Below are 53384 nucleotides of genomic sequence, written 5' to 3' on the forward strand. Positions count from 1 at the left end.
GGCAGCTTCAGCCGCTCCTGCAGCTCGGCGATGTAGACGCAGCCGCGCTCCAGCACCGCGCCCACCGTCAGGTCCACCTCGTGCATCGCGACGCCGGCGATCCGCTCGCGCACCGTATGCGCGCCGGGCAGAAACGAGGCCCGCACCCGCCACGCGCGGCCCCCCAGCCGCAGGTCCAGGCTCGCCGGCTGCACCTGGTCAGGCTCGAAGGGACTGTCGGCCGTGATCGCGCCCTGGGCGATCAGGGCGTCGATGGCTTGGCAGGGCAGGATGCCCGGGCGTTGAAAGGCGCTCATGGGCGGCGAAGAGTTAGCGGAGACGGCGGAGGTTGCAAGGGGCGGGGTTGCGGGTCGGGCGCGGATGCGACCCTTCGCTGAGCTTCAGGAGGTCGGCCTGCGGCAGGGTTGACCGGCCTGAGGTCGCCTCTCAGAGGTCGCCTCTCAGGGGAAGGTCCTAGGACTTTAGTCCAATAGGCGCCGCCTGCGCCGCCAGCTAACCTTCGCCTTAGGCAAGCCAGGTGCGGCGAAGCCAAGGTCGGGATCAGCGACATGCGTTTACAGATGCGTCGGGCGGCCCTGGCCGCGGTCACTGCGTTCGGCCTCTCGGCCACCGCCTTGCCGGCCGCGGCGACGATCTATCAACTCAACTATTCCGGCGTCATTCAGCCGGGCGACCTCTTCAACGAGGACAACAATATGTTGGGGGACGACGGCTGGGCCGGAAAGACCCTGACGATGAGCTTCCGGATCGACACCGGCCTGCCGTTCTCCACGCAGGAATTCGGCGATTCGACCTTCCAGACCATCGTCAGCTTCGGCGACACGCCGTCGCCGATCCTGTCGGCGACCGCCCAGGTGAACGGCGCGGACGTGACGCCTTGCGGCTACGTAGGGCTTTGCGGCGTAACCGCCCCCAACTTTGAAGCGTTCGTGGGCGACTTCACGGACTCGACGAACCCCAACTGGGAGTACGCCGTGGCGACCCAGGCCGGCACGGACTCAACCGCCGAGCAACTGGCCCTGTACATCTTCGATTCCACTGGCCGCATTTCCAGCCTCAGCCCGGATCTTGCGCCCGGCGTCTATACGGACGCCTTGGCTCAGTCCACCCTTCTGTTCTCCCAGGATCAGGACGGAAACAATTCTGTGGAAGTGTCAGTCTCGACGTTCGGAACGGTCACGGTCCAGGCCGTGCCCGAACCCGCGACCTGGGCGCTGATGATCGGCGGCTTCGGCCTGGCCGGCGCGGCGCTGCGGCGCCGCCGCGCCGCGCACGCGGCCTGACGCGTCAAGAAGTCTTGGGGACAGGCGTTCCCGTCCCCTCGGTTCTCTGACCTCTGGATGTTGGTTCGTCATCGTTCCCGCCTCTCCCGGTCAATAGGGGCCAGAGTTCTCAGCCGCGGCATGCGCCGCGTAGCGGGCCTCCATGAGGTCGTAGGCGGGCTTGTCCACCAGCCTCTGCCGCTCCGCGAATGACGTCACGCCGCGCTCATCGAGGAGGCCCTTCTCCTTCAGCGTCGACAGGGTCGACTGCATGCCCTGCACCGCGCCCTGCAACGCCGCGTTGGCGTAGAGCACCAGGCTGAACCCCATTTCGCCCGCCGCCTTCGCGTCGACGATCGGTGTCTTGCCGCCGAGCACCATGTTGACGAGTTGGGGCGCCTTCAGTCGGCGGGGAAGCGCCTTGAGATCGTCAAGGCTCTCCGGCGCCTCGACGAATGTGACGTCCGCGCCCGCCTCGATGTAGCGGCCGGCCCGTTCGATGGCGGCTTCGAAACCCTCGACCGCACAGGCGTCGGTGCGGGCGATGACGACCAGATCCTGCCGTCGCGTATCGACCGCCGCGCGCACCTTACCCACCATCTCTTCGAGGGGAATCAGCGCCTTGCCGTCGAAGTGTCCGCATCGCTTTGGCGCTCGCTGGTCCTCGATCTGAACGGCGCTGGCGCCGGCCTGCTCCAGGACGCGAACCGTGTGGGTGACGTTGATGGCGTTGCCAAAGCCCGTATCGGCGTCCACCACGAGCGGCAGGTCGATCACACATCGGATCGCCATCACATGATCGGCCACCTGGCTTAAATCCATGAACCCAAGGTCCGGCAGGCCGAGGTGCGTATTGGTGAGGCCGGCGCCGGTCAGATAGACGGCCTTAAAGCCAAGATCGGCGATGATCCGTGCAGCGAGCGCGTTTGGCGCGCCGGGCAGAACGACGCCCCGCTCCTCGCGCAACATCCCTCGCAGCGCCTGAATATGAGAAATGGGCATCACTTCCCTCCTGTTCTCTAGATCGATCCAGGTTCACGCCAGCCAGGCCCAGCGTTGCCGGACCCAACTGAGACGTCTTTCGCTAGATCGGGTTTTCCTGGAAGAGACGCGCGACCATCGCCGAGTCGAGGTAGGCCCTCACTCTGTCGATGACGCCGTCCGCGAAATGGACCACCCAGCAGTACCGGTTGTCGAACCGCATGCCGTTCTTCGCCGTGGCGAGGGAGTGGAGCTCCACGACAGCCTCATCGTCCTTCACGAGCAGGTGCTCGACGACGAGTTGAGCCCCATTGGGCAGAACCTTGCCAAGCTTCGCGAACGTACCCGCGGCGAAGTCGGCCTTCGACCTGTAGTGACCCGCCAGCGGATGCGTGCCTTCGACGATCCAGTCGACCCTGTCGTCGACATACGCAAAGAAACCGGCGCCATCGCCTTGTTCAAGGCCTTGGAAAACCTGGCGAACGTAAGCTTCGGTGATCATGAGTTCCTCCTGTCAATGCGCGAGCAACTGCTTGCTCGACGAGGACGAGATGTCCTGCCGCAAGACGTAGAACTGGCCACCTCATTGATCCAATATATGCTACAGGCTCTCTTGATCTGTTTTGGAGATGGCCGTGGAGCTGCGCCACATCCGGTATTTCCTGGCAGTCGCCGAGGAACGGCATTTCACGCGGGCGGCGGCCAAGGTTGGCATCGGGCAGCCGCCACTGAGCCAGCAGATCAAGGACCTGGAAAGAGAGGTTGGCGCGGCGCTGTTTCGTCGCTTGGCCCACGGCGCTGAGCTCACCGAGGCGGGCAAAGCCTTCCTGGCTGGCGTGAAGGAGATGCCGTTCATTGCTGAGAGAGCGACCCTGGCGGCGCGGCGCGCGTCGCGGGGCGAGACCGGATCGCTGCGTATTGGCTTCACCCCGTCGACGACGTTCAACGGCGTGGCGCCGTCCGCAATCCGCGCCTTTAGACGCGCCTATCCGGAAATCCATCTCACGCTCGAAGAGGCCAATACGGCGCGGCTCGTCGTCGGTTTGCAGGAAGGCGCGTTCGATGCGGCGTTCCTGCGGCCAGGCGCGTCCGCCGGCGAAGAGTTGCAACTGAAGCCGCTCGCGGAGGAGCCCATGGTGGTCGCCCTTCCAAAGGCGCACCGGGCGGCCGCCCTCAAGAGGGTCGATCTCGCAATGCTGGCGCACGACCCGTTTCTGCTGTTCCCGCGGGACGTCGCGCCAACGATCTACGACACTATTGTCGACGCCTGTCGAAAGGCCGGCTTCGAACCGGACATCAGCCAGCTCGCGCCGCACTTTTCCACGATCGTGAATCTCGTGGCTGCGGAGCTGGGCGTGTCAATCGTCCCGGCCTCGATGATGCAAATGCGCGTAGCGGGCATCGCCTATCGTCCGATCGCCGGCCAGTCGCCGACGACCCAACTCGCCCTCGCTTACCGGCGCGGAGAGACATCGCCCGTCGTGCGCAATTTCATAGCGCGGGCGGGGTCCTGACTCCCAGGAAGACGAGAAAACCAGGTGATGTCCGGTGAGGGCGCCCTCCGAGGACGGGCCCGGGCGACCCGCCACGCATCAAAAACTTGACTCCGGCCTCGACCTATGTTCTTGTTTTGTTCATGTCCGACCCCACCGCCACCGCTGAACGCCGGGAAGAGATCCTGGGCGAGCTGGCCGAGTGGATGCATGCCGCGGCGCGGGAGGCGCAGCGGCGACTGCTGGAGGCGGAGACGACGGACGACTTCGTCAAGCTGACCGGCTCGCTGGCCAAGCTGGCGCGGGGCGTGCGCCAGTCGATCCTGATCCACCGCAAGCTGGAGGCCGAGCGGCTCGAGGCTGAGCGTCTGGCGGGCGAGGCGGCCGCGCGCGAGCCTGAGCTGCATCCCGAACTCATCCCCCGCCACGTCAAGCGCGTGCGCCTGCGCACCGCGATCACCCGCCATGTCTGGAACGAGCTGGAGGACGACGAGGAGGCGGAGCTGTTCCGCGACGACCTCAACGCCCGGCTGGACGAGATGGAGGGCGAGGACGACTTCCTGGACACGCCCATCGACGACCTGATCGCGCGCCTCTGCCGCGACCTCGGCTTCGCGCCGCCCCTCACCTCCCCCGTCGCGGCAGCGACGGCGGGAGGGGGACCGGCCGCCGAAGAGCGGCTGGTGGAGGGGGCGAGCCTCACCCGCCCCGGCCCCGCCGTCCACGCGCCCAACACGTCCTGAGCGCTGCGACCGCGGGTTCGTCTTCGGGCCTCCGCGCAGCGGAGGCTCAGTCTTTGAACACCAAGACCACCAAGGACACGAAGATCACGAAGACGCCCAGCCTGGCGCGGCGCCACCGCTTGCGCGGCCCCTTCGTGATCTTCGTGGTCTTTGAGGCCTTCGTGTCGCCTTTGCGATCTTGGCGTTCTTGGTGTGCTTGGTGTGCTTGGTGGTGAAATGACTGAGGCTCCGCTCGCGCGGAGCCTCGGAAGACCAGCGCACTTCGCCGGTGTCTTCCGTGGTCGTAAAGAAACCCCGGCGCCGCCCGATCAGTTGCCGCCCTTGGCCGCCGCGGCCGCCGCCGCCGCTTCCTTCAGGCGGGCGCCGCGGAGGATGCCGACCATCGCGTAGTTCCCCTCATGGCAGGCGTATTCGTAGATCTGCCCCTTGGAGGGCTTGAAGGAATACTCGCCCGACCAGGCCTGGGTGTAGTGCGTCGGATCGTCGACCGTGAACTGATAGAGCAGTTCGTTCTTGGCGATCCGGGTGAACCGTTCGGTGACCGTGCCCTGGGCCGAGACGGGGGTGAGCGTGCGGCCTTCCTGGATGGGGTTCACGTTCTTCGTCTCGGTGACCAGGGTGTCGCCGTCCCACCAGGCCACCGTGTCGCCGAGCCACGGCCGGATCGTGGCCGGCTGGTGATGCGCGCGGGCCTCTTTCGCCGACGCGAAGATCGGGGCGATCCGGACGTCGTGGTTCATCTCCAGATTGATCACGAAATAGCCGGGCGTGACGACGAAGCTGTAGTTGTTGTTGTAGATCGCGTTCAGCATCACCGGCCCGCCGGCGTCGCTCTGCGAGATCAGGCAGCGCTCGCGCAGCGGCAGGTCCTCCGGATCGGTGTAGGCGCCCTTGCCGGACTGATACTCGACCCCGTCGCGGTTCATCAGCGCGAGGCTCTTCGCGCGGTTCTTGAACGGCATCTTCCCGTCGGCGGGGCTGGTGATGAACGAGGACCGCGCCTCGCCGCGGACGCGCATCAGGCTGTCGCCGCTGTCGATCCAGAAGGCGTTGTAGCCGGCGGTCGCGTTCTCGTCCTTGAAGTTTCCCTTGCTGAGGTCCGAGTCGCCGTTGGCCTGGGCGTTGCGCGCCTTCGTGGCCTTGGCGACCTCGTCGGCCTGGGCCTTCGGCACGACCAGCGTCGAGAAGCTTGCCGGGCGTTCGAGCCGGGTCACCGTGGCGTTGGTCCAGACGCCGCTGAAGTCGCGGGCCAGGGCCTTGGCCGGGGCGGCCGGGGGCGCCTTGTCGGCCTGAGCTTGGCCTTGGGCGAGCGCCGGGCCGGCGAGCAACACCGCCGCCATGGCGGCCGCAGACATCGTGCCTCTGGTCATCGCGTCGTCCTCCTGCCCTCGCCGCTTCGCGGTCTGCCGCCAGTTTGGCGCCGAGCGTCCGCCAAGTTCAAGCACGCGTCAGTTGAAGCGGCCCGAGGTGGGCGGCGACTTGTGGCCTTCGCCGCTGCCGTTCTTGTCCGAGTCGCCCGACGGCGGCGGCGGCGGCGGGTTGCAGTCGCCGCGCGCCGGTTGCTTGGGGTCGAGCGGGACCCGGGTCGGCGCGCCGGGGGGCTTCAGGTAGCGATCGAACCAGTCGATGGCGGCGTTGATCGCCCGCGTCCGCTGCCAGACATAGATGTCGTAGTGGGTGGCCTCGGGCAGCATCACCATCTTGCGCGGCCCCTTCACCTCCTCGCAGGCCAGCTGGCCGTTGTGGGTGTTGGAGAACAGCTCCTCCTTTTGGGCGAGCACGAACAGCGCCGGCGCGGTCACATCCTCCGCCTGGTCGATCGGGGTCCAGCGCGCCACCTTGTTTCCGACCGGTATGCCAAGAAGGGGGCGCGCCGGCTCGGCCGGATACTGCGCCTCGCCGGTGGCGAGGCGCGAGGCGGCGGCGTCGGCCTCGGCGATCACCCGGGCGGGGTCGGCCTGGAAGGGCTTGGAGGGGCGGGTGTCCATCCGGCTCACCTGGCTGACCAGCGCCTTGATCCGCGGCTCGAAGGCCGCCGCATAGATGACGTGGCCGCCGGCGAGATCGGACCCCAGGACGCCGATGCGCTGGGCGTCCACCAGTGGATCGGCGGCGGCATAGCTGAAGGCGTTGGACCAGTCCTCGACCTGCTCCCGCGGGTCGATGTAGCCGCGCAGTTCCCGCACCTCGCCGGTGAACGTCCCGCCCGCCGGCGGCCGCGCGCCGGTGAGCATCACCCGCCCGTCGCTCTCGCCCCAGCCCCGGTAGTCGAACAGCATGACCCGGTAGCCGGCGCGCGCCAGGTCGACGGCGTCCTGGCGGGCGGTCGCGGCCGTGGCGCCCCAGCCCGGCGCCACGATCACCGTGGGCAGTTTCTTGCCGTCGTTCTCGTCCGCCCAGAACCACTGGGCGGTCAGGCGCACGTTCTCGCTGACGAAGTCGGCGGCCTTGAAGCCGATCCCGTCTGGCGGACGGTAGTCGCGCGCCGAGGGCAGGCCCTGCAGGGTGGCCGGATCGACCGCCGGAACCTTGGGCCCGGCGTCGGTCAGCGGGAACGGGGCGTCGGGCGCGCTGCCGCCCAGCGAGATCGTCCGTTGCGCCGGCGCGGCGGTGGGCCAGGCCAGCGCCAGCACGCCGGCGCAGGCCAACGGGGCGAAACCGGATCTCATGAAACGCGACGATCAGCGGAAATAGTCATCGTAGACGCCCAGGACCCGGTACTGCATCTCCAGTTTCACATCGCCCTCCTTCTCGTGGAGGGTGACGTAGCCGCTGTAGAGATCCGGCGTTACGCGCTTCAGATTTCCGGTCTCTGTCGGCAAGTCCCAATGATCGCCGGAGGCGGAAATGCCGCAGGGCTGGAACTGCGAAAGCTGGTCCCGCTGCGCCCCCGTGGGAATCTTCTCCGACGCCAGCGGCGGCATCCAGGCCGTGCTCAGGTTGCTGCGCAGCCAGACGGTGTTGATGCAGTCGCCGGTCGGCGCGCGGAACACCCGGACCGTGCGGGAATAGGTCCAGCCCGAACCGTCGAAGACCGCCGGCCTCTGATAGATGTTGAAGACGATGCCCAGGCGGAACGCCGGCGTCGGCGGCGTGGGCTTGGGCCGCTTGGCGAGCTCGGCCTCCAGCTGCCGGATCTTCTCGGCCAGCGTCTGGATCTCGATCCTGGCCCGTTGCTCGGCCTGCTGATGCATCAGCATCAGCGCCGCCACCAGGATGAGGAACAGGAACAGGATTCCGATGAAAAGGTCGGTGAACGACACGAAGGGCCCTTCGCCCTCCTCCAGCGCCGGGGCGGCGGAGCGTCGCCGCAGCCGTCCGGGCATCACTCGCCGCTCCGCCGCGACGGCGCCGGCCCGAACGAGAGCAGGCCGCCCTTCGCATTGGCCTTGATGGCCGCGGCCGTCTCGGCGATCGCCTCGCTGAGCGGCGACAGGTCCAGCTTCTGGATCCGCGCGAAGATAGCTTCTTTCATCAGGTGCAGCTCGGCCTCCTGCTGGCTCATCGAACCCAGGTCCGGCGGGCACCAGGCCGCGGCGATGGCGGGATCGGTGAGCGCATGATCGAAGGCGTCGCCCAGCCGCGCGATGTGCTGCGCCTTCTCCGAGGTGGAGCGGTAGATCTGCACGATCAGCGCGCAACCGACGCCCACCGCGGAGATCCAGAACTTGTTGGCCGCGGTCGCCAGCAGCACCTGGATGAAGTCGCGCATGTGCGCGCTCTGCGCCTCGGCCGTCCCTTGCTCGGCGCCGATGTTCGCGCTGGCGATGGTCAGCGCCGCGATCAGGCCCATGAAGGTGCCGAGCAGCGCCACCCGGATGATGAAGTCGCCAAAGCCGCTCAGGCCCCTGTGCAGCCGCCGGTACTCGTCCTCCAGCATCGTTCGCGCGGGACGCAGGCCCTCGACGCTGTGGCGCCCCGCCGGCACGGCCGCCATCACGCCCAGATAGCTGGCGGTCGCCCTGGCGGCCGCGGAGCTGGGGTTCCGCCAGACCTTGTGCTCCCCAAGGTCGTCCGCGCGGCAGGCCGCATGGGTCAGGATGCGCGCGCCCGTGGACTCGTTCAGCAAAAGCAGTTGCGCGACCTTGCCGGACCCATCGAGGTGATGGGCGGCGTCGACCAGCTTGATGATGCCGCGGGACGCCTCGGCTTCCGCGTTGATCGAGATCTGATTGCGAACAATCGCAACGACGGTCAGGAAAATCAGCAGTCCGGAATAGACAAACAGAAATCCACTGGACGCAAACAATCTAGCGATATCCACGAATGCTTCCCCCTTTGCGCCGCGCGTGTTCGGCTGGACCCCCATTGGACCCCGGCCCGTCCGCGTTCAACTCGCTTCGGCGGACACGTCCGCAACCGGTCGGAAGCGGTCGCCGGCATGGCGGTGGAACTAGGCCACCGCCCGGTGAGCCGCGAATGTCCTATTTGTGGCGTGGACGCAATATCTCCCACTGACGCACCGATGGCGTGGGGGCACGGTCTGAAGTGGCTCCCCACCGCGGCGGTAAGCGCCGTTGCGCGCGTTTGCAGGAAAGCCCGGGTTGACGCCCCGCCCCGTCTGCCGTTCAAGCACCGTCCTGCAAGGGAGACCCGCCATGGCTGAAGATCCGCGCGACTGGGAAGTCGAGACCCGGCTGGTGCGCGGCGGCATGGCCCGCAGCCCCTACGGCGAGATCTCCGAGGCGCTCTACCTGACCCAGAGCTTCGCCTATGACAGCGCCGAAGACGCCGACGCGCGGTTCGCCGGCGGGCCGGGCTTCATCTACCAGCGCTTCGGCAACCCCACGACGCAGATGTTCGAGGACCGCCTGGCGCTCTTGGAAGGCGCCGAGGTCTGCCGCGCCACCGCATCGGGCATGAGCGCGGTGCACGTGGCGCTGACCGGCCTGCTGAAAGCCGGCGACCACCTGGTGGCGGGCCGGGCGCTGTTCGGCTCCTGCCGCTGGATCATCTCCGAATGGCTGCCGCGCTTCGGGGTCGAGACCACCTACGTCGACGCCACCGACCTGGAGGCCTGGAAGAATGCGGTTCGGCCCAACACCAAGGCGTTCCTGGTCGAGAGCCCGGCCAATCCGCTGCTGGAGGTCACCGCCATCGGCGCGGTCGCCGAGATCGCGCACGCCGCCGGCGCCAAGCTGGTGGTCGACAACGTCTTCGCCACCCCGATCTTCCAGAAGCCCTTGGCGCTGGGCGCCGACATCGTCGTCTATTCGGCGACCAAGCACATCGACGGCCAGGGCCGGGTGCTCGGCGGCGCGATCCTGGGCGCCACGGACCTGATGACCGAGTCCTACAAGGACATCCTGCGCCATACCGGCCCGGCCATGTCGCCGTTCAACAGCTGGGTGCTGCTGAAGGCGCTGGAGACGCTGGAGCTGCGGGTGCGGCGCCAGACCGAGAACGCCGGCAAGGTCGCGAACGTCTTCGCGGCCAGCGGCAAGGTGAAGAAGACCATCTACTGCGGCCGCCCCGACCACCCGCAGGCGGCGATCATCGCCAACCAGATGACCGGCGGCGGCAACGTGGTGGCCTTCGATCTGGGGAGCCGCGAGGCGGCGTTCCGCTTCCTCAACGCGCTGCAGATCGTCGACATCTCCAACAACCTGGGCGACGCCAAGTCGATGGCCACCCACCCCTGCACCACCACCCACCGCTCCATGCCCGAGGCCGAACGGCTGGAGATCGGCCTGACCGAGGGCTGGGTCAGGATGAGCGTGGGCCTGGAGGGCGCCGGCGACCTGTCGCGCGACGTCAGCCGCGCGCTCGACGCCGCCTGAACTCTTCGCGAAGCCGGCCGTTCGTGGCAGGGTGACGGACATGATGCACATGCGGGCGGCAGTATTGGGCGGGGTGATCTCGGCGGCCCTGGCCGGGACCGGCGTCTGCGCTCCGAAGCCCGCCGCCAAACCCGCCGCCGGCGATCCGCCGCCGCCGGCCAGCCTGAATGTCGGTGACGTGGAGGCCTGGGCGTCGGCCTACATCGACGCCGACATGTGGACGCTGATCACCCACGACCTGGAGGGCGCGCGCTTCGTGCGGCCGGAGGGCGGCAAGGCCAAGGGGCCCCACACCATCGAGGCCGACATCCGCACCGAGCTGTTCAAGCCGGTCCAGATGGGCGCGGGCCTGGCGCGGTCGGGGCTGGCGCACTGGTCGGTGGACTGCGCGGGCACCCGCTATTCGGTGCTCAGCATGACCATCTACAGTCACAACAACCTACAGGGCGAACTGGCCCGCAAACCCGCCGCCGACGCCGACTGGATCACGCCCAACGAATTCCAGGTCGCCACCATCCAGGTGATCTGCAAGGCGGTGCTCAGCGGCAAGCCGCTGGAGCCCCAACTCGGCGCACCGCCGGCGACGCCCTCCTAGGACGCCGGCGCGGCCTCCAAGGCCTCGGGCGCCACGGCGTAGAGCTTCGAGCAGTACTCGCAGGTAACGTGGATCTTGCCGTCGGGCTCGACCATGTCGGCGCGGTCGGCGGCGTCGAAGGACTTCAGCACCGTCTCGATCCGCTCCTGGCTGCAGCGGCAGAAGGCGCGCAGCGGCTGCGAGCTGAAGACGCGCACGCCATCCTCGTGGAACAGGCGGAACAAGAGCTGCTGCGACGACAGCACCGGGTCGGTCAGCTCGTCCTCGCCGACCGTCTCGAAGAAGGCCTGGGTGCGGATCCAGGCTTCGGTGGTCGAACCCCGCGCGTCGTCCTCGGCGACCGACTGGATCAGCATGCCGCCCGCGCGCCACAGGCCGTCCGCGAGCGAGACCGCCAGCCGCACCCGCGTCGGCGTCTGTTCGGACTGGGCGAAATACTGCTCGGCGCAGAGCGCCAGGGTCTCGCCCTCGATGGCGGTGACGCCCTGGTAGCGGTCCATGTCAGGGCCCTGGTCCACGGTCATCATGAAGTGGCCTTCGCCCAGCAGCGACTTCGCGCCCGGCCGCACGAACCCGGTGGCCGCCGCCGCCACCTGGTCGGCGTCAAAGCCGCAGTAGCCGCGCAGGCCGCCCGACGTATCGTAGTCGGCGACCACGAAGCGCACCGGGCCGTTCCCTCGCGCCTCGATGATCAGCCGGCCCTCGAACTTCAGGTTGGAGCCGACCAGGGCGGCCAGCGCGCAGGCCTCACCCAGCAGGTTCGCCACCGGCTCGGGATAGTCGTGGCCGCGCAGGATGGTATCGATCGCCGGGCCCAGGCGCGCCAGGCGCCCGCGCACCGGCTCGCCCTCGATCTGGAAGGCGGTGACGGCGTCGTCAGGAATGGGAGAGGAAGCAGGCATGGGCGCCGATATAGGGCAGAACGCGCCGATTGCGAGCCTCGCGGTGGGTCAGCCGGTTTTGCGGAACCGCAGGTTCCAGACGCGGCCGCCTTTGTAGCTCAGGCCGGTCACCTTGCCCGCCTTGTTGCGCTGGAAGCGGACGAGGGCGTAGGGCCGCAGGAAGCCGTCCTTGAACGCCGCGGTCAGGACGACCGCGTCGCTCGGGCGATCGCTCGGGACCATCGCCAGCGCCCCGTCCCTGACGCTGACCCGCAGCGTCGCGCCGGCCTCGTCGCTGACGTAGGTCCCAGCCAGCAGGGCGAGGTCGGCCGGTGTGGGCGTCACCCGCGCCTCGCGCCTGAAGGTGTCGCCGTTGTCGCCCAGGCTGACCATGCCGCCGTCCGCCTGGAAGCGGAGCGTAAAGGGGCCGGCGCGGTAGGCGCCGTCCGCCTGCCGCAGCAACGTCGGACCGCCCTTGAGCCGCAGATCGTGGCCCTCGGCGACGATCTCGGTGGTGGCGAAGGCGCCCTGCCCCACATAGAAGCCCGGTCGCGCCGCCAGCTCGGATGGCGGGGTCGGCTCAGCCGCCGCCGGGGCGGTGGGCGGGTGGGAGAGATACAGATCAGCCGCCAGGCGTCCGGCCGGAACGCTGGACGCGTTTCCCGCATTGCAGAGCATGGCGACGGAGACGCCTTCCGCCGGATAGCGGGCGAGCCAGGCGCGGTACCCGGCCGTGGAGCCGCTGTGACTGACCTCGGCGACGCCGCGGTGGCTCTCGTTCATCAGGCCCCGAGCATAGGCGATCTTGCTGCCGTCCTTGAGCACCGCCGATAGCTGCAACTGGTCGGCGACGACGCCCAGCTTGCGGTCGGTGAGCGCCTGGTTCCAGATCAGAAGGTCGCCCACGGTCGTGAGCAGAGCGCTGTTGCCGTGGACGTTCTCGAACGGCATGTCGAGTTGATAGGACGCACCGATACGATCGTAGGCTTGGGCGCGGCCCGGCACGATGCGGCGGAAGTCGTCGCGCCAGCCGGTGTGGGCCATGCCCAGAGGCTTGAACAGGCGCTCGGCGGTGAAGTCAGCCAGCGACCGGCCGCTCACCCGCTGCACGATGATGGCCGCAAGGTTGTAGCCGGTGTTCGTGTACGAATAGGCCGTGCCCGGCGCGTAGTTCAGCGCCTTCTGGCGTGCAGCGATCTGCAACACCTCGTCGTGGGTGTAGATCCGCGAGCCGCGCGGCCAGCCGGCGATGTCCTCGACCTCGCCCCAGTCCCGCAGGCCGCTGGTGTGGGACAGCAGCATGTCGACGGTGATTGGCGCGGAATAGGCCGGCATCTCCGGCAGGTATTTCCGGATGTCGTCGGAGAGCGCGATCTTGCCGTCAGCGACCAAGGTCAGGATCGCCGCGGCCGTGAACTGCTTCGAGACCGACCCCGCCTCGAAAATTGTGTCCGGCGTAATCGGAACGCCGTGCTCCAGGTCGGCGGAGCCATAGCCGCGCAGGAGGGTCGGCTGACCGGCTCGGGCCACGCCGATGGCGCAGCCTGGCGTGTCGGCCTTGTAGCGGGCGAAGAGGTCGTCCAAGGCGTCGGCCCGCGCCGAGCTGGCGATGACAAACGCCGCAAGCGCAATGGATAGCTTCATGTAACGGTCCCCGCGTCCGAGGGACGCTACGACCTCGCGCCGCGCCTCGTCACATGAAATGTCGGCTCGCAGCGCCTTTGGCGTCAGATCGCGCCGAAGCACCAGGCGAGGATCGACTTCTGGGCATGCAGGCGGTTCTCGGCCTCGTCCCAGATCAGCGACTTGGGCCCGTCGATCACCTCGTCGGTGACCTCCTCGCCGCGGTGGGCGGGCAGGCAGTGCAGGAAGACCGCGTCATTCTTGGCGAGATCCATCAGGGTCTCGTCCACCTGATAGGGCTCCAGCGCGTCGATCCGCTCGTCGTGGTCGGTGTCGCCCATGGAGACCCAGGTGTCGGTGATCACCACGTCGGCGTCCCTGACCGCCGCGCGCGGGTCGTCAGACGCGGTGACCATGCCCTGCTCGGCCGCCGCGCGCGCGAGGTCGCGCAGGTCGGGGTGGTAGATGGCGGGCGAAGCGATGTTGAGCCGATAGCCCAGCTTCGGCGCGGCGTGGATGAAGCTCGCGCAGACGTTGTTGCCGTCGCCGACGTAGGCCAGCGTCTTGCCGCCCACGGGCCCGCGATGCTCCTCTATGGTGAGCAGGTCGGCCATGATCTGGCAGGGATGGCTCTTGTCCGACAGGCCGTTGATCACCGGCACGCTCGACGCCAGGGCCAGGCGTTCGACGTCCTGGTGGTTGTTGGCGCGGATCATCACCGCATCGACCATGCGCGAGAGCACGCGCGCGGTGTCCTCGATCGGCTCGCCACGGCCAAGCTGCATGTCGGTGGCGTTGGAGATCAGGGTGTCGCCGCCGAGCTGGCGCATGGCGGCGTCGAACGAGAAGCGGGTGCGGGTGGAATTCTTCTCGAAGATCATCGCCAGCACGCGCCCGTCGGCCACCGCGTCAGCGTCTGGGCGGCCCTTGGGCCAGCCCAGGCGAGCGGCCTTGCGGCGCTTGGCGTCCTCCAGGATCGCGCGCAGGTCCGAGCCCTCGAGCTTCCACAGATCGAGGAAGTGGCGCGGCGCCTGGCTCACGCGGCTTCCTTCGCCTTCGCTCTGGCGGCCTCGCACGACGCCTCCAGCTTGCCGACCGCCTCGCTGGCCTCTTCGAGGGTGAGGTTCAGCGGCGGCAGCAGGCGCACGCAATTGTCGCCCCCGCCGGCCAGCAGCAGGTGGTTGTCGCGGGCGTGCTGCATGAACTCGCGGTTCGGCGTCTTCAGCTTCAGGCCGATCAGGAGGCCCTTGCCGCGGATTTCCTCGACCACGTCGGGGAAGCGCTCGGTGAGACCGGTGAGCTGCTGGGTGAAGAAGCCGGCGATCTCGCGCACATGCGTCATCAGCTCAGGCTTCACGATCTCGGCCAGGGCCGCCTCGCCAACCGCCATGGCCAGCGGATTGCCGCCGTAGGTCGAGCCATGGCTGCCCACCGTCATGCCCTGCGCCGCGTCCCAGGTGGCGACGCAGGCGCCCACCGGGAAGCCGCCGCCCAGCGCCTTGGCGAGCGCCATGATGTCGGGGCCGGCCTCGCCCGCCCACTCGTGGGCGAAGAGCTTGCCGGTGCGCCCAAGACCGCATTGGATCTCGTCGTAGATCAGCAGCGTGCCGGTTTCGTCGCAGAGCTTGCGGATGTCGCGCAGCATCTGCTCGGGCCAGGAGCGCGCGCCGCCCTCGCCCTGCACGGGCTCCAGGATAATCGCCGCGGTGGTCGGGCCGACGGCGGCCTTGATGGCGTCGAAGTCGCCGTAGGGCAGATGGATGAAGCCCGGTAGCGGCGGGCCGAAGCCCTCCAGGTAGTTCGGGTTGCCGGACGCGTTGATGGCGCCCAGCGTTCGACCATGGAACGAGCCCTCGAAGCCGATGATGCCGATCCGCTCCGGATGGCCCTTGGCCCAGTGGTGCTTGCGCGCCGTCTTGATCGCCACTTCGATCGCTTCCGAGCCGGAGTTGGTGAAGAACACCACGTCGGCGAACGACGCGTCGGTCAGCGCCTTGGCGAGCCTGGCCTGGCCGGGGATCGTGAAGATGTTGGAGACGTGCCAGAGCTTCTCGGCCTGGTCCTTCAGCGCCTTGACCAGGATCGGGTTGGCGTGGCCCAGCGCGTTCACCGCAATGCCGGCCATGCAGTCCAGATAGGCGTCCCCATCGGCGGTGTAGAGGCGCGCGCCTTCGCCTCGCTCGAACGCCAGCGGGGTGCGGCTGTAGACACCCATGATGTGGTCGGCGGGAACGGGGGCGGCGGACGTCTTGGTCACCGGAGGAGCCCTCCTTAAAACGGAAGCATCCCCGCCGCGTGGCGACGGGGACTGGAAGGCTTGGCGTTCTCGTCTTCTAGGGCCGCGAAGTCAACGACAACGCCGTCATGTTTTGATCTTGTAGCCGGTCTGGAACATCCGCAGGCTGGCCCAGCCGAGGAACAGGACCAGCACGCCGGTCATGGTCGCGCCGACGGCCAGCGAGCCCTCCGCCTGGCCGATGAAGCCGTACCGGAAGCCGTCGATCAGATAGAAAAACGGGTTGAACTTCGAGAAGCTGCGGAACGGCTCGGGCAGACGGTCGATCAGGTAGAAGGTGCCCGACAGGAAGGTCATCGGCATGATCACGAAATTGGTCACCGCCGCCATGTGGTCGAACTTCTCGGCCCACAGGCCCGCCATGATGCCGATGAAACCCATGATGAGCGCGGCGCCCAGGCCGAAGTAGGCGATGGCCCACGGCTGGGCGATCGGCGGCCGGGCGAAGAACCACACCGCAATCGCGCTGATGGCGCCCACGAAAAGGCCGCGCGTCGCGGCGCCGGCGCCGAACCCGACCAACTGCTCGAACGGCGACAAGGGCGGGGTGACGAAGTCGCCCATCAGGCCGTTGAACTTGGCCTGCAGCAGGGATGAGGAGGAGTTGGCAAACGCGTTGGAGAGGATCTGCATCATGATCAGGCCGGGCGCGACGAAGGCGCCATAGGCCACGCCATTGACGCTGCGCCCGCCGCCGACCGCCACCACGAAGACCAGCATGTAGAGCAGCGCGGTGACCACCGGCGCGGCCAGCGTCTGCATACCGACCTTAAAGAAGCGCCGGACCTCGCGGACATAGAGCGTCTGCAGGCCCACCCAGTTGATGCCAGGGTACTCGCGCGCCACCGGCGGCAGGACGGCTTCCGAAGCAGGCATATCCTTCATGCCCCTCATGTGCGCCCGAGCGCGCGCCATCGCAAGACCGTGAGCGTGAGACCGCGCAACCGCCTCCAAACTGCGGCAGGGCGACGCAACATCTAGTTCCTGTGGACGAAAGCCAGGGCGCCTATTGTGGCTCTTAAGGAGTTGTTTACTACTGGTGGTGGTTGGTGAGCAGCGAGACTGCTGGGCGCCACAAGATGTTGAATCCGGGACCGCTGGGGTGCGGTCCGGACGACAAAAATGGGCGGGAGGCGAACATGGGCTGGACGGACGAACGCGTCGAACTCCTCAAGAAGCTCTGGCAGGACGGGCTTTCGGCCAGTCAGATCGCCAAGCAGCTGGGCGGCGTCACCCGCAACGCGGTGATCGGCAAGGTCCACCGGCTGGGCCTGTCGGGCCGCGCCACGCCGTCGAAGCCCGCGCGCACCACCTTCAAGGCGCCGCGTCCGGCGCGCCCGGTCTCCAGCGCCCCCTCGGCGCCGCGCCGGCTGGCCGAGCCCAGCTCGGTCGCGCATCACCATCCGGCGCCCGTCCGCTATGTGGAGGAGGCCCCCGGCACGGCGACCGTGCTGACGCTGGGCGCCCACATGTGCAAGTGGCCGATCGGCGACCCGGCCATGGACAATTTCACCTTCTGCGGCCGCCGCGCCGGCGATGGCCCCTACTGCCACGAACACAGCCAGGTGGCCTATCAGCCGGCCCAGGCGAAGAAGCGCTCGGGTCCCAACGAACTCGCCAGGAGCCTGCGCCGCTACATCTGATCCCGCGCGCCAGTCAGGCCGCGGCTTACAAGATCCGTTGGGGATGGGGGCGCGTCCGGCCCGCGGCGGTTTTCCGCCTGCAGGGCCGGGCGCGTCCTTTTCCTTATCTGCCCTACCGCATCGGCCCCACCCACCTCGGGGTCATCCCGGAAGGCGCGTAGCGGCTGTCCGGGACCCATACACACGGCGTCTGCGAGTCTGGCGCAATCGTCTGAACATAGAGGTCGTCCCAATGCGGATTGTCCTCCTCGATGAGACGAATCTTCCAGTCTCGGCGCCAGCGTTTGAGACGTTTCTCGAAGCCGATCGCCGGCATCACCTCCCCGAAGCCGCAATAGAAGACGAGGTGGTCAACGCCATATTTCTTTGTGAAGCCGGGCGCTTCCGCCGCCCGATGCTCAGCGATCCGACGTTCGAGGCTATTTGTGACCCCGACATAAAGCGTGCCGTGCTTGCGGCTGGCGAGGATGTAGACCCAGTAGGTCATCGGAGGGTGTCGCGTTTATGGGTCCCGGACATGGGCTGCGCCCATTCCGGGATGACATTGGTAGAATGGAACATTTAGAGAACATCGTCAACTGTTGCACCTTGGGATTTGAACGCGCCGCCGTTACCTTCTCGCGATGACCGATGTGGCTCCCGAGTCTGAAGCGCCCGCCCCAGAAGGTGAGGCGAGCGGCAACGCCAAGCCCTATTCGGTCTCGGAGCTGGCGTTCGCGCTGAAGCGGACGCTGGAGGACGCCTATGGGTTTGTCCGGCTGCGCGGCGAGATTTCCAAGGTCACCCATCACGCCAACGGCCACGTCTATCTGACGCTGAAGGACGAGCGCGCCGCCATCGATGGCGTGGTCTGGAAGGGCCAGGTTCGGACCTTAAGCATCCGGCCCGAGCAGGGGCTGGAGGTGATCGTCACCGGCAAGATCACCAGCTATCCGGCCGGCTCGCGCTACCAGATCGTCATCGAGACCATGGAGGCGGCCGGCGTCGGCGCCCTGCTGGCCCAACTGGAGCGGTTGAAGGCGCGGCTGGCGGCCGAGGGCCTGTTCGCTCAAGAGCGCAAACAGCCCCTGCCCTCGATGCCCGCCGTGGTGGGCGTGATCACCAGCCCGACCGGCGCGGTGATCCGCGACATCCTGCACCGCATCCGCGACCGCTGGCCCTGCCGGGTGATCGTCTGGCCGGTTGTGGTGCAGGGCGACGCGGCGGCGGCGCAGGTTTCGGCGGCGATCCGCGGCTTCGACGCCCTGGACGGCTCCGGCGCGGTCCCCCGGCCCGACGTGCTGATCGTGGCGCGGGGCGGCGGCTCGGTGGAGGACCTCTGGGCCTTCAACGACGAGGGGCTGGCGCGCACGGTCGCCGACTGCCGCATCCCGCTGATCAGCGCCGTGGGCCACGAGACCGACACCACGCTCATCGACTTCGTCTCCGACCGCCGCGCGCCGACCCCGACGGCGGCCGCCGAGATCGCCACCCCGATCCTGGCCGAGTTGAAGGCCTTCGTCGGCGACCTGGGCGCGCGCATGCACCGCTGCGGCGGCCGCGCCGTGGAGGACCGGCGCGGCCGGGTGGAGGCCGCTGGGCGCAGCCTGACCCGGGTCAGCGACCTGGTGGAGCTCGCCACCCAGCGGTTCGGCATCGTCTCGGGGCGGCTGGCCGCGGGGCTGGCGAAGAACGCCGCGGCCCATGAGCGCGACCTGGTGCGGGTCTCCGCGCGGCTGTCGCCCCTGCTGCTGCAACGGCCGCAGGCGGTGCAGAGGCAGCGCCTCGACGGCGTCGCTGCGCGGCTGCAGCCCGGGGTCCTGCGCGGTCTGGAGCGGGCCACCGAGCGGTTGGGGGCGCTCGCCAAGCTCTATGCGTCCGTGGACCCCGACCGGCCGTTGCATCGCGGTTTCGCCCGCGTCACCCGCGCCGACGGCTCGATCGTCCATGCCGGCGCGATCCTCGCCGGCGGCGAGGAAGTGGCGATCAAGTTCGGCGATCAGGTCACCCGCCAGGCGGTGATCGAGGGGATGCCTGGCGCCGTGGCGGCCCCCTCGCCACCCCGCCCCGAGAAGACGCCGAAGCCGAAACCGCGCTCTTCCGCACAGGGCGACCTGTTCTGAGGGCGCGCCACGCGCTAGATAGACGGCCATGAACGCACACGACCCTGACTTCACGGGCGCGGACCTGGCCAAGCTGCACTACGGCGACGGCGATTTCGCCGTGCTCAAGCCCGGCCGCTATGTGGTCTGCGCGGTGACCGGCAAGAAGATCCCGCTGGAACAGCTGCGCTACTGGAACGCGGCCCTGCAGGAGGCCTACGCCGGCCCCGCCGAGGCCCTGCAGCGCTGGAAAGAGTCAGAAGGCGCCTAGGCCGCCTTCTTCCGGTAGGCCTCCTTGGGCCAGCGCTTGTGCACCCAGAACCACTCCTCCGGCCGGTCCAGCACGCGCTCCTCGATAAAGCTGTTGATGCGCCGCACCCCCGCCTCGATGTCGGCCTCGCTGTCGCCGGTGTCCTCCAGCAGGAACGGCTCGTGCAGGACGACGCGGAAGTGCGCCTTGTGGATCCGCTGCACGCTCATCGGCTGGATCGGGATACCGAACCGCAGCGCGAAGCTGGAGGGGCCTGGCGCCGTATGGGCCATGACGCCGAACAGAGGCGCGGCCACGCCGCCATTGAACTTCTGATCGTTCATCAGGGCGACGGATTCGCCGCGTCCCAACGCCCGCAGCAGGGCCCGCGCGCCGGACAGCCCCTTGGGCGCGAACAGGCGCACGCCATAGCGCCAGCGGCTCTCCCGCAGGCGCTCGTCCACATAGGGGTTGTTCATCGCCCGATAGGTGATCTGACAGGTCACGCCGGAGTGCACGATCACCGCCGACATGATCTCGAACGACGAGAAGTGGCCTGAGATGAAAACCGCGGGGTGGCCGTCGGCGATCTGCGCCAGCCGCTCGGCGCCCACCACCTCGACCCGAGCCGGATCGGCGATGATGCGGTCGAGGGTGGGGAATTCGGCGATCCAGCGGCCGGTCTCCTCCCACTGGGCGCGCAGCAGCCGCGCCATCTCGTCTGACGTGGCGTCCGGGAAGACGATCCGCAGATTGGTGAGCGCGGTGCGATGCCGGCTGGTCAGCGGCCCGACCGTCCGGAACAGCCAGGCGCCGAAGTCGGAGACCGTATCGATGGGAAAGAGGCGGGCGAACGCCTGGGCGACATCGTAGGCCCGCTCCTCAAGGCGCCAGATAATGTCCTGCCGCCGTGTCGTCGGAGCTTCCGTCATGCCGCAGCACTAGATGTTGGTGAGCCGACATTGGCAACGCGCGAATTGGCGCGGCCGTCCCGGAATGGTCAGGCCGCGCGTCTATAGGTCTCGTTAGGCCAACGCTTGTGGACCCAGAACCACTCCGTCGGCCGGGCCAGCACGCGCTCCTCCATGAAGGCGTTGATGCGGCGGACGGCCGCTTCAATGTCGGCGTCGCGGTCGCCAGTGTCCTGCAGCCGGAAAGGCTCGTGGACGGTCACCTTGAAGCGGGCCGGGCCGGTGCGCTGAACGCTCATCGGCTGGATCGGGATGCCGAAGTGCAGGGCGTAGGTCGATGGCCCGGGCGCCGTATAGGCGAGCCGGCCGAAGAGCGGCGCGGCGATCCCGCCGTTGAACTTCTGATCGTTCATCAGGGCGATGGACTCGCCACGCGCGATGGCGCGGAACATCTCGCGCGCCCCGCTCGTGCCCTTGGGCGCGAACATCTTGACGCCGTAAGCGCGGCGGCCGGTGACGACCCGTTCGTTGAAGTAGGGATTGTTGGTCGCGCGGTAGGTCACCTGGCACTCGACGCCGGCCCGCATGATCGCGAGGGCCATCACCTCGAAATTCGAGAAGTGACCGCTGATCAACACCGCCGGATGCTTGCCATTCAGGGCCGTGAGCCGCTCCATGCCCTCGACCTCGACCCGCTCCGGCTCGGCCACGATACGGTCGAGGATCGGGAATTCGGCGAGCCAGCGGCCGAACTCGTCCCATTGGGCGCGAAGCAGCCGTTTGATTTCAGGACCGTCCGCATTCGGGAACACAATCCGCAGATTGGTTTCCGCTACGCGGTGCGCACTGGTTAACGGCCCGAACGTGCGGCCGACCCATCCGCCAAAATCCGAAACTGCTTCGATCGGAAACAGGTGGGCCAAAAAATGAGCAAAATCATATGCCCAAGCTTCCATTCGCCACAGGCGATCCTGTCGCATCGGGGTCTGAGATTCTGTCATGCATCTTTACTAAGGCTGGCTTCGTAACCTTAGCAACGCGTGGGTTTGGCGCGGAGCTTGCGACAAACCCGGCGTGCCGTCCCGCAGTGGGACATAGGGGTTTGAAGAGGATGGGCGTCTGATCATGATGGATCTGATCGATATTCATCTGGGTCGTCGGCTTCGCCGTCGCCGCCGGATCCTGGGCCTGACCCAGCAGCAGCTCGCCGGCGCCTGCGGCGTGCGCTTCCAGCAGATCCAGAAGTATGAGTGCGCAGCCAACCGTATGTCTGCGGCGCGTTTGTGGCAGCTCGCCGAAGTGCTCGAGGTGCCCGTCTCCTACTTCTACGAAGGCCTCGGCCAGGACTCGGCGATCGACCGCGAGCCGGAGCCGCCGGAACCCTATGCCGGCAAGGAGACCAAGGATCTCATCCAGGCCTTCTACAGCCTCTCGGAACGCCCGCGTCAGCGGCTGCTCGATCTGGCCAAGTCTCTGAACGAGACGGAGCCGGAAGTTGTAGGGCACGCGTTTCCCTGAGACGAGCCAAGGGGTAAAGCGGTCGGATGACCGCTCCGAACCCTGAGACTGTTTCCTCCCAAGTGACTGCTGAGCTCGACGCGTTCCTTGTCGAGCTCAACCGGGCAGCGGCGGGCGCGATCCTGCCGCTGTTTCGTTCTGACCACGGCCTGATCGACAAGGGCGGGGCTAAGGGCTTCGACCCCGTCACCGAGGCGGACAAGGGCGCCGAGCGCGCCATCCGCGCCCTGATCTCCCAGCGCTATCCGAGCCACGGCGTCATCGGCGAGGAATATGGCGAGGACCGGCCCGACGCCGAGTGGGTCTGGGTTCTGGACCCCGTCGATGGCACGCGCGCCTTCATCGCCGGCCTGCCGGTCTGGACCACGCTGATCGGCCTGCGCCACAACGGCACACCCGTGCTGGGCTCCATCGGCCAGCCGTTCCTGGACGAGATCTACATCGGTCACGCCGGCGGCTCGCGGCTGATGAGCAAGGGGTCGAGCCGGCCCCTGAAGGTGCGGCCCTGCCCGGCGCTCTCCGGCGCGCTGATCGCCACCACCGACCCGGCGATCTTCCAGGGCGCCGAGCGCGAGGCGTGGAACCGCGTGCGCGCCGCGGCGCGGCTGGCGCGCCTGGGCTGCGACGCCTACGCCTACGCCATGGTGGCGGCGGGCACGATCGATCTGGTGCTGGAAGCCGGCCTGAAGTCCTGGGACATCGACGCGGCGATCCCGGTGATCGCCGGCGCCGGCGGCCTCACCACCGACTGGCAAGGCGCGCGCGTCGGCGCCCACGGCGGACGGGTCGCCATCGCAGGCGACCGCGCCTGCCTGGACGAGGCGCTGGTCGCCCTGAAGGCGGTCTGAAGGCGCTTAGGCCTTCTTCGGCGCGGGCTTCTTGGCCGCAGGCTTCTTGGCGGCGGGCTTTTTCGCAGCCGCTTTGGGAGCCGCCGGCGCCTTCGCCGCTGCGGGCTTCTTGGCCGCCGCAGGTTTGGCGGCGGGTTTCGCCGCAGGCTTCTTCACCGCGGCGGGCTTCTTCGCAGCGGCCGGCTTGGCGGCGGCCTTCTTCGCCGGAGCCTTCTTGGCCGGGGCCTTTTTCGCCGCCGCGGGTTTGGCCGCGGGCTTCTTCACCGCCGGGGCCTTGGCGGCCGGCTTCTTGGCCGGAGCCTTCTTGGCGGCGGGCTTCTTCGCCGCAGCGGATTTGGCGGCGGGCTTGGCCGCGGCGGCCTTGGGGGCCGCGGCTTTCGCCGGGGCGGCCTTGGCGGCGGGCTTCTTGGCCGCCGGCTTTTTCTTCGCTGCTGGCTTCTTGGCGGCGGCCGGTTTGACGGCGGCCGGCGTCGGCGCGGCGGCGGCCACCGGGGCCGGCGCAGGCGTGGGAGCCGGCGCAGGCGCCGGCGCGGGAGCGGCCTTCGGCGGCGCGGCCGGGGTCGGGGCTGTGCGGCCAAGCAGCCCATCGAGGGCCCTCTGGAAGATATTACGCATGGGATCGGTCTCCATCAGAATTTCGTGGCGGGCGCCGGGGACGGTGATGAACTTGCCCTGCGGCAGGTGACGGGCGGCGGCGGCCTGGGCGGCCTGGTCGACAAGCTGATCTTCTCCGGCAGACACAATAACAACCGGTACAGTTACGTTCCGCAAAACATCGGGACGCGCCAGATAGGCGGTGGCGCGAAGGGCGAAATCGATCCAGGCCCAGGTGGGCGCGCCAAGCGCCAGCTTCGGCTCGGCCGCGACCAGACCCCAGCTGCGCGCATAGCGCACCGGATCGTGGGTCAGGACATTGCCTTCAAAGGTCGCGTCGAAGGGTTTTCCGGGCCCGCCCAGCGTATAGGTTTTGCCGCGTCCGGCCACGACATTGAGGCCGGTCAGCACCTTCGAGAACAGCAGCGGGAACGGGGTCTTCAGACCCAGCATGGGCGCCGAAAGCACCGCGCCCGCGAACCGCGTCTCGCCCTGCGCCATGGCCAGCAGCGTGAGGCACCCGCCCATGGAATGGGCCACCGCCGTCCACGGCTTGGGCAGCCGGTCGCTGTAGGCGCCCAGAAGCGCGCGGAAGTCGTCGAGATAGGTCTTGTAGCCGCGCACGTAGCCCTTCAGGGGATCGGGCAGGTCGCGCTGCGACAGCCCCTGGCCGCGCCAGTCGTGGGCCAGCACCACGAAGCCGCGGTCCATGAGCTCGCCGATGAATTCGTAGTACTTCTCGATGGGCTCGGTGCGGCCGCCGGAGAGCACGATCGAGCCGCGCACGGGTCCGGCCTTGGCGTCGGGCGTGAACAGCGCCGCCCGCAGCTTCGCCCCGCCGGCGCCGGTGAACCAGGACGCCTCGCCGCCGGGCGGCGCCTTGGCGTCGGCGGTCTCGATGAGGGGCGCGGGCTCGAGCATGGCGGACGCCCTAAGCCGCCTTGGAGAACAGAGACTGAATCTTCGGCTGCAGCCGCATGGCCAGCGCCATGTCGGAGAGCCGCAGGCGCCCGGTCATCATCGCCCGCGTCGGATCGAGCTCGCCCTTGCCCAGCGCCGCCAGGTCCCGCAGGGCCACGGTGACCACCAGGTCGGCCGGCAGGTCGTCGTTGGTGACCGCGGCGCCGTCGATGTGGATGACGCCCTCGCCCTTCAGGTCGAGCTTGATCGAGGAGCCCAGGCCGGAACCCGGGGCGGCGCCGGCCTCGGCCGTCGCGGCGCGACGGATCCGATCGGTCAGCTCCTCTAACGTCGCCATGCCCTTGAGAACTCCCAGACCCCGCCAACCTTAGGCTGAGGGCGCGAGCTTCGCTTCTGGCGTGTGGGAAGTAAACCGTCAGCCGCGCGGCGAGCCGGGCTTCGAGGGGGGCTTCACGAACTTGAGCGTCATTCGATCGCTTTCACCGACAGCGTCGTACCTGGCGTGGTCGAAATTGGGATCGGGCGGTTGTCCGCGTGGGGAGGATCGACGCACCGGCGGCAGCGTCCAGACACCGAACGGGTGGTTGCGATCGTCCTTCGGATTGGCGTTGATCTCGCTGGCGGCGGCCAGCGTGAAGCCCGCCTCCTGGCCGAGCTGGATCACATAGGCCTGGGGCACGTAGCCGCTGGCCGCCATGACGTCTGGGACGGCGGCCGGATCGGCCCGGTGCTCCTCGACGCCGAGCACGCCGCCAGGCTTCAAGGCGGCGAAGGCGTCGCGGAAGGCCTTCTCCGCGAGGCCGGCGGCCATCCAGTTGTGCAGATTGCGCAGGAACAGCGCCAGGTCCGCCGACCCCGCCGGCGCGACCGGCCCGCTGGTCGGGCCGAAGGCCGTGAAGGTGACCTTGCCGTAGGTCTCTGGGCCGGCTTCCAGCCGATGGCGGTACGCCGCTTCCATCGCCCGGCCGTCGGCGTCCGACGCCTGCAAGCCGGCGGCGTAGAACTTGCCGCCGGTGGCCGCCAGGTACGGCGCGACGATGTCGGTGTACCAGCCGGCGCCCGGCCAGAACTCGACCACCGTATGTCCGGGCCGCAGACCCCAGAACCGAAGCGACTCGACGGGGTGGCGCCAGGGATCGCGCGCCCGGTCGGCCGCCGCGCGCCAGGACCCGGCGACCGCCGCCTCGATGGTCTTGGGTCCGTCCGCGCCGCTCGGCCGCGCGCCGCACGCGCTGAGCGCGGCTGCGCTCAGCAGGACCGCGCGCCTGGAAAGAAGATTGACCGATTGCGTCATACGACCTCGCCACGCCCCCCGGCGTAAGCTCAAGCCCAGGCCTACGCCGCGGAGGAGCCCTGGTCAAAGTGCGCGACGCCGCAAGGCCTTGAACGGAGAAATCGGCCGCCTACCTCATCGCGTGGAGGCGCTGGATGTCCGGGCCTCTGGACGCGCGAGGCCTGATGGCTCGCAGGCGCCCTTTGAATTGCAACCTTGCTTTGAAAGAAGGATGTGAATCCATGCGAACGATTGATTTCTCCCCCCTCTACCGCTCCGTCGTGGGCTTCGACCGCCTGGCCGACCTGTTGGACAGCGCGACCGCCGATGGCGCGACCAACGGCTATCCGCCCTACAACATCGAGCGGACTGACGAGAACGCCTACCGCGTCGAGATCGCGGTCGCCGGCTTCCGTCCGGAAGAACTCAACATCGAGGTGAAGGAAAACCTCCTCGCCGTCACCGGCCGCAAGGCCGCCAACGACGAGCCGCGCCGCTTCCTGCACCGCGGTCTCGCCGAGCGGAACTTCGAGCGCAAGTTCCAGCTCGCCGACTATGTGGTGGTGACCGAGGCCGCGCTCGCCGACGGCCTGCTCTCCATCGCGCTGAAGCGTGAACTGCCGGAAGCGCTGAAGCCCCGCCGCATCGAGATCGCGGTCGGCCAGCCCGCCAGCCTGATCGAAGGCGAAAAGGCGGCCTAAGCGTTCTGAGAATGGCTTGACGAAGGCCGGCGCGAGCGATCGCGTCGGCCTTTTTCGTGGGCGCTAGATCGTCTCGTCCAGGCCGCGGGCGCCGTGGCGGGCGACGCCGGTGAAGTTGGCCTGCTTCAGCAGCGCGCCGGTGAAGTTGGCGCGGCTGACGTCGGCGTCGATGAACAGGGCGTGGCGCACGTCGGCGCCGGTGAGGTCGGCGCCCTTCAGTTCCGAGCGGCGCAGGTCGCAGGCCAGCACCCGGTCGGCGCCGAGCAGCAGCGGCCCCATCTGGGCCTCGCGCAGGTCGGAGCCGGAGAGCTTGGCGTCGGCGAGCTTGGCCCCGCGCAGGTCGGCGCGGCGTAGGTTGCAGTTGCGCAGGTCGGCGCCTTCCAGATGCGCGCCCTGAAGTTGCACGCCCTCCATGTCGAGGCCGTAGAACACCGCGCCCTTGGCGGACAAGGCGGTGAGGTTGTAGCCGCGGACGGTCTCCAGCGCGCGCAGGTCGGCGCCGTCGAACACCGAGGGCGCGCCGTGCGTCCCGCCGGTCTCGCACCAGCGGGCGTGATCCTGGATCATGGTCTTGTAGGGCAGGCTGGCCGCGGCGATCCCGGCCGGCTTGTCGGTCAAGGCGCCGGCCATGTTGGCGTTGGAGACGTTCCACTGCAGGGTCTTGGCCCCGACCAGCACCGCGTCGCGCAGGTCGGCGCCGGCGAGGTCTGCGCCGGAAAGATCGGCGCCGGAGAGGTTGGCGCCCTTCATCGTCGCCTGCTTCAGGTTGGCGCGCACCAGGCGCGCGTCTTTCATGATGGCGTCGGTGAAATCGGCGCGCACGGCGATCACGCCGGAGAGCTTGGAGCGTTCGAGGTTGGCGCCCACCAGCTTGGCGCCCTGGGCGTCGCCCACCTTGGGGCCGCCGGCCTCGATGCGGCGGAAGCCGACCTTGGGATCGGCCGCGGCCAGCACGCCTTCGCGCAGGTCGGCCTCGAACATGTCGGCGCCGGTCAGGTCGGCGTTGCGCAGGCAAGCGCCGCGCAGGTCGGCGCGGCGCAGGGATGCAGCCCGCAAATCCGCATCTTGCAAATCAGCGCCGAACAGGACGGCGTTGTCGAGCCGCGCGCCCTGCAGCTTGCAGCCGGCGAGCACGGCGCCCGAGAAATCGGCGTCGCAGAGATTGCGTCCGGTGAGGTCGACGCCCGACAGGTCGGTCCAGGCGAAAACGGCGCGGGCGCCGCCGGGCTTGGAGCTCCACAGCCGGTCATGGCGCGCGCAGATTTGGTCGGCCTCGGCCTGGGTGATCCGGCGGACGATGTGGCTGGCTTCGGACATGGATTCCGATCGGGGTGTCTTTGCGGAGCCGAGCGCGGCGAACAGGATGGTTACCCAACCCTAGGCGCACAGGATTAACGCCGCATTTCCAAGGTTTAGCGGGATACCCGCGGTCGGTAGCCGTCGTAGAGCACGGCCGCTTCGGCCCGCAGCAGGCCGACCTCGGTCTCGATCCCCGCCTCGCGGAGCTGCTCCAGGCCGCGGCCGGCCGCCATGACGGAGGGATCCTCCCAGGAGACGACCACGCGTGCGACGCCAGACCTCGCCAGGCGCTGGCCGCAGGACGCCGCCCCGGACGACCGCTCGCCGCAGGGCTCCAGGGTGAGGTAGGCCGTCGCGCCGCGCGCCCGCTCGCCGGCCAGCCCCAGCGCAACCTCCTCCGCGTGCGGCCGACCGCTCGCCGCGGTGGCGCCTTCGCCGACCACGGCCTCGCCCTGGACGATCACGCAGCCCACGACGGGATTGTCGCCGGTCAGGCCGAGGTTGCGCGCGGCGAGATAGATCGCGCGCCGCATCCAGAGCTCGTCCTGGGACCTGTCCATCGCGCCTACATGGCCCTTCGAGCGCCTGGAGAAAAGCCGTCGCCCAGCCGGACCGCGCCCGCCTAGGCCAGGGCGGGCAGCGGTTGGGCGCGGGCGGCGTCGAGGTAGCGCGCGGCGGTCGGCTTCAGCCCCGCGTCGAGCTCGATCAACAGCGGATTGCCGGTGGGGATCTCGACGCCGACGATCGCCTCGCCGGAGAGACCGAACAGCAGCTTGACGATGGCGCGCAGCGAATTGCCGTGGGCGGCGATCAGCAGGGTCTCGCCGGCGGCCAGGCGCGGGACGATCTCAGCATCCCAGTAGGGCTGCACCCGGAACAGCGTGGTCTCCAGGCTCTCGGTGTCGGGCAGCACGGCGCCGGCGTAGCGGCGGTCCTTGGTGAAATCGAACTCACCACCGGGCGCCAGCGGCGGCGGCGGCACGTCGTAGGAGCGCCGCCAGATCTTCACCTGGGCCTCGCCGTGCTCGGCGGCGGTCTCAGCCTTATTGAGGCCGGTGAGGCCGCCGTAGTGGCGCTCGTTCAGCCGCCAGTCCTTGGTCTCGGGCACGAAGGCCTGGCCCGCCGCCGCCAGCGCAAGCCAGGAGGTGCGAATGGCGCGGGTCAGCACCGAGGTGAAGCAGCGGTCGATGACGATCCCGGCCTGGGCGATCAGTTCACCGCCCTTCTTCGCCTGCGCCTCGCCTTCGGCGGTGAGGTCGACGTCCACCCAGCCGGTGAAGCGGTCCTCCAGATTCCACTGGCTCTGGCCGTGACGCAGCAGGATCAGGGTGGGCAAGGCGGCGGGCTTTCGTTCAAGCAGGGGACTGCAGCGCTTTCTATCGGCTGGCGAAAGGGACGCAACGGGATTGGTCCGGCGCGGGCGAAGCGGCTATAGAGCCCGCATGGATCGCCTCTATCTCCCCGTCGTGGCCCTGCTCGCCGTCGCTGCGGTGGCGCTGGCCAGCGTCTGGCCGCAGGGCTACGGCGACCGCTCGCCCGCCCCCTTCGGCTCCGAGCCCTATCAACGCACCCCGGCCATGCGGGCGGCGATGCAACGCGCCAACGCCTCGGCGCAGCGCCGCCTGACGCAACAGCGCGCCTCGGTGCGGGACCTGCAGTCCCAGGCGCTCGCGCCAGTCCAGTGATCAAGGGCCAGTGATGAGCGCCGCGCCAAGCGCCTTCGACGCCGTCGCCGTCGGCCGCCGGGTTCTGGCCGCCGAGGCCGAGGCGCTTGGCCAGCTGGCGAGCGGGCTGGACGACGCCTTTACGCGCGCGGTCGAGACCCTGTTCGACGCCAAGGGCCGGATCGTGGCCACCGGCATCGGCAAGTCGGGCCACGTGGCGCGCAAGATCGCCGCGACCCTGGCGTCCACGGGGTCGGTCGCCATGTTCGTCCACGCCACTGAGGCCAGCCACGGCGACCTCGGCATGATCGGCGCCGACGACGTGATCCTGGCGCTCTCCAAGACCGGCGAGACCCGCGAACTGGCCGACGTGATCGCCTATGCCGCGCGGTTCCACATCCCGCTGATCGCGATGACCGCGGTGGCCGACAGCGCGCTCGGCCGAGCCTCGGACGTGGTGCTGCTGATTCCCGACGCGCCGGAGGCCGCCGACGAACTCAATGCGCCCACCACCTCGACGACCCTGCAGATGGCGCTCGGCGACGCGCTCGCGGTCGCCCTGCTGCAGCGGCGGGGATTCAAGCCGCAGGATTTCCGCGTCTTCCACCCAGGCGGCAAGCTCGGCGCAATGCTGCGCACGGTCGGCGATCTGATGCATGGATTCGGCGAATTGCCGCTTGTGGGCGCCGATACGCCCATGAAGGACGCCCTGCTGGTGATGACCGAGAAGCGCTGGGGCATCGTCGGCGTGACCGATGCGGACGGCCGTCTGGCCGGCGCGGTCACCGACGGCGACCTGCGCCGCCACATCGAAGGCCTGATGGGCCACACCGCGGGCCAGGTGATGACGCCAGGGCCGAAAAAGACCGTGCCGCCGACCATGCTGGCGTCCGAAGCCCTGGCGCTGATGAGCGACCCGCCGCCCGCCGTCACCGTGCTGTTCGTGGTCGAGGCCGGGAAGCCCGTCGGCATCCTGCATATCCACGACCTGCTGCGCGCCGGGGTGATGTAGACCCGCCGCCAACCCTGCCCGCCGCTTCCAAGTCCCCGGAGTCCCGATGCTTCCCGCCCCCCGCGCCGACCTCGTCTCCAACACCTACGATTTCGAGAACCAGCCGCTGGTGAAGGCCACGGGCTTCCGCGAATACGACGCGCGCTGGCTGTTCGGCCCGGAGATCAACCTGCTGGGCGTCCAGACGCTGGGGCTGGGGCTGGGGACCTACATCCACGAACTTGGCCAGAAGCGCATCGTCGTCGGCCACGACTACCGCTCCTATTCGCTCTCCATCAAACAGGCCCTGACCATCGGCCTGGTCGCCGCCGGCTGCGAGGTGATCGACATCGGCCTGGCGACCTCGCCCATGGCCTATTTCGCCCAGTTCGACCTCGACGCGCCCTGCGTCGCCATGGTCACCGCCAGCCACAACGAGAACGGCTGGACGGGCGTGAAGATGGGCGCGCAGCGACCGCTGACCTTCGGCCCCGACGAAATGGGGCGCCTGAAGGAGATCGTGCTCTCCGGGACTTGGAAACAGCGGCCCGAGGGCTCGCTTGCCCACGTGAGCGGCGTCGCCGAGCGCTACATCGCCGACGCGGCGTCGCGCGCCAGTATCAGACGGCCCCTAAAGGTGGTCTGCGCCTGCGGCAACGGCACGGCCGGCGCCTTCGCGCCGGAAGCCCTGCGGCGCATGGGCGTGGCCGTGGTGGTCGAGATGGACTGCCAGCTCGACTGGACCTTCCCCAAGTACAATCCCAACCCCGAAGACCACGTCATGCTGCACGCTATGGCCGAAGTGGTGCGTCAGCACGACGCCGACCTGGCGCTGGGCTTCGACGGCGATGGCGACCGCTGCGGCGTCGTCGACGACGAGGGCGAGGAGATCTTCGCCGACAAGATCGGCCTGATGCTCGCGCGGGATCTGTCGGGCCTGCACAAGGACGCGACCTTCGTCGTCGACGTGAAATCCACCGGCCTGTTCGCCACCGACGAGCTCTTGAAGGCGAACGGCGCCAGGACCGTCTACTGGAAGACCGGCCACAGCTACATCAAGCGCAAGACCGCCGAACTGGGGGCGCTGGCCGGCTTCGAGAAGTCCGGCCACTTCTTCTTCAACCCGCCGATCGGCCGCGGCTACGACGACGGCATCGTGGCGGCGGCCGCGATCCTCTCCATGCTCGACCGCAACCCGGACAAGAAGCTCTCCGACCTCAAAAAGGCCCTGCCGGTCGCCTACACCTCGCTGACCATGAGCCCGCATGTGGCCGACGAGGTGAAGTACGGCCTGGTCGAGGACGTGGTCGCCGAATACACGGCCCTGCGCGACGCCGGGGGCACGATCCTGGGCCGGAAGATCGCCGAGCTGATCACCGTCAACGGTGTGCGCGTGGCGCTGGAAGACGGCTCCTGGGTGCTGGTGCGCGCCTCCTCCAACAAGCCGGAGATCGTCGTGGTGGTGGAATCGACCCAGAGTGAGGACGACATGCGCCGCCTGTTCCGCGAAGAGGTGAAGCCGCGCCTGGCCAAGCGGCCCGAGGTCGGCGCCTACAACCAAGAAATTTAAGGCCTTCAGCGTTAAGCCGCTGGCGCTCGGGCGGGCGGCGTGGTGAAAGCCCGCCGCCTAAGGATCTTTCGGGGATTTGGTTCATGCACGTGGCGATGATCGGGACGGGCTACGTCGGCCTCGTCAGCGGCGCCTGTTTCGCCGACTTCGGGCACACGGTGACCTGCATCGACAAGGACGCCGGCAAGATCGCCAGCCTGAACTCCGGCGGCATCCCGATCTATGAGCCGGGGCTCGACCTGCTGGTGGCTCAGAACGTCAAGGCCGGCCGCCTGTTCTTCTCCACCGACGCCACCGAGGCGGTTCGCAAAGCCGACGCCGTCTTCATCGGCGTGGGCACGCCGTCCCGCCGTGGCGACGGCTATGCCGATCTCTCCTATGTCTACGCCGCCGCCGAGGAGATCGCCGGCCTGGTGGACGGTTTTACGGTGGTGGTGACCAAGTCGACTGTGCCGGTGGGCACGGGCGACGAGATCGAGGCGATCTTCAAGCGTGTGCGGCCCGACGCCGACGTGGCGGTGGTCTCCAACCCCGAATTCCTGCGCGAGGGGGCGGCCATCGAGGACTTCAAGCGCCCCGACCGCGTGGTCGTCGGCACCGAGGAACCGCGCGCTCAGGCGGTGATGCGCGAGCTCTACCGGCCGCTCTACCTCAATGAGACGCCGATCCTGTTCACGAGCCGGCGGACCAGCGAGCTGATCAAGTACGCCGCCAACGCCTTCCTGGCGCTAAAGATCACCTACATCAACGAAATGGCCGACCTCTGCGAGGCCGTCGGCGCCGACGTGCAGCAGGTGGCGCGCGGCATCGGCCTGGACGGGCGGATCGGCGGCAAGTTCCTGAACGCCGGCCCCGGCTACGGCGGCTCCTGTTTTCCGAAGGACACCATCGCGCTCGTCCGCACCGCCCGCGACGCGGGCACGCCAGTCGAGCTGGTGGAAACCACAGTCAAGGTGAACGACGAGCGCAAGCGGGCCATGGCGCGCAAGGTGATCAAGGCGCTGGGCGGCGAGCTGAAGGGCAAGACCGTCGGCATCCTGGGCCTGACCTTCAAGCCCAACACCGACGACATGCGCGACGCGCCGTCCTTGGCGATCATCCCGGCCCTGCAGGACAAGGGCGCCAAGGTCCAGGCCTTCGACCCTGAGGGACATGAGGCGCGCGAGATGCTGCGCGGCGTGGACTTCAAGGACGATCCCTACGGCGTGGCCGAAGGCGCCGACGTGCTGGTGATCATCACCGAATGGGATCAGTTCCGGGCGCTCGACCTCGACCGCATCAAGCTCCTGATGAACGCGCCGGTGCTGGTCGATCTGCGCAATATCTATAAGCCCGACGACATGCGCGCGCGCGGCTTCGCCTACACCAGCGTAGGCCGCGCGGCGGTCTAGAGGCCCTCGCAGGCCGAATTCCCGCGCCGCGCGGCGGCGCATCGCCTGAAACGCGCGGCCCCAAGCGCCTAGGGTCATGGCCAGGCAAGGGAGGACGTCCATGCGTTCAGCGATCGCGGCGCTGATCTGGCTCGCGGCTCCTGCCGTGGTGTTCGCGCAGCCTGGCGACGCGCCGAAGCCACAGGCCATGGCGCCCGGTGTCTGGATGATCCCCGGGAGCTTCCGGCCGAACCGCCAGCCGGACGGCAACACGGTGGTCTTTGAGACCTTGGCGGGCTTGGTGGTGATGGACACCGGCCGCCACGCCTGGCAGCGGCAGGCGATCCTCGACTTCGCGAAATCCCGGCCGGGCGGCATCGCCGCCATCGTCAATTCGCACTGGCACCTGGATCACGTGAGCGGCAATCCGGAGCTGAAGCGCGCCTATCCCCACGCCCGCGTCTACGCCAGCGCGGCGATCGACGAGGCGCTGACCGGCTTCCTGGCCAAGAGCGTCGCCGAGGCGCAACCCTATCTCACCTCCGGCAAGCTGCCGCCCGAGACGCTGGAGGACCTGCGCAACGACACCGCCACCATCGAGAACGGCGCGGCGCTGAAGCCGGACGTGGCGATCGCGCGGTCGCGAAGCCTGCGGATCGGCGGCAGGACCCTGCGGCTGAACCTGGCGGCGGACGCGGCCACCGCCGGCGACGTCTGGGTCTATGATCGCAAGAGCGGCGTGGTGGCGACCGGCGACCTGGTGACCTTGCCCGCCGCGTTCCTGGACACCGCCTGCCCCGAGGGCTGGCGCGCGGCGCTGGACGCGATCTGGGCGACGCCGTTTACGACAGCGATCCCCGGCCATGGCGCGCCGATGACGCGGGAGGGGTTCGCAAGCTATCGGGCCGCCTTCACCGCTCTGATCGACTGCGCGCACTCCGACGCGGCGAAGAGCGTCTGTGCGTCGCAATGGGTGGGAAATGTCGGCCCGCTGCTGGGCGATGACGCGCGGGAGCGGTTACGCGCTCAGGGCATGACGGAGTACTATGTGGACGCGGTCTTGCGCGCCAAGAGCGGCGCGGGGGCGGAATGCAGGACGGCCGTGAGCTAGGCTCTAGAAGCCGTAGCCGACGATCCGCAGGATGGCCTGGCCGATCCAGACGGCCCCGGCCCAGAAGCAGACACCGAGAAGGGCGACGAATGCGAGGCAGGCGAGCGAGCTGACGCCCTTGGCCATCGGCCGTGCCCGACCCCCGTAAACGAGGTGACGCGCCATTGTTTCTCCCAAGCTCTTTTCTTTAGGCCGACCCGGTCGAGCGGATCAGCGCATTACGAGAATGTCATAATGTTTACGGCTTGGGTAGGGTTGCCGTGCGTTAGGGTTAAGCGGCGCCCCATCGGCCCCGCCAGGCCTGCGCCAACCTGACCGGCGCCGCGCCCAAGGCTCCCAGGACCGCGGCGAAGATCGGACTCAGCAACAGGTGATAGAAGCCCGCGCCCATCAGGTCCTGCACGGTGAAGGCCTTGAAATCGCTCAGGCCTGAGCGGCGGAAGTCGTCGAGATCCCCTTCCGCCCGGAAGACCGCCATCTGCGCGGCCGTCCCACGGAAGGCATAGGTCACCGCGAGCAACACGGCGTACCAGACGAGCGTCGCCACCACCGCCGTCCAGAGCGCGGCCTGCAACGCCGGCCACATCCGCCGCGACCGCGCTGCGCCGCCCACCCCGGCCATGGCGAAGCAGGCGAACACCGCGGCGAACTCCACCAGACCCCAGGAGGTGTTGTCGGCCGGCCGGACGACGTATTCGAGGACGATCTCGCCGGCGTAGATCGCCGCCGCCGCAAAGCCCGCCCGCTGCGCCCAGCCCACCACCTCGGGACGGCGCCGCGCGGGCGCCAGGCCCCAAAGGCCGAGGACGCCATAAACGATCGCGACACCACCCGCCCCCAGCGGACCGAGCCACCCCGATCCTGCGGTGAGCACGCCCGGCGTGGTCACGACGCCAAAGACGACCAGCGCCACCGCAGCGGCGGAGGCCGCCACGATGGTCCAGCGCAGCGCAGCGCCCGGCGGCATCAGGCGGCCGCGGCGGCCTTCTTCACCGCGCCGGCGATTTCCTTGACCACCTGGCTGACCAGTTTCTCGTCATCGCCCTCGGCCATGATCCGAATCAGCGGTTCGGTTCCCGAGGCGCGCACCAGCAGCCGGCCACAGCCGTTGAGGCGCTGCTCGGCGTCGGCGATGGCGCCCTGGACCGAGGCGTCCTCCAGCGGTTTGCCACCGCCGAACCGGACGTTTTCCAGCTTCTGCGGCACCGGGTCGAACTGGCGGGCGAGCGCGCTCATCGGCTTGTCGCCCTCCTTCAGCACCGCCAGCACCTGCAGGGCGGCCAAGAGGCCGTCGCCGGTGGTGGAAAAGTCCGAAAGGATGATGTGGCCGGACTGCTCGCCGCCCAGGTTGAAGCCGCCTTCGCGCATCCGCATCATCACCGCCCGGTCTCCCACGGCGGTGCGTTCCAGCTTCAGCTTGCGGGCCTGCAGGAAGCGCTCGAGGCCAAGGTTCGACATCACCGTCGCCACCACGCCGCCGCCGCGCAACTTCTCGCGCCGCGCCCAGTCGCCGGCGATCAGGGCCATGATCTGGTCGCCGTCGACGACCTGCCCCTTCTCGTCGCAGATCAGCAGACGGTCGGCGTCGCCATCCAGCGCGATACCGATGTCGGCGCGGTATTCCTTCACCGCGGCGATCACCGCGTCCGGATGGGTCGAGCCGCACTCGGCGTTGATATTGGTCCCGTCCGGCTCGACGCCGATCTTGATGACCTCGGCGCCCAGTTCGTAGAGCACCACCGGGGCCACCTTGTAGGCCGCGCCATGGGCGCAATCGATCACCACGCGCAGGCCCGAGAGATCGAGACGGCGCGGGAAGGTCGCCTTGGCGATCTCCACATAGCGGGCCTGGGAATCGTCCACCCGGGCCACGCGGCCAAGCGCGGTCGGGGCGGCCAGGCCGTCCCCCAGGCCCTGATCCATCAGCGCCTCGATGGCCAGTTCCCGCTCGTCGGAGAGCTTGTAGCCATCGGGCCCGAACAGCTTGATGCCGTTGTCGACATAGGCGTTGTGCGACGCCGAGATCATCACGCCGAGGTCGGCGCGCAGCGAGCGGGTCATCATGGCGACCCCCGGCGTCGGCATCGGGCCCAAGAGGCGCACATCCATGCCGACGCTGGCGAACCCCGCCACCAGGGCCGGCTCGACCATGTAGCCGGAAAGCCGCGTGTCCTTGCCGATCACCACCAGATGGCGGCGGTCGTCCTTGGACATAAACAGCTTGCCCGCCGCCATGCCGCACCGAAGCGCGACCTCGGCGGTCATGGGAAAGCGGTTGGCCTCGCCGCGGATGCCGTCGGTGCCGAAGTAGGCGCGTTTGTTCATCGAAACGATCCGAAACCCAGATTTAGTCGACGTTCGTCGGGGCAATGATAAAGCCGCACTCTCGCGGCTCAACATCCCCGCCCGACGCACTACCACATAAAGGACGCCATACCCCATGTGCGGCATCATCGGCATCGTCGGACGAAGCTCCGTACAGGAACGTCTGATCGACAGCCTCAAGCGCCTGGAATACCGCGGCTACGATTCCGCGGGCGTCGCAGGCGTCGAGGACGGCCACGTGCAGCGCCGCCGCGCGGCGGGCAAGATCAAGGCCCTGGAAGAGGTGCTGGCCGACGATCCGCTGAACGCCACGGTCGGCATCGGCCACACCCGCTGGGCGACGCACGGCGGCCCTTCCACCAAGAACGCGCACCCGCATACGGCCGGCCGCGTGACGCTCGTCCACAACGGCATCATCGAGAACTACGCCGAACTGCGCGACGCGCTGAAGGCCAAGGGCCGGACCTTCGAGAGCGAAACCGACACTGAGGTGATCGCCGCCCTGATCGATTCGGAGCTGGAGAGCGGCAAGCCCCCGGTCGAGGCCCTGAAGGCGGCGCTCGACCAGCTCTCGGGAGCCTACGCCATCGGCGTGCTGATCGACGGCGAGAGCGAACTGATCATGGGCGCGCGCAAGGGCAGTCCCCTGGTCGTCGGCTACGGCAAGGACGAGATGTTCCTAGGGTCAGACGCTCTGGCCGTCGGGCCGTTCACCAACGAGATCGCCTATCTGGAAGAGGGCGACTACGTCGCCATCGACCACAAGAGCGCGCAGATCTTCGACGTCGCCGGCAAGCCGGTGAAGCGCGAGGTCCGCACCGTCGCCGCCTCGGCCGCCCTGGTCGAAAAGGGCAACTACCGGCACTTCATGGAAAAGGAGATCCATGACCAGCCGGAGGGCTGCCAGCGGACCATCGCGGCCTATGTGGACACGCTCACCGACCGCACCGCCATGCCGGGCGGCATCGACTTCACCACGCTGGACCGCATCCAGATCGTGGCCTGTGGGACCTCCTATATCGCCGGCCTGCTCGGCAAATATGTGATCGAGCAGCTGGCCGACCTGCCGGTGGACGTGGAGATCGCGTCTGAGTTCCGCTACCGCCAGCCGGCGCTCAGCGCCAAGTCGCTGGTGATCGCCATGTCGCAGTCGGGCGAGACCGCCGACACGCTGGCGGCGCTGCGCTTCTGCCAAGCCAAGGGCATGCGGAGCGCCGCGGTGGTCAACGCCCAGGAATCCACCATGGCCCGCGAGGTCGATGTGGTCTGGCCGATCCATTGCGGGCCGGAGATCGGGGTCGCCTCGACCAAGGCCTTCACCGCCCAGACCAGCGTGCTCACCGCGCTCGCCGTCGCCGCCGCCCGGGCGCGCGGCCGGATCGACGAGGCCGAGGAACAGCGGCTGGTGAAGGTGCTGATCGGCGCGCCGCGCCTGATCGCCGAGTCCATCAACCTGGAGGACTCGGTGAAGGCGGTGGCCGTCGAGATCGCCAAGGCGCGCGACGTGCTCTTCCTCGGCCGCGGCCCGATGTACCCGCTGGCCCTGGAGGGCGCCCTCAAGCTGAAGGAAATCAGCTATATCCACGCGGAGGGCTATGCCGCCGGCGAGCTGAAGCACGGACCGATCGCGCTCGTGGACGACAAGACGCCGATCGTCATCCTGGCGCCCTTCGACAGCTATTTCGAGAAGTCGGCCTCGAACATGAGCGAGGTCATGGCGCGCGGCGGCCAGGTGGTTTTCATCACCGATCCGGAGGGCCAGCAGCACGCCCCGGCCGGCGCCCGCGTCGTGGTGACCGCCCCCAAGAGCGATCCCCTGATCGCGCCGCTGGTGATGGCCGCCCCGATCCAGCTGCTCGCCTACTACGTCGCCGTCCAGAAGGGCGCCGACGTCGACCAGCCGCGCAATCTCGCCAAGTCGGTGACGGTGGAGTGAGTCCCCTCCCCAAGGGGACGGGAACAAAAAGAAACGGCCGCCCCGTGAGGGGCGGCCGCGCCTTTAGTCCTAACCTCTAGGGTTTGGAACTTACTTCTTCGGCGGGGTCGACGCCATGGCGCCGGCGGCCGGAGCAGCGGCCGGAGCGCCAGCGGCGGGAGCCGCAGCGGCGTCGGCAGCCGGAGCCGCGGCAGGAGCCGTGGCGGAAGCGTCGGCGGCGGGCGGGGTCGCAGCGGCCGGAGCGGCAGCGGCGGCCGAGTCAGCGGCCGGGGTGGTGGCGGCCGCGTCGTCGGCCTTCTTTTGGCAAGCCGAGAGGCTCAGAGCGAGACCGGCAGCGACGGCAACCGAAGTGATGATACGCAGGTTCATGGAATTGCTCCCCTGGAGGACTATGGAGGACTATCCCCCGACAATGGGCGACTCTTACACGGCTTCGTGAATTCCCGAAATCGTGATCATGCGTCCGGCGTGATTTTTCGTCGCAGTCGCGGTGGATTTCAAGGCATTCCTCCTCTAGTGCGGCCTGCGGCTGTGGACGGATCGGTGCGTAAGGTTGCGGGTTCGCCGCCGCGGCGCGAGGGAACGGCCCCGCCGATTCGGGGCGAAAAGGGGTCGTCAGAATGAGCAAGCGGGTGCGCAAGGCGGTGCTGCCGGTGGCCGGGATGGGCACCCGCGTGCTGCCGGGCGCCAAGACCACGCCGAAGAATCTCCTGAACGTCGTCGACCGCCCGATCCTCTCCTATGTGGTCGAGGAAGCGCGCGCGGCCGGCATCGAGCACTTCGTCTTCATCGTCGGCCGGGGCCAGGGCGCCATCGAGGACTATTTCGACGCCAATCCGGAGATCGAGGGCGCGCTGGAGGCCAAGGGCAAGGCCGAGATCCTGGCCGACGTCCGCCGCGACCTCGGCAAGCCCGGCGAGATGAGCTTCATCCGCCAGATGGCTCCGCTGGGCCTGGGCCACGCGGTTTGGTGCGCCCGCGAGGTGATCGGCGACGAGCCCTTCGCGGTCATGCTGCCCGACATGCTGATGGCCGCCGCACCCCCCGCGCTCGCCCAGGCCGTCGACGCCTACGAGAAGGTCGGCGGCAACATCGTCGCCGTCGAACCGGCGCCGGAGGGCGAAACCCATAAGTACGGCATCGTCGCCCTGGACCGAAAAGGGGGGGACGGACAGAACGGCCGCCTCAACCGCATGACCGGCATGGTGGAAAAGCCGCCGCTGGGGACCGAGCCCTCGAACCTGTTCATCTCCGGCCGCTACATCCTGCAGCCCGAGATCTTCCAGATCCTGGAGACCCAGCCGCGCGGCGCCGGCGGCGAGATCCAGCTCACCGACGCCATGGCGACCTTGATGACGCGCCAGGATTTCCACGCCCTGGAATATGAGGGGACGACCTACGACTGCGGCGACAAGATCGGCCTGCTGCGCGCCAACGTCGCCTTCGCCCTGGCCCGCCCCGACCTGGCCAACGAGGCGCGCGCGGCCATCGAAGCCCTTCTCTAGAGCCCAGTGGACGCGGCGCGGCGCCTCTTCGTCTTCGGCTTCGGCTACTCCGCCCGCGCGCTCTCCGTGCGGCTGCAGGCCAAGGGATGGCATGTGGCCGGCACGATCCGCCGCCCGGTCGAGCGGGGGCGGCTGGAGGCGCTGGCCGTAACGCCCGTGCCGGTGGGCAATCAACGCGAGATGCAGCGCGCCGTGCGCGAGGCCGACAGCGTGCTGGTCACCGCCGCGCCGGACGAGCAGGGCTGTCCGGGCCTGCGCGCCCTGGTTCCCGCCATGGCGCGGGCGGGCGCCTTTCCCGACTGGATCGGCTATCTCTCGACCACCGGCGTCTATGGCGACCGGCACGGCGGCTGGGTGACCGAGCAGAGCCGGCTGGCCGCGCAATCGACCGAGAGCGCGCGCCGCGTCGGCGCCGAGCGCGACTGGCTGGAGGTCGCGCGCGGCATGGGCCTGACCGTCACCGTCTTCCGCCTGCCCGGCATCTACGGCCCCGGCCGTTCGGCCTTCGACCGGCTGCGCGCCGGCGAGGCCCAGCGGATCGCGGCGCCGGGTCAGGTGTTCTCGCGCATCCACGTGGACGACCTGGCGGCGGGCCTGGAGGCCTCCATCGCGAAGCCGCGGGCCGGCGGAATCTACAATCTCTGCGACGACCAGCCCTGCCCGAACAGCGAGGTCATCGCCTATGCGGCGCAGCTGTTGGGGCTGGCGCCGCCGCCGGAGGTCGCCCTGGCCGACGCCAAGCTGTCGCCGGCGGGCCTGCGGTTCTACGCCGAGAGCAAGCGGGTTTCGAACGCGCGGGCCAAGGCCGAACTCGGCTGGCGCCTCGCCTATCCGAGCTACCGCGAAGGCCTGGCCGCCATCCACGCCGCCGAGCGCGCCGCGCCATGAGCAACGCGGAACTGGCGGCCCTGACCGTCATCGCGCTTGGCCTGCACCTGCTGGCGCTCACCGTGGCCCTGTGGCGGCGCAGGCCGCAGGTCGCCGCGCGGATCGACCTGATCTTCGCCGTAGCGATACTGGTCATGCTGGCGTCGAACCTGCGCTGGCCCCTGCCGCCCTGGAACGGGCCGCTGGTCGGCTTCGCCGTTCTGGAACTGGCCATCGCGGCCGTGGCGCTGAGCGCGATGCGAACCACCACACGCTGGGCGATGGCCGGCGTCTGGGCGGGCTTCGCCTGGCATACGGCCCTGAGCGCGCTGGCGGTGCTGTTCGCGCTCACCTTCAAGATGAACCGGCTGTTCTAGCCCGCCAGTTCCGCCATCGCCGCCAGCAGGCGCTCGATGTCCTGCGGCCGCGACAGCCGGTGGTCGCCGTCCTTGATCAGGGAGAAGACCACATCCTGGCCCTTGATCGCCTGGGCCAGCTCAAGCGCGTGGCGCCAGGGGACGTCGGGGTCGGCTCCGCCCTGCAGGACGCGCACCGGGACCTCGATCGGCACAGGCTCGGCGCCCAGGATCGACCAGCGGGCGCCATCCTCCAGCAAGGCCCGGGTGATCGGATAAGGATCGCCGTACTCGGAAGGCCGCATCCAGACGCCATCGGCCGCGAGCGCCGCATGTCCCTCCGGCGGAATCTCCGGCGCCATCAGCTTTTCAGTGAAGTCCGGCGCCGGCGCGATGAACACGAGGCTCTGAATGCGCTGTGGCCGGGCCATGGCCGCCAGACAGGCGATCCAGCCGCCCATGGAGGACCCCACCAGCACCAGCGGGCCTGCGGTCAGCTCATCGATCGCCGCGAGCGCGTCCTCCCGCCAGCGGGTGATGGTCCCCTTGGCGTGGAAATCGCCGCTGGATTCGCCGTGGCCGAGGTAGTCGAACCGGACATAGGCGCGGCCATTGGCGCTTGCCCACTCGGCCAGGGCTTCGGCCTTGGTCCCAGTCATGTCGGAGCGGAAACCGCCCAGCCAGACCACCGTCGGCCCCGCGCCGTCCACGCGGCGCCAGGCGAGGGTTTCGCCGTCTGGGCGGTCGAGGGTCCCGGCCGTTTCGATCATCCGCCGACTGATAGCGTGAGGTTGTCTTTACGCCACCCCGTTTCGCGCTATGGGAAGGACGTGGCCCTGCCCCCTGACTTCACTCTTCTGCAGGTTGTCCCGGAGCTCGAAACCGGCGGCGCCGAGCAGACCACCATCGACGTGGCGCGCGCGGTGATCGCGGCCGGCGGACGGGCCCTCGTGGCCACGCGCGGCGGGCGGATGACCGCGCGCCTCGAGGCCGACGGCGCGCGGCTGGCGCAGATGCCGGTACAGTCCAAGAACCCGCTGGTGATGCTGGGCAATGCGGCGCGGCTGGTCGACCTGATCCGCACGGAAAGGGTCAGCCTGGTGCACGCCCGGAGCCGGGCCCCGGCCTTCGCAGCGCTCTGGGCCGCGCGCACCACCGGCACGCCGTTCGTCGCCACCTATCACGGGGTCTACAAGGCGCAGTCCAGCCTGAAGCGCTGGTACAATGCGGTGATGACCCGGGGCGACCTGGTGATCGCCAACTCCGAATACACCCGCGCCCACGTGCTGGCCGAGCACGGGGTCGATCCGGCCAAGGTGATCGCCATCCCGCGCGGCGTCGATCTGGACCGCTTCAACCCCTCCTGGGTGACGCCGGACCGGGTGGAGGCGCTGCGGCGCGCCTGGGGGATCGCCGAAACGGATCAACGCACGCGTTTCCTGCTGGCCGGGCGGCTGACCCGCATCAAGGGCCACCTGACGATCATCGAGGCCGCGCGGCGGATGAAGGACGCGGGCCGAATGGACTTCCTGATCCTCTTCGCCGGCGACGACCAGGGCCGCACCGGCTACGGCGAGGAACTCGCCAAGGCGATCGCGCAGGCGGGCCTGGGCGATCAGGTCCGGGCGGTCGGCCATTGCGACGACATGCCTGCGGCCTATCTGCTGGCCGATGTGGCCCTGTTGCCGACCACCGTTCCGGAGTCCTTCGGCCGCACCGCCGTCGAGCCGCAGGCCATGGGCCGCCCGGTGATCGCCTCCAATCACGGCGGCACGGTCGAGACGGTGGTCGACGGGGTCACCGGCTGGTTGGTCGCGCCGGAGGACGCGCCCGCCTGGGCCGCCGCCATGACCCGCGCCATCGACCTTGGCCCCGGCAAGCGCGGCGAGATGGGCCAGACGGGCATGAACCGCACGCGCCAGCTCTACCGCGTCGACGCCATGTGCGCCGCGACGCTGGCCGCCTACGAGCGCGTGCTGGAGGCCCGCCCCTGATGCCCAAGCGGGAAGTCCAGAAGATCCTGGTGATCAAGCTTTCGGCGCTCGGCGACTTCGTCCTGGCGCTGGCGGCCATGAAGAAGATCCGCCAGGCGCACCCCAAGGCGCACATCACGCTCTTGACCACGCCGCCGTTCGAGGCGCTGGCCAAGGCCTCTCCCTATTTCAACGCGGTGTTCACCGACGGCCGGCCGGAGGGCTTCGCCCAGTGGATGACGCTCCGGCGGCGGCTGCGGGCGGCGCGTTTCAACCGCGTCTACGACCTGCAGACCTCGAACCACACCAACCGCATCTTCCAGCTTCTGCGGCCCAATCCGCCGGCCTGGTCGGGGATCGCCTTCGGCTGCTCGCTGCCGCACAAGAACCCGTTGCGCAACCAGATGCACACCCTGGAGCGGCAGGCTGACCAGCTGATGTACGCCGGGATCTGGCCGGACGCCCCGACCGAGGCCGGAACGGCCCCGGGGCCCGACCTGTCGTGGGTGCTGAGGGCAGAGGGCCAGCGACCGCCGACGCCCGGCGTCGCGGCCAAGCCCTATGTGATGTTCGTGCCCGGCGGCTCGGCGCACCGGCCGGAGAAGCGCTGGCCGGTGGAGAAGTACGGCGAACTGGCCCGCATCCTCTATGCGCGGGGCCTCGACATCGTGGTGATCGGCGGCCCGCAGGAGACGCAGCTCGCCCAGGCGATCCAGCGCCAGGCGCCCCGCACCCGCGACCTGACCGGCCGCACCGACTTCGCCTCCATCGCCATCTTGGGCGCCAAGGCCGCGCTGGCCATCGGCAACGACACCGGGCCGCTGCATCTGGCGGCGGCGGCAGGGGCGCCTACGGTTGTGCTGTTCTCCAGCGCGTCGGACCCGGCGCTGTCGGCGCCCAGGGGCAAGGTCGCCGTCCTGCAGGCCCCACAGCTCTCGGAATTGCCTGTGGCGAAAGTGGCGCAGGCGGCCGCCTCCGTGCTCCCTTCCCCCTAGGGCGCGGCTTGATAGCGCCGGGGCGCTAAATCATATAGGTTGAGTAGACCGGAGCGCCGCCACGCGCCCCGGAGTCGCGCGCTGAAACAATCTTAGGAGTCTCGCCTATTCGCCGTCCCATGAACGCGCCCCCTGTCAAAGACGGGCTGCGCATCAATGATGAAATCCGCGTCCCCAAGGTTCTGCTGATCGATCAGAACGGCGAGAAGCAGGGCGTCATGCCCACCTCCTCCGCCATGGAGGCCGCCGAAGAGGCGGGCCTCGATCTGGTCGAGATCGTGCCCAACGCGGATCCGCCCGTTTGCAAAATCCTGGACTACGGCAAGTTCAAGTTCCAGGAGCAGAAGAAGAAGAACGAGGCGCGGAAGCGGCAAAAGGTCCAGGAGATCAAAGAGATCAAGCTGCGGCCCAATATCGACATCCACGACTATGAAGTGAAGCAGCGCTCGATGAACCGCTTCTTCGAAGAGGGCGACAAGGTGAAGGTCACCCTGCGCTTCCGCGGCCGCGAACTGGCCCACCCGGAGCTAGGCATGAAGCTGCTGCAACGGGTCCGCGCCGACTTCGAGCCGATTGCGAAATGCGAGTACGAGCCGCGCATGGAAGGCCGCCAGATGATCATGATCCTGGCGCCGCGCTGACAACCACAAGGATACGGGATGAACCGTCTAGATTTCGGCATCCTCGGAACGGTCGCCTTCACGGCGGCCGTTTTCGTTTCGGGGGCGCGCGCGCAATCCGCGGACTCGGGCCATGAGCCGTTTCCGCCGTTCAAGATCGCCGACCAGCTCTACTACGTCGGGGCTTCGGACTATTCGTCCTACCTGATCGTCACCAAGGCCGGCCTGATCGTCATCGACGGCGGCGACGCGCCGGTGGGCGTGCAGGTGGTCAAGAACATCAAGACGCTCGGCTTCGATCCCAAACAGATCAAGATTCTGCTCAACACCCACCAGCACTTCGACCACGCCGCCGGCCTAGCCGAGGTGAAGCGGGCCGCCGCGCCCGACGTGAAGTTCTACGCCAGCGCCGCCGACGGGGCGATCGTGGCGGCCGGCGGCAAGGGCGATCCCTTCCTGAAAGGCGCGCGGTTCGAATACGAGCCAGTGAGGGTGGACGTGACGGTGAAGGACGGCGACAGGGTGAGCCTGGGCGGCATGACGCTGACGGCGCATGTCACCGGCGGCCACACCGCCGGCTGCACCACCTGGACCTTCCCGGTGACGGTCGGCGGCAAGACCTATCAGGCGCTTGACCTCTGCTCGGCCAGCGTGCTGCCCGGCTACAAGCTCGGCAAGACTGAGACCTACCCCGGCCAGACCGCCGACTACGAGAAGAGCTTCGCCTTCTGGAAATCGCAGCCCTGCGAGGTGTTCATCGCCAGCCACGGCGCCTTCTTCCACATGCACGAGAAGAAGGCCGCGCTGGACGCCGGCAAGACCGACGCCTTCGTCGACCCCAAGGGCTGCAAGGCCTTCGTCGCCGGCGCCGAGACCGCGTTCCGCACGGAGCTGAAGAAGCAGAACCCGTAGGGGCTGCGCTTCCTCCTAGCTGTGGCGCCGCGCCAACGGTGACCCGCGTTCGGCCGCGACGCTCGTCCTAAGCCTTGCCGCAGCGGGAACCCGGGCTTACCAACCCCGCCCATGTCCGACACTGCGCCGCGGGAGGCGTCGCCGCCGTCCCCCTGGGCGGCGCCGTCGCTGATCGCGGTCATCTTCATCAACATGCTGGGCTTCGGGATCATCGTCCCGTTGTTGCCCTTCTATGCCAAGTCGATGCACGCCTCGCCGGGCGAGATCGCGCTGATCTTCTCGGCCTATTCCATGGGCGGCTTCTTTGGTGAACCGTTCTGGGGGCGCCTATCCGACCGGCTGGGGCGCAAGCCGCTGCTGATCTCGACGATCAGCGGCAACTGCCTCTGCTACCTGGCGCTGGCCTTCGCGCCGAACGTCGCGACCGCCTTCATCGTGCGCTTCCTGGGCGGGCTGATGAGCGGCAATGGCGCGGTCGTGCAGGGCTATATCGCGGATGTGACCCCGCCCGAGCGCCGGGCGCGGATGCTGTCGCGGCAGAGCGCGGCGTGGAACGTGGGCATGATCGTGGGACCCGCGGTCGGCGGCGCCTTCGCCAACACCCACATGGGTCCGATCGGTTTCCGCATTCCGATGTTCATCGCCTCAGCCCTTTCGGCGCTGGCGGTGACCGGCATTATCCTCTTCATCCGCGAAAGCCGCATCCGCGACCAGTCGATCAGCCACCGTCCGAGCCGCTGGGCCGCGGTGGGCGAGGCGGTGCGCAATCCGGTGATCGGGCGGCTGATGCTGCTGACCTTCCTGGTGGGTTTCGCCTTCACCGGCATCGAGTCGACCTTCGGCCTCTGGGGCCTGGCGCGGTTCGGTTGGGGGCCCCGGCAGATCAGCGTCTGTTTCGCCGCCGTCGGCGCGGTCGCCGCGCTCACCCAGTTCTTCGTCACCGGCCCCCTGTCGGAGCGCTATGGCGAAGGCCGCATGCTGGCGATCGGCATGTCGATGACCGTGCTGGGCTCGCTGTTGCAACCCTTCTCGATCGGCCTGCCGACGACGACGCTCTTGATGTGCGTCACCGCGGTGGGCCAATCGGTGGCCTGGCCCAATGTGGGCGCGCTGATCTCGCGCACCGCCGACCCGCACCGCCAGGGCCAGATCCTGGGCCTCAACAACGCCGCGGGCTCGTTCGCGCGGTTCGTGGGGCCGTTCTGCGCCAGCCAGTCCTTCACCTGGATCAGCCTCAACGCGCCCTTCTTCCAGGGCGCGATGGTCGTGGCGCCGGCGATCTTCCTGGCGCTGAGCGCCGCGCGCCGGGCGCCGCCGCGAACGGTCCAGGGCCATGTTGGCGAAGAGGCGGCGATATGAGCGTCGCCCACAGCCAGACGCCGGCGGAGGAACGCCGCGCGCTGATCGTGCTGCTGAGCGTCATCTTCCTGATGATCGCGGGCTTTGGCCTAGTGATCCCGCTGCTGCCGTTCTTCGCCAAGGCGTTCGATGCGCCGGCCTGGCAGGTGACGCTGCTGTTCTCGGCCTTCTCGGTCGGCCAATTCCTGGGCGAACCCTTCTGGGGGCGGCTCTCGGACCGCATCGGGCGCAAGCCGGTGCTGATCATCACCATCACCGCCGTGGCCCTGAGCTACGGCGCGCTGGCCTTTGCGCCGAACATCCTGGCGGCCTTTGCGATCCGGTTCGTGACCGGCCTATTCGCCGGCAACATCTCGACCCTGCAGGGCGCCATGGCCGACATCACCCCGCCGGAGAAGCGGGCGTCGCGGATGGGGATCATGGGCGCCGCCTTCAGCGCGGGCTTCACCACCGGCCCGGCGATCGGCGGCCTGCTCGCCCAGCCCAGCCGCGGAGCGCTCGGCTTCCAACTGCCGCTGCTGGTGGCCGCGGGCTTCGCCATCGCCTCGGCCCTGGCGGTCGTGATCTTCGTGCGCGAGAGCCGGCCGGAGCGCACCGCCGACAGCGCGCCGCAGCGCTCGCGGATCGCCGGGCTGAAGGACGCCGCCGAGCACGAGATCATCGGCCGCATCCTGGCGATCAGCGCCATCGTGGTGATCGGCTTTGCCGGCATCGAGGCGACCTATGGCCTGTGGACGCAGGTGCGGTTCGGCTGGGGGCCGAAGCAGATCGGGCTGGCCTTCATGGTCATCGGTATCCTGGGCGCCTTCTGCCAGGGCTATCTCTCGGGGCGGCTGGTCCGCCGGTTCGGCGCGCCCTCGACGCTCATGGGCGGGCTCTGCTTCATGGGCCTGGGCCTGGTCACCCAGGGCCTGGCGCCGGTCTGGCCGGTGGCGATCCTGGGCTTCGCCTTCGTCTGTCTGGGCCAGTCGATCTGCTTCCCGAACCTCACCGCGCTGATCTCTCAGGCCGCGCCGCCGGACCGGCAGGGCGAGATGCTGGGCCTCAACATGAGCGGCATGGCGATGTCGCGGATCGGCGGGCCGGTGTTCGCCGGCTGGCTGTTCTCCAGCGTGGCCCCCGGCGCGCCCTTCGCCTCGGCAGCGCTCCTGATCCTGCCCGGCCTGTGGCTGGCCGGCCAGGTCCGCCAGCGGGTCCACGCCCTGGCCTAGGGCCCCCTCTCGACCATGGAAAGCCGTGGAGTGGAAACGCGCTTGCGTCCGCGGCTACTGCGCGCTACACACTGTATGGCATACACTATACGGCACGCAGGTTAGAGTGGGCGCAGAGGGCGATCTTTATGAGAGCTACCGGCTGGAGCTGCGGCGCGGCTCGCTGATGCTGGGCGTGCTCGCCCGGCTGCGCGAGGAGCGTTACGGCTACACCCTGCGCCAGGCGCTCGCCGCCGACGGTTTGGAGATGGAGGAAAGCACCCTCTATCCCCTGCTCCGCCGGCTGGAGACCCAAGGCCTGCTGATCAGTGAGTGGCGCGAGGAGGAGAAGCGCAAGAAGCGCTTCTACCGCCTCTCGCCGGCGGGCGAGATCATGCTGAAGCGGCTGCTCGAAGAGTGGCGGCGGATCTCGGGCTCGCTCGACAAAATCGCCGAAACTTGAAGGAACTGAGGGGGCGTCATGGACCTCGTGAACGAATATCTGCGGGCGGTCGCGGCCCTGCTGCCCAGGGCGCAGCGGGACGACATCATCGCCGAGCTGCGCGACACCATCCTGACCCGGATCGAAGAGCGCGAAGCCGATCTGGGCCGCCCGCTCACCGACGACGAGGTCGAGGCGGTGCTGCGCGAGGTGGGCCACCCGGTGGTCATCGCCGCCCGCTACGCCGAGGGGCCGCAGCATGTGGTGGGGCCGACGCTCTATCCCTACTGGCTGTTCGCGGTGAAGGCGGCGATCGTGTTGCAGGTGGCGGTCGCGGCGATCGTGATCGTCGTCCACACCTTGACCTGGAACAATTTCTCCCTGGCGCTGGGTCAGGCGATCGGTTCGGCCGTTACCGGAACCCTGGTGCTGATCGGGGTCGTGACCTGCGCGGCATGGTTCATCGAGCGGCGCGGCGCGCGCATCGACTACCTGGACAACTGGCGGGTGCGCGACCTGCGCTTCCTGGAGATGGTCGCCTGGGATTTCGCCGCCTGGCGCGAGTGGTTCGCGCGGCATGCCCACGACCCGCACGCCCACCGGCGGGATGCTGAAAAGCGGCAGGCCGACAGGCCCCGCGAGCGCGCCCGGCCAGCCTCGGCCACACGCGCGAAGGCGCCAAAGGCCTCCAGACCACCGATGCCGCCCATGCCTCCGTCGCCGGAGTGGCATCCGGCCATGCGGCCCATGGCGCGGGGTCTGGGCTTCATCGCGCTCGGTACGGTGCTGGTGTTGTGGTGGACGGGCGTGCTGCCCCTGGACCTCGGCCTCGACGCCACCGACTGGGAGACGCTGGACCTCGATCCCGGCGCGCTCGGCAAGGTCGACTGGATGGCGCTGCGGGCGCTGGTCTTCTGGCCGGTCCTCGCCTACGCCACCGTCATCATCCTGCAGGGGGCCTTCATGCTGGCCTACCCCTTCGCGAGCCGGCTGAACGGCCTGCTGGAAGCGGTGCGGGGCGGCGCCCTGCTGACCTTCTGCCTCTGGCTCTGGAACGCGTCGCCTCTCGCGTCGGCGATCGGGGCGGCGAACGGCCACGAGTTCGCCCAGCGGATGGCGATGCTGCGCGACGCCCCGCCGCTGCCGCTGGCGCCGATCGTGACCCTCGTGGTCCTCAGCGTCGGCCTGACGGCCCTGATCCGGATGCTGACGGGCCTGTGGAACCTGGCCTTTGGCGGGATGCACGACCACGCCTACGGCCCATCGCCGGGCGGGTATCCGCACGCCGGCGTCTGATCACCCCGTCTCCAGCGTCATCCCGGAAAGGCGCGAAGCGTCTTGTCCGGGACCCATAGACGCCAGGGCTTCAGACCTGACCCCGCAGTCGCAGCGCAATCCCGGACGCGGCGTTTATGGGTCCCGGTCTTCGCGTGCCGCGAAACCGGGATGACCCAGGGAGTGAAGGCGGGCGTCGGCTTAAATCTCATGCCGGCCAGTTTGCCTTGGGGCCTTGGCTTCTCAAGGACCGGGCTTAGGCCCGGCCGCAACGCGGCGCGCCGAAGAGCGCGTCCTTGAGAAGCCAAGGCCCCAAGGCTCGCATCGTCCGTGAGATTTAAGGCCAGGAGGCATCTGGCGATGCTTCTCCTAGAAGAGCTTCGGCCGGCAGGCCGCAGCGAGATATGCTACTAAGACAGCGGCGGTTCGTAGCTCAGCCGGAGTAGAGCGCCGGCTTCTGGCCGGAAGTCCCCCGTTCGAATCGGGCGAGCCGCCGCCCAGCCTTGCATTCCGCGGCCGTTTCCCCTACTAACCCGCCCCTTCGGAACCGCCTGGCCCAAGGCATGCCATGGCGGTTCATCAACACGACCTAGAGGACGGGGCCTTTATGGCTCCGCAGTGAAATGCCCAAACTGAAGACCAAGTCAGGCGTGAAGAAGCGCTTCAAACTGACGTCGACCGGCAAGATCAAGGCCGGCGTCGCGGGCAAGCGCCACCGCCTGCTCAGCCACAACGCCAAGTACATCCGTCAGAACCGAGGCACGAAGGTGATGAGCGCGTCCGACGCGAAGATCATCAAACTCTTCCTGCCCTACGGCCTCTCTTAAGGAGCACTGACAGATGGCTCGCGTCAAAAGGGGCGTCACCGCCCACGCCAAGCACAAGAAGGTTCTCGAGCAGGCCAAGGGCTTCTACGGGCGCCGCAAGAACACCATCCGCACCGCCAAGGCGGCCGTGGACAAGGCCGGCCAGTACGCCTACCGCGACCGCAAGGTCCGCAAGCGTCAGTTCCGCTCGCTGTGGATCCAACGGATCAACGCCGCGGCCCGGGTCGAGGGCCTGACCTACGCCCGATTTATCCACGGCCTTGACCTGGCCGGGATCGAAATGGACCGCAAGGTCCTCGCGGACATCGCGGGCAACGATCCGAGCGCCTTCAAGGCCATCGCCGACAAGGTTCGCGCCGCGCTGGCTTGATCGCCTGGAGCTCTGCTCCCGCTGATTTCAAGAAGCCCTTCGGTGCGAACCGGAGGGCTTTTTGCTGCGCCCTTTCCTTCACCTCCCCCGCGCAGCGGCGGGAGGGGGACCAGAGGCCGAGCGCAGCGAAGAGCCGATGGTGGAGGGGGCGAGCCGCAAGCGCCGAGCCGCCGCTTGCCCCCTCCACCACGCGCTCTCCGGCGCGCGGTCCCCCTCCCGCCGCTGCGCGGGGGAGGTAGGGATTTCCCTTCAGCCCCAGCCCCTCTAAGAACCGAACGCACATGACCGATCTGACCAAACTCGAGGCGGAACTTTCCGCCGCCGTCGCCGCCGCGCCCGACGTGGCGGCCTTAGAAGCCGTGCGCGTGGCCGCGCTCGGCAAGTCCGGCTCGATCTCCGAGCTGCTCAAGACCCTGGGTTCGATGAGCCCGGACGAGCGGCGCGAGCAGGGGCCGGCGATCAACGGCCTGCGCGACCGCATCGGCGGCGCGATCGCCGCACGCAAGGCTGAGCTGGAGGCCGCCGAGCTCGACGCCAAGCTGGCCGCCGAGCGGGTCGACCTGACCCTGCCGCCGCCGCCCTCTCGCCGCGGCCGGGTGCATCCGACCATGCAGGTGCAGGACGAGATGATCGCCATCTTCGCCGAGATGGGCTTCGGCCTAGCGGAAGGCCCCGACATCGAGGACGACTTCCACAACTTCACCGCGCTCAACTTCCCGCCCAAGCACCCGGCGCGCGAGATGCACGACACCTTCTGGCTGCCCGAGGACGAGAAGGGCGAGCGCAAGGTGCTGCGCACCCACACCAGCCCGGTGCAGATCCGCGCCATGCAGCAGGGCCAGAACGACAAGCTGCCGTCCTGGATCGCCACCAGCCAGGAACCACCGATCCGTATCGTCGTGCCCGGCCGCACCTATCGCTCCGACAGCGACGCGACGCACACCCCGATGTTCCACCAGATGGAGGGCCTGGTCATCGACCGCGCCATCCACATGGGGCACCTCAAGTGGACGCTGGAGACCTTCATCTCGCGCTTCTTCGAGACGCCGCTGGTGGAGACCCGTTTCCGGCCACACCACTTCCCGTTCACCGAGCCCAGCGCCGAGATGGACGTGCGCTGCGACCGCTCCCGCGGCGACGTGAAGATCGGCCAGGGCGACAGCTGGATGGAGATCGTCGGCTGCGGGATGGTGCACCCCAACGTGCTGCGCAACTGCGGCCTCGATCCCGACGTCTGGCAGGGCTTCGCCTTCGGCTTCGGCATCGACCGGCTGGGGATGCTGAAGTACGGCATGCCCGACCTGCGCGACATGTTCGCGAGCGATGTGCGCTGGCTGGAGCACTACGGCTTCTCGGCCTTCGCCGCGCCCAATCCCGCCACCGGCCTGAGCTAAAGGAGAGCGACATGAAGTTCACGCTTTCCTGGCTCAAGGAACACCTCGACACCGACGCGACCGTCGATCAGGTCGTCGACGCCATGACCATGGCCGGCCTCGAGGTCGAGCATGTGGAGAACCCGGCGGCGAAGCTGGCGGCCTTCTCGGTCGCCAAGGTCGTCGAGGCAGTGCAGCACCCCAACGCCGACCGCCTGCGGGTCTGCCAGGTCGACACGGTCGATGGGCGCAAGGAGATCGTCTGCGGCGCGCCCAATGCGCGGGCCGGGCTGACGACGATCTATGCGCCGCTCGGCGCCTATGTGCCCGGCAGCGGCATCACGCTGGAGGCCCGGCCGGTGCGCGGCGTCGTCTCCAACGGCATGCTCTGCTCGGGCCGCGAGCTGGAGGTGGCCGACGACGCCGACGGGATCGTCGAGCTGGACGACGCGCTGGCGGTCGGGACGCCAGCCGCCGAGGCCTTTGGCCTGGAAGCGGTCATCGATTTCGAGGTGACGCCGAACCGGCCCGACTGGCTGGGCGTGGTCGGCATCGCCCGCGACCTGGCCGCCGCGGGCCTGGGGACGCTGAAGGACCCGAGCGTGGCGCCCGTGCCCGGCAAAGGTCCGACGCCGATCGAGATCCGCGTCGATGGCGACG

General features: G+C 68.8%; 58 protein-coding genes and 1 tRNA gene (1 of these 59 running past the window's edge). 33 read left to right on the forward strand and 26 right to left on the reverse strand.

Features of this window, described 5'->3' with window-relative positions:
- The coding region (locus VKQ35_RS00480; protein WP_324357928.1) for a 2'-deoxycytidine 5'-triphosphate deaminase domain-containing protein at nucleotides 1-296 on the reverse strand (296 nt) is incomplete at its 3' end.
- Between the two features lie 252 nt (nucleotides 297-548).
- Between VKQ35_RS00480 and VKQ35_RS00485 the strand changes: the two genes are divergently transcribed.
- On the forward strand, nucleotides 549-1283 hold the full coding sequence (locus tag VKQ35_RS00485) for a PEPxxWA-CTERM sorting domain-containing protein (RefSeq protein WP_324357930.1): 735 nt from the start codon (nucleotides 549-551) through the stop codon (nucleotides 1281-1283).
- Between the two features lie 90 nt (nucleotides 1284-1373).
- Here VKQ35_RS00485 and VKQ35_RS00490 read toward each other — a convergent pair whose 3' ends face one another.
- Both VKQ35_RS00490 and VKQ35_RS00495 read right to left on the reverse strand, forming a co-directional pair.
- The gene (locus VKQ35_RS00490) at nucleotides 1374-2231 is read right to left on the reverse strand and encodes an isocitrate lyase/PEP mutase family protein (RefSeq protein ID WP_324357932.1); all 858 of its coding nucleotides are present in this window, start codon (nucleotides 2229-2231) and stop codon (nucleotides 1374-1376) included.
- Nucleotides 2232-2346: 115 nt separating this feature from the next.
- Entirely contained in the window at nucleotides 2347-2745 is a 399-nt protein-coding gene (locus tag VKQ35_RS00495; RefSeq protein ID WP_324357934.1) for a nuclear transport factor 2 family protein, read from the reverse strand.
- Between the two features lie 133 nt (nucleotides 2746-2878).
- Here VKQ35_RS00495 and VKQ35_RS00500 point away from each other — a divergent pair, with 133 nt between their 5' ends.
- Together VKQ35_RS00500 and VKQ35_RS00505 are read left to right on the forward strand one after the other, a co-directional pair.
- Entirely contained in the window at nucleotides 2879-3757 is an 879-nt protein-coding gene (locus VKQ35_RS00500) for a LysR family transcriptional regulator (protein WP_324357935.1), read from the forward strand.
- A gap of 122 nt (nucleotides 3758-3879) precedes the next feature.
- On the forward strand, nucleotides 3880-4479 hold the full coding sequence (locus tag VKQ35_RS00505; RefSeq protein WP_324357937.1) for a hypothetical protein: 600 nt from the start codon (nucleotides 3880-3882) through the stop codon (nucleotides 4477-4479).
- 308 nt (nucleotides 4480-4787) lie between these two features.
- Here the strand turns inward: VKQ35_RS00505 and VKQ35_RS00510 are convergent, their stop codons facing one another.
- The 4 genes from VKQ35_RS00510 to VKQ35_RS00525 form a co-directional block, all read right to left on the reverse strand.
- A complete protein-coding gene (locus VKQ35_RS00510) occupies nucleotides 4788-5849 on the reverse strand; it encodes a hypothetical protein (protein WP_324357939.1) in 1062 nt (353 codons plus the stop codon).
- Nucleotides 5850-5927: 78 nt separating this feature from the next.
- Nucleotides 5928-7148 carry an alpha/beta hydrolase gene (locus VKQ35_RS00515; protein WP_324357940.1) on the reverse strand — a complete coding sequence of 407 codons (1221 nt, stop codon included), beginning with the start codon at nucleotides 7146-7148 and terminating at the stop codon, nucleotides 5928-5930.
- A 12-nt stretch (nucleotides 7149-7160) separates the two neighbouring features.
- Nucleotides 7161-7805: a hypothetical protein gene (locus VKQ35_RS00520; protein ID WP_324357942.1), complete on the reverse strand. Its 645-nt coding sequence runs from the start codon at nucleotides 7803-7805 to the stop codon at nucleotides 7161-7163.
- Nucleotides 7805-8743 carry a hypothetical protein gene (locus tag VKQ35_RS00525; protein ID WP_324357943.1) on the reverse strand — a complete coding sequence of 313 codons (939 nt, stop codon included), beginning with the start codon at nucleotides 8741-8743 and terminating at the stop codon, nucleotides 7805-7807. The genes VKQ35_RS00520 and VKQ35_RS00525 overlap by 1 nt, the downstream gene beginning before the upstream one ends.
- Nucleotides 8744-9077: 334 nt before the next feature.
- Here VKQ35_RS00525 and metZ point away from each other — a divergent pair, with 334 nt between their 5' ends.
- Together metZ and VKQ35_RS00535 are read left to right on the forward strand one after the other, a co-directional pair.
- Nucleotides 9078-10259, forward strand: a complete 1182-nt coding sequence (metZ, locus tag VKQ35_RS00530; protein ID WP_324357944.1) for an O-succinylhomoserine sulfhydrylase — start codon at nucleotides 9078-9080, stop codon at nucleotides 10257-10259.
- A gap of 40 nt (nucleotides 10260-10299) precedes the next feature.
- Entirely contained in the window at nucleotides 10300-10854 is a 555-nt protein-coding gene (locus VKQ35_RS00535) for a surface-adhesin E family protein (RefSeq protein WP_324357946.1), read from the forward strand.
- Here the strand turns inward: VKQ35_RS00535 and VKQ35_RS00540 are convergent.
- The 5 genes from VKQ35_RS00540 to VKQ35_RS00560 all read right to left on the reverse strand — a co-directional run bounded on the left by VKQ35_RS00540 (nucleotide 10851) and on the right by VKQ35_RS00560 (nucleotide 16539).
- On the reverse strand, nucleotides 10851-11756 hold the full coding sequence (locus VKQ35_RS00540) for an Hsp33 family molecular chaperone (protein ID WP_324357948.1): 906 nt from the start codon (nucleotides 11754-11756) through the stop codon (nucleotides 10851-10853). The two genes, VKQ35_RS00535 and VKQ35_RS00540, sit on opposite strands and share 4 nt — an antisense overlap.
- Before the next feature lie 48 nt (nucleotides 11757-11804).
- Nucleotides 11805-13379, reverse strand: a complete 1575-nt coding sequence (locus tag VKQ35_RS00545; RefSeq protein ID WP_324357949.1) for a serine hydrolase domain-containing protein — start codon at nucleotides 13377-13379, stop codon at nucleotides 11805-11807.
- Between the two features lie 83 nt (nucleotides 13380-13462).
- A complete protein-coding gene (gene argF, locus VKQ35_RS00550; RefSeq protein ID WP_324357950.1) occupies nucleotides 13463-14398 on the reverse strand; it encodes an ornithine carbamoyltransferase in 936 nt (311 codons plus the stop codon).
- Nucleotides 14395-15573 (reverse strand): aspartate aminotransferase family protein, encoded by a 1179-nt coding sequence (locus VKQ35_RS00555; protein WP_324358033.1) that lies wholly within the window; start codon nucleotides 15571-15573, stop codon nucleotides 14395-14397. Before VKQ35_RS00555 ends, argF begins: the two co-directional genes overlap by 4 nt.
- 147 nt (nucleotides 15574-15720) lie before the next feature.
- Complete coding sequence (locus VKQ35_RS00560) at nucleotides 15721-16539, reverse strand: ABC transporter permease (RefSeq protein ID WP_324357951.1); 819 nt, start codon at nucleotides 16537-16539, stop codon at nucleotides 15721-15723.
- Nucleotides 16540-16793: 254 nt separating this feature from the next.
- On the opposite strand from VKQ35_RS00560, the gene VKQ35_RS00565 reads away from it, so the two are divergent.
- Nucleotides 16794-17297, forward strand: coding sequence for a GcrA family cell cycle regulator (locus VKQ35_RS00565; protein ID WP_324357953.1), 504 nt, complete (start codon nucleotides 16794-16796; stop codon nucleotides 17295-17297).
- Between the two features lie 112 nt (nucleotides 17298-17409).
- Here the strand turns inward: VKQ35_RS00565 and VKQ35_RS00570 are convergent, their stop codons facing one another.
- Nucleotides 17410-17784, reverse strand: a complete 375-nt coding sequence (locus VKQ35_RS00570) for a GIY-YIG nuclease family protein (protein ID WP_324357955.1) — start codon at nucleotides 17782-17784, stop codon at nucleotides 17410-17412.
- 136 nt (nucleotides 17785-17920) lie between these two features.
- Here VKQ35_RS00570 and xseA point away from each other — a divergent pair, with 136 nt between their 5' ends.
- Nucleotides 17921-19399: an exodeoxyribonuclease VII large subunit gene (gene xseA / locus VKQ35_RS00575; protein ID WP_324357957.1), complete on the forward strand. Its 1479-nt coding sequence runs from the start codon at nucleotides 17921-17923 to the stop codon at nucleotides 19397-19399.
- A gap of 28 nt (nucleotides 19400-19427) precedes the next feature.
- Nucleotides 19428-19649 (forward strand): DUF2093 domain-containing protein, encoded by a 222-nt coding sequence (locus VKQ35_RS00580; RefSeq protein WP_324357958.1) that lies wholly within the window; start codon nucleotides 19428-19430, stop codon nucleotides 19647-19649.
- Here VKQ35_RS00580 and VKQ35_RS00585 read toward each other — a convergent pair.
- Nucleotides 19646-20560 (reverse strand): lysophospholipid acyltransferase family protein, encoded by a 915-nt coding sequence (locus VKQ35_RS00585; RefSeq protein ID WP_324357960.1) that lies wholly within the window; start codon nucleotides 20558-20560, stop codon nucleotides 19646-19648. The two genes, VKQ35_RS00580 and VKQ35_RS00585, sit on opposite strands and share 4 nt — an antisense overlap.
- A 68-nt stretch (nucleotides 20561-20628) precedes the next feature.
- On the reverse strand, nucleotides 20629-21540 hold the full coding sequence (locus VKQ35_RS00590) for a lysophospholipid acyltransferase family protein (RefSeq protein WP_324357962.1): 912 nt from the start codon (nucleotides 21538-21540) through the stop codon (nucleotides 20629-20631).
- Nucleotides 21541-21664: 124 nt separating this feature from the next.
- Between VKQ35_RS00590 and VKQ35_RS00595 the strand changes: the two genes are divergently transcribed.
- Nucleotides 21665-22057, forward strand: a complete 393-nt coding sequence (locus VKQ35_RS00595; RefSeq protein ID WP_324357963.1) for a helix-turn-helix transcriptional regulator — start codon at nucleotides 21665-21667, stop codon at nucleotides 22055-22057.
- Nucleotides 22058-22083: 26 nt separating this feature from the next.
- On the forward strand, nucleotides 22084-22905 hold the full coding sequence (gene hisN / locus VKQ35_RS00600) for a histidinol-phosphatase (RefSeq protein WP_324357965.1): 822 nt from the start codon (nucleotides 22084-22086) through the stop codon (nucleotides 22903-22905).
- A gap of 6 nt (nucleotides 22906-22911) precedes the next feature.
- Here hisN and VKQ35_RS00605 read toward each other — a convergent pair whose 3' ends face one another.
- The 3 genes from VKQ35_RS00605 to VKQ35_RS00615 form a co-directional block, all read right to left on the reverse strand.
- A complete protein-coding gene (locus VKQ35_RS00605; RefSeq protein WP_324357966.1) occupies nucleotides 22912-24420 on the reverse strand; it encodes an alpha/beta hydrolase in 1509 nt (502 codons plus the stop codon).
- A gap of 10 nt (nucleotides 24421-24430) precedes the next feature.
- The gene (locus VKQ35_RS00610; RefSeq protein WP_324357968.1) at nucleotides 24431-24757 is read right to left on the reverse strand and encodes an SCP2 sterol-binding domain-containing protein; all 327 of its coding nucleotides are present in this window, start codon (nucleotides 24755-24757) and stop codon (nucleotides 24431-24433) included.
- Nucleotides 24758-24835: 78 nt separating this feature from the next.
- Nucleotides 24836-25714: a methyltransferase gene (locus VKQ35_RS00615; RefSeq protein ID WP_324357970.1), complete on the reverse strand. Its 879-nt coding sequence runs from the start codon at nucleotides 25712-25714 to the stop codon at nucleotides 24836-24838.
- 221 nt (nucleotides 25715-25935) lie between these two features.
- Between VKQ35_RS00615 and VKQ35_RS00620 the strand changes: the two genes are divergently transcribed.
- Nucleotides 25936-26394, forward strand: a complete 459-nt coding sequence (locus VKQ35_RS00620; protein WP_324357971.1) for an Hsp20 family protein — start codon at nucleotides 25936-25938, stop codon at nucleotides 26392-26394.
- A 63-nt stretch (nucleotides 26395-26457) separates the two neighbouring features.
- Here VKQ35_RS00620 and VKQ35_RS00625 read toward each other — a convergent pair whose 3' ends face one another.
- The 3 genes from VKQ35_RS00625 to gpmA all read right to left on the reverse strand — a co-directional run bounded on the left by VKQ35_RS00625 (nucleotide 26458) and on the right by gpmA (nucleotide 29029).
- A complete protein-coding gene (locus VKQ35_RS00625) occupies nucleotides 26458-27711 on the reverse strand; it encodes a pentapeptide repeat-containing protein (RefSeq protein WP_324357974.1) in 1254 nt (417 codons plus the stop codon).
- Between the two features lie 95 nt (nucleotides 27712-27806).
- Nucleotides 27807-28253: a bifunctional diaminohydroxyphosphoribosylaminopyrimidine deaminase/5-amino-6-(5-phosphoribosylamino)uracil reductase RibD gene (locus VKQ35_RS00630; protein WP_324357976.1), complete on the reverse strand. Its 447-nt coding sequence runs from the start codon at nucleotides 28251-28253 to the stop codon at nucleotides 27807-27809.
- A 62-nt stretch (nucleotides 28254-28315) separates the two neighbouring features.
- Complete coding sequence (gene gpmA / locus VKQ35_RS00635) at nucleotides 28316-29029, reverse strand: 2,3-diphosphoglycerate-dependent phosphoglycerate mutase (RefSeq protein ID WP_324357977.1); 714 nt, start codon at nucleotides 29027-29029, stop codon at nucleotides 28316-28318.
- A 106-nt stretch (nucleotides 29030-29135) separates the two neighbouring features.
- Between gpmA and VKQ35_RS00640 the strand changes: the two genes are divergently transcribed.
- The 5 genes from VKQ35_RS00640 (at nucleotide 29136) to VKQ35_RS00660 (ending at nucleotide 34399) form a co-directional block, all read left to right on the forward strand.
- Entirely contained in the window at nucleotides 29136-29378 is a 243-nt protein-coding gene (locus tag VKQ35_RS00640; RefSeq protein WP_324357979.1) for a hypothetical protein, read from the forward strand.
- A gap of 13 nt (nucleotides 29379-29391) precedes the next feature.
- Nucleotides 29392-30369: a KpsF/GutQ family sugar-phosphate isomerase gene (locus VKQ35_RS00645; RefSeq protein WP_324357980.1), complete on the forward strand. Its 978-nt coding sequence runs from the start codon at nucleotides 29392-29394 to the stop codon at nucleotides 30367-30369.
- A 46-nt stretch (nucleotides 30370-30415) separates the two neighbouring features.
- On the forward strand, nucleotides 30416-31918 hold the full coding sequence (locus VKQ35_RS00650) for a phosphomannomutase/phosphoglucomutase (protein ID WP_324357982.1): 1503 nt from the start codon (nucleotides 30416-30418) through the stop codon (nucleotides 31916-31918).
- Between the two features lie 83 nt (nucleotides 31919-32001).
- Complete coding sequence (locus tag VKQ35_RS00655; protein ID WP_324357984.1) at nucleotides 32002-33309, forward strand: UDP-glucose/GDP-mannose dehydrogenase family protein; 1308 nt, start codon at nucleotides 32002-32004, stop codon at nucleotides 33307-33309.
- A 100-nt stretch (nucleotides 33310-33409) separates the two neighbouring features.
- A complete protein-coding gene (locus VKQ35_RS00660) occupies nucleotides 33410-34399 on the forward strand; it encodes an MBL fold metallo-hydrolase (RefSeq protein WP_324357985.1) in 990 nt (329 codons plus the stop codon).
- A 3-nt stretch (nucleotides 34400-34402) separates the two neighbouring features.
- Here VKQ35_RS00660 and VKQ35_RS00665 read toward each other — a convergent pair whose 3' ends face one another.
- From VKQ35_RS00665 to glmM, 3 genes are all read right to left on the reverse strand, one after another.
- Nucleotides 34403-34525 carry a hypothetical protein gene (locus VKQ35_RS00665; protein ID WP_324357986.1) on the reverse strand — a complete coding sequence of 41 codons (123 nt, stop codon included), beginning with the start codon at nucleotides 34523-34525 and terminating at the stop codon, nucleotides 34403-34405.
- Nucleotides 34526-34670: 145 nt separating this feature from the next.
- Nucleotides 34671-35366 (reverse strand): hypothetical protein, encoded by a 696-nt coding sequence (locus VKQ35_RS00670; protein ID WP_324357987.1) that lies wholly within the window; start codon nucleotides 35364-35366, stop codon nucleotides 34671-34673.
- On the reverse strand, nucleotides 35366-36724 hold the full coding sequence (gene glmM / locus VKQ35_RS00675; RefSeq protein ID WP_324357989.1) for a phosphoglucosamine mutase: 1359 nt from the start codon (nucleotides 36722-36724) through the stop codon (nucleotides 35366-35368). Before glmM ends, VKQ35_RS00670 begins: the two co-directional genes overlap by 1 nt.
- Nucleotides 36725-36839: 115 nt before the next feature.
- On the opposite strand from glmM, the gene glmS reads away from it, so the two are divergent.
- Entirely contained in the window at nucleotides 36840-38660 is a 1821-nt protein-coding gene (gene glmS, locus VKQ35_RS00680) for a glutamine--fructose-6-phosphate transaminase (isomerizing) (protein ID WP_324357990.1), read from the forward strand.
- Nucleotides 38661-38750: 90 nt separating this feature from the next.
- On the opposite strand, the gene VKQ35_RS00685 is transcribed toward glmS, so the two are convergent.
- Nucleotides 38751-39029, reverse strand: a complete 279-nt coding sequence (locus VKQ35_RS00685; RefSeq protein ID WP_324357992.1) for a hypothetical protein — start codon at nucleotides 39027-39029, stop codon at nucleotides 38751-38753.
- Nucleotides 39030-39280: 251 nt separating this feature from the next.
- On the opposite strand from VKQ35_RS00685, the gene VKQ35_RS00690 reads away from it, so the two are divergent.
- Genes VKQ35_RS00690 through VKQ35_RS00700 form a run of 3 tightly spaced genes read left to right on the forward strand, consistent with a single transcriptional unit; the run spans nucleotide 39281 to nucleotide 41409 of the window.
- Entirely contained in the window at nucleotides 39281-40165 is an 885-nt protein-coding gene (locus VKQ35_RS00690) for a UTP--glucose-1-phosphate uridylyltransferase (RefSeq protein ID WP_324357994.1), read from the forward strand.
- Nucleotides 40166-40171: 6 nt separating this feature from the next.
- Nucleotides 40172-41053 (forward strand): SDR family oxidoreductase, encoded by an 882-nt coding sequence (locus VKQ35_RS00695; RefSeq protein WP_324357996.1) that lies wholly within the window; start codon nucleotides 40172-40174, stop codon nucleotides 41051-41053.
- Nucleotides 41050-41409 (forward strand): hypothetical protein, encoded by a 360-nt coding sequence (locus tag VKQ35_RS00700; RefSeq protein ID WP_324357997.1) that lies wholly within the window; start codon nucleotides 41050-41052, stop codon nucleotides 41407-41409. Before VKQ35_RS00695 ends, VKQ35_RS00700 begins: the two co-directional genes overlap by 4 nt.
- Here VKQ35_RS00700 and VKQ35_RS00705 read toward each other — a convergent pair.
- Complete coding sequence (locus VKQ35_RS00705) at nucleotides 41406-42158, reverse strand: alpha/beta hydrolase (protein ID WP_324357999.1); 753 nt, start codon at nucleotides 42156-42158, stop codon at nucleotides 41406-41408. The genes VKQ35_RS00700 and VKQ35_RS00705 overlap by 4 nt on opposite strands.
- A gap of 60 nt (nucleotides 42159-42218) precedes the next feature.
- Here VKQ35_RS00705 and VKQ35_RS00710 point away from each other — a divergent pair, with 60 nt between their 5' ends.
- From VKQ35_RS00710 to pheT, 13 genes are all read left to right on the forward strand, one after another.
- Nucleotides 42219-43382 carry a glycosyltransferase family 4 protein gene (locus VKQ35_RS00710; protein ID WP_324358001.1) on the forward strand — a complete coding sequence of 388 codons (1164 nt, stop codon included), beginning with the start codon at nucleotides 42219-42221 and terminating at the stop codon, nucleotides 43380-43382.
- Nucleotides 43382-44356: a glycosyltransferase family 9 protein gene (locus VKQ35_RS00715; protein ID WP_324358003.1), complete on the forward strand. Its 975-nt coding sequence runs from the start codon at nucleotides 43382-43384 to the stop codon at nucleotides 44354-44356. Before VKQ35_RS00710 ends, VKQ35_RS00715 begins: the two co-directional genes overlap by 1 nt.
- Before the next feature lie 119 nt (nucleotides 44357-44475).
- The gene (gene infC / locus VKQ35_RS00720; protein WP_324358005.1) at nucleotides 44476-44997 is read left to right on the forward strand and encodes a translation initiation factor IF-3; all 522 of its coding nucleotides are present in this window, start codon (nucleotides 44476-44478) and stop codon (nucleotides 44995-44997) included.
- Between the two features lie 18 nt (nucleotides 44998-45015).
- Nucleotides 45016-45888: a subclass B3 metallo-beta-lactamase gene (gene bla, locus VKQ35_RS00725; protein ID WP_324358007.1), complete on the forward strand. Its 873-nt coding sequence runs from the start codon at nucleotides 45016-45018 to the stop codon at nucleotides 45886-45888.
- 111 nt (nucleotides 45889-45999) lie between these two features.
- The gene (locus VKQ35_RS00730; protein WP_324358009.1) at nucleotides 46000-47247 is read left to right on the forward strand and encodes an MFS transporter; all 1248 of its coding nucleotides are present in this window, start codon (nucleotides 46000-46002) and stop codon (nucleotides 47245-47247) included.
- Complete coding sequence (locus VKQ35_RS00735) at nucleotides 47244-48458, forward strand: MFS transporter (RefSeq protein ID WP_324358011.1); 1215 nt, start codon at nucleotides 47244-47246, stop codon at nucleotides 48456-48458. Before VKQ35_RS00730 ends, VKQ35_RS00735 begins: the two co-directional genes overlap by 4 nt.
- A 106-nt stretch (nucleotides 48459-48564) precedes the next feature.
- A complete protein-coding gene (locus VKQ35_RS00740; RefSeq protein WP_324358013.1) occupies nucleotides 48565-48900 on the forward strand; it encodes a PadR family transcriptional regulator in 336 nt (111 codons plus the stop codon).
- Nucleotides 48901-48918: 18 nt separating this feature from the next.
- On the forward strand, nucleotides 48919-50175 hold the full coding sequence (locus VKQ35_RS00745) for an HAAS signaling domain-containing protein (protein WP_324358015.1): 1257 nt from the start codon (nucleotides 48919-48921) through the stop codon (nucleotides 50173-50175).
- Between the two features lie 399 nt (nucleotides 50176-50574).
- A tRNA-Arg gene (locus VKQ35_RS00750) sits at nucleotides 50575-50650 on the forward strand.
- Between the two features lie 127 nt (nucleotides 50651-50777).
- Nucleotides 50778-50981, forward strand: coding sequence for a 50S ribosomal protein L35 (gene rpmI / locus VKQ35_RS00755; RefSeq protein ID WP_324358017.1), 204 nt, complete (start codon nucleotides 50778-50780; stop codon nucleotides 50979-50981).
- Between the two features lie 13 nt (nucleotides 50982-50994).
- On the forward strand, nucleotides 50995-51351 hold the full coding sequence (gene rplT / locus VKQ35_RS00760; protein ID WP_293375410.1) for a 50S ribosomal protein L20: 357 nt from the start codon (nucleotides 50995-50997) through the stop codon (nucleotides 51349-51351).
- A 281-nt stretch (nucleotides 51352-51632) separates the two neighbouring features.
- Nucleotides 51633-52745: a phenylalanine--tRNA ligase subunit alpha gene (gene pheS / locus VKQ35_RS00765; RefSeq protein ID WP_324358021.1), complete on the forward strand. Its 1113-nt coding sequence runs from the start codon at nucleotides 51633-51635 to the stop codon at nucleotides 52743-52745.
- 11 nt (nucleotides 52746-52756) lie between these two features.
- Nucleotides 52757-53384: the beginning of a phenylalanine--tRNA ligase subunit beta gene (pheT, locus tag VKQ35_RS00770; protein ID WP_324358023.1), read on the forward strand. It continues 1742 nt past the right edge of the window; 628 of the gene's 2370 nt are visible here — the first part of the coding sequence; its start codon is at nucleotides 52757-52759; its stop codon lies off the right edge, out of view.

The organism is Phenylobacterium sp., from assembly GCF_035309685.1.
GTDB lineage: Bacteria > Pseudomonadota > Alphaproteobacteria > Caulobacterales > Caulobacteraceae > Phenylobacterium.

Bases quoted from the DNA above. Each gene is read 5' to 3' on its own strand.
- VKQ35_RS00485 (WP_324357930.1), top strand. From the start codon at position 549: ATGCGTTTACAGATGCGTCGGGCGGCCCTGGCCGCGGTCACTGCGTTC.
- VKQ35_RS00490 (WP_324357932.1), bottom strand. From the start codon at position 2,231: ATGTTGCGCGAGGAGCGGGGCGTCGTTCTGCCCGGCGCGCCAAACGCG.
- VKQ35_RS00495 (WP_324357934.1), bottom strand. From the start codon at position 2,745: ATGATCACCGAAGCTTACGTTCGCCAGGTTTTCCAAGGCCTTGAACAA.
- VKQ35_RS00505 (WP_324357937.1), top strand. From the start codon at position 3,880: ATGTCCGACCCCACCGCCACCGCTGAACGCCGGGAAGAGATCCTGGGC.
- VKQ35_RS00510 (WP_324357939.1), bottom strand. From the start codon at position 5,849: ATGACCAGAGGCACGATGTCTGCGGCCGCCATGGCGGCGGTGTTGCTC.
- VKQ35_RS00515 (WP_324357940.1), bottom strand. From the start codon at position 7,148: ATGAGATCCGGTTTCGCCCCGTTGGCCTGCGCCGGCGTGCTGGCGCTG.
- VKQ35_RS00520 (WP_324357942.1), bottom strand. From the start codon at position 7,805: ATGCCCGGACGGCTGCGGCGACGCTCCGCCGCCCCGGCGCTGGAGGAG.
- metZ (WP_324357944.1), top strand. From the start codon at position 9,078: ATGGCTGAAGATCCGCGCGACTGGGAAGTCGAGACCCGGCTGGTGCGC.
- VKQ35_RS00535 (WP_324357946.1), top strand. From the start codon at position 10,300: ATGATGCACATGCGGGCGGCAGTATTGGGCGGGGTGATCTCGGCGGCC.
- VKQ35_RS00540 (WP_324357948.1), bottom strand. From the start codon at position 11,756: ATGCCTGCTTCCTCTCCCATTCCTGACGACGCCGTCACCGCCTTCCAG.
- VKQ35_RS00545 (WP_324357949.1), bottom strand. From the start codon at position 13,379: ATGAAGCTATCCATTGCGCTTGCGGCGTTTGTCATCGCCAGCTCGGCG.
- VKQ35_RS00555 (WP_324358033.1), bottom strand. From the start codon at position 15,573: ATGGGTGTCTACAGCCGCACCCCGCTGGCGTTCGAGCGAGGCGAAGGC.
- VKQ35_RS00560 (WP_324357951.1), bottom strand. From the start codon at position 16,539: ATGAAGGATATGCCTGCTTCGGAAGCCGTCCTGCCGCCGGTGGCGCGC.
- VKQ35_RS00565 (WP_324357953.1), top strand. From the start codon at position 16,794: ATGGGCTGGACGGACGAACGCGTCGAACTCCTCAAGAAGCTCTGGCAG.
- VKQ35_RS00570 (WP_324357955.1), bottom strand. From the start codon at position 17,784: ATGACCTACTGGGTCTACATCCTCGCCAGCCGCAAGCACGGCACGCTT.
- xseA (WP_324357957.1), top strand. From the start codon at position 17,921: ATGACCGATGTGGCTCCCGAGTCTGAAGCGCCCGCCCCAGAAGGTGAG.
- VKQ35_RS00580 (WP_324357958.1), top strand. From the start codon at position 19,428: ATGAACGCACACGACCCTGACTTCACGGGCGCGGACCTGGCCAAGCTG.
- VKQ35_RS00585 (WP_324357960.1), bottom strand. From the start codon at position 20,560: ATGACGGAAGCTCCGACGACACGGCGGCAGGACATTATCTGGCGCCTT.
- VKQ35_RS00590 (WP_324357962.1), bottom strand. From the start codon at position 21,540: ATGACAGAATCTCAGACCCCGATGCGACAGGATCGCCTGTGGCGAATG.
- VKQ35_RS00595 (WP_324357963.1), top strand. From the start codon at position 21,665: ATGATGGATCTGATCGATATTCATCTGGGTCGTCGGCTTCGCCGTCGC.
- hisN (WP_324357965.1), top strand. From the start codon at position 22,084: ATGACCGCTCCGAACCCTGAGACTGTTTCCTCCCAAGTGACTGCTGAG.
- VKQ35_RS00605 (WP_324357966.1), bottom strand. From the start codon at position 24,420: ATGCTCGAGCCCGCGCCCCTCATCGAGACCGCCGACGCCAAGGCGCCG.
- VKQ35_RS00610 (WP_324357968.1), bottom strand. From the start codon at position 24,757: ATGGCGACGTTAGAGGAGCTGACCGATCGGATCCGTCGCGCCGCGACG.
- VKQ35_RS00615 (WP_324357970.1), bottom strand. From the start codon at position 25,714: ATGACGCAATCGGTCAATCTTCTTTCCAGGCGCGCGGTCCTGCTGAGC.
- VKQ35_RS00620 (WP_324357971.1), top strand. From the start codon at position 25,936: ATGCGAACGATTGATTTCTCCCCCCTCTACCGCTCCGTCGTGGGCTTC.
- VKQ35_RS00625 (WP_324357974.1), bottom strand. From the start codon at position 27,711: ATGTCCGAAGCCAGCCACATCGTCCGCCGGATCACCCAGGCCGAGGCC.
- VKQ35_RS00630 (WP_324357976.1), bottom strand. From the start codon at position 28,253: ATGGACAGGTCCCAGGACGAGCTCTGGATGCGGCGCGCGATCTATCTC.
- VKQ35_RS00640 (WP_324357979.1), top strand. From the start codon at position 29,136: ATGGATCGCCTCTATCTCCCCGTCGTGGCCCTGCTCGCCGTCGCTGCG.
- VKQ35_RS00645 (WP_324357980.1), top strand. From the start codon at position 29,392: ATGAGCGCCGCGCCAAGCGCCTTCGACGCCGTCGCCGTCGGCCGCCGG.
- VKQ35_RS00650 (WP_324357982.1), top strand. From the start codon at position 30,416: ATGCTTCCCGCCCCCCGCGCCGACCTCGTCTCCAACACCTACGATTTC.
- VKQ35_RS00655 (WP_324357984.1), top strand. From the start codon at position 32,002: ATGCACGTGGCGATGATCGGGACGGGCTACGTCGGCCTCGTCAGCGGC.
- VKQ35_RS00660 (WP_324357985.1), top strand. From the start codon at position 33,410: ATGCGTTCAGCGATCGCGGCGCTGATCTGGCTCGCGGCTCCTGCCGTG.
- VKQ35_RS00665 (WP_324357986.1), bottom strand. From the start codon at position 34,525: ATGGCCAAGGGCGTCAGCTCGCTCGCCTGCCTCGCATTCGTCGCCCTT.
- VKQ35_RS00670 (WP_324357987.1), bottom strand. From the start codon at position 35,366: ATGCCGCCGGGCGCTGCGCTGCGCTGGACCATCGTGGCGGCCTCCGCC.
- glmM (WP_324357989.1), bottom strand. From the start codon at position 36,724: ATGAACAAACGCGCCTACTTCGGCACCGACGGCATCCGCGGCGAGGCC.
- glmS (WP_324357990.1), top strand. From the start codon at position 36,840: ATGTGCGGCATCATCGGCATCGTCGGACGAAGCTCCGTACAGGAACGT.
- VKQ35_RS00685 (WP_324357992.1), bottom strand. From the start codon at position 39,029: ATGAACCTGCGTATCATCACTTCGGTTGCCGTCGCTGCCGGTCTCGCT.
- VKQ35_RS00690 (WP_324357994.1), top strand. From the start codon at position 39,281: ATGAGCAAGCGGGTGCGCAAGGCGGTGCTGCCGGTGGCCGGGATGGGC.
- VKQ35_RS00700 (WP_324357997.1), top strand. From the start codon at position 41,050: ATGAGCAACGCGGAACTGGCGGCCCTGACCGTCATCGCGCTTGGCCTG.
- VKQ35_RS00705 (WP_324357999.1), bottom strand. From the start codon at position 42,158: ATGATCGAAACGGCCGGGACCCTCGACCGCCCAGACGGCGAAACCCTC.
- VKQ35_RS00715 (WP_324358003.1), top strand. From the start codon at position 43,382: ATGCCCAAGCGGGAAGTCCAGAAGATCCTGGTGATCAAGCTTTCGGCG.
- infC (WP_324358005.1), top strand. From the start codon at position 44,476: ATGAACGCGCCCCCTGTCAAAGACGGGCTGCGCATCAATGATGAAATC.
- bla (WP_324358007.1), top strand. From the start codon at position 45,016: ATGAACCGTCTAGATTTCGGCATCCTCGGAACGGTCGCCTTCACGGCG.
- VKQ35_RS00730 (WP_324358009.1), top strand. From the start codon at position 46,000: ATGTCCGACACTGCGCCGCGGGAGGCGTCGCCGCCGTCCCCCTGGGCG.
- VKQ35_RS00735 (WP_324358011.1), top strand. From the start codon at position 47,244: ATGAGCGTCGCCCACAGCCAGACGCCGGCGGAGGAACGCCGCGCGCTG.
- VKQ35_RS00745 (WP_324358015.1), top strand. From the start codon at position 48,919: ATGGACCTCGTGAACGAATATCTGCGGGCGGTCGCGGCCCTGCTGCCC.
- rpmI (WP_324358017.1), top strand. From the start codon at position 50,778: ATGCCCAAACTGAAGACCAAGTCAGGCGTGAAGAAGCGCTTCAAACTG.
- rplT (WP_293375410.1), top strand. From the start codon at position 50,995: ATGGCTCGCGTCAAAAGGGGCGTCACCGCCCACGCCAAGCACAAGAAG.
- pheS (WP_324358021.1), top strand. From the start codon at position 51,633: ATGACCGATCTGACCAAACTCGAGGCGGAACTTTCCGCCGCCGTCGCC.